The 56,036-nt window shown below is 68.5% G+C and carries 50 protein-coding genes and 1 tRNA gene (1 of these 51 running past the window's edge); 19 read left to right on the plus strand and 32 right to left on the minus strand.

Features of this window, described 5'->3' with window-relative positions; all coding sequences use genetic code 11:
• Together V8J36_RS09405 and V8J36_RS09410 are read right to left on the minus strand one after the other, a co-directional pair.
• Positions 1 to 376: the 5' portion of a VPLPA-CTERM sorting domain-containing protein gene (locus V8J36_RS09405; protein WP_336467036.1), read on the minus strand. The gene continues 5 nt to the left of window position 1, outside the view; only the first 376 of its 381 coding nucleotides appear in the window; its start codon is at positions 374 to 376; the stop codon falls past the left edge of the window.
• Between the two features lie 266 nt (positions 377 to 642).
• Positions 643 to 719, minus strand: a tRNA-Arg gene (locus V8J36_RS09410).
• 113 nt (positions 720 to 832) lie between these two features.
• On the opposite strand from V8J36_RS09410, the gene V8J36_RS09415 reads away from it, so the two are divergent.
• On the plus strand, positions 833 to 1,927 hold the full coding sequence (locus V8J36_RS09415) for an endonuclease/exonuclease/phosphatase family protein (protein ID WP_336467037.1): 1,095 nt from the start codon (positions 833 to 835) through the stop codon (positions 1,925 to 1,927).
• 147 nt (positions 1,928 to 2,074) lie between these two features.
• On the opposite strand, the gene V8J36_RS09420 is transcribed toward V8J36_RS09415, so the two are convergent.
• The 10 genes from V8J36_RS09420 to V8J36_RS09465 all read right to left on the minus strand — a co-directional run bounded on the left by V8J36_RS09420 (position 2,075) and on the right by V8J36_RS09465 (position 10,531).
• Positions 2,075 to 3,301, minus strand: coding sequence for a cysteine desulfurase (locus V8J36_RS09420; protein WP_336467038.1), 1,227 nt, complete (start codon positions 3,299 to 3,301; stop codon positions 2,075 to 2,077).
• Positions 3,302 to 3,319: 18 nt separating this feature from the next.
• A complete protein-coding gene (locus tag V8J36_RS09425) occupies positions 3,320 to 3,913 on the minus strand; it encodes a YIP1 family protein (RefSeq protein WP_336467039.1) in 594 nt (197 codons plus the stop codon).
• Entirely contained in the window at positions 3,913 to 4,401 is a 489-nt protein-coding gene (locus tag V8J36_RS09430; RefSeq protein WP_336467040.1) for a YIP1 family protein, read from the minus strand. The genes V8J36_RS09425 and V8J36_RS09430 overlap by 1 nt, the downstream gene beginning before the upstream one ends.
• Positions 4,401 to 5,696, minus strand: coding sequence for a SufB/SufD family protein (locus V8J36_RS09435; protein WP_336467041.1), 1,296 nt, complete (start codon positions 5,694 to 5,696; stop codon positions 4,401 to 4,403). Before V8J36_RS09435 ends, V8J36_RS09430 begins: the two co-directional genes overlap by 1 nt.
• Positions 5,696 to 6,451: a Fe-S cluster assembly ATPase SufC gene (sufC, locus tag V8J36_RS09440; RefSeq protein ID WP_336467549.1), complete on the minus strand. Its 756-nt coding sequence runs from the start codon at positions 6,449 to 6,451 to the stop codon at positions 5,696 to 5,698. The genes V8J36_RS09435 and sufC overlap by 1 nt, the downstream gene beginning before the upstream one ends.
• Before the next feature lie 66 nt (positions 6,452 to 6,517).
• Positions 6,518 to 7,126: a hypothetical protein gene (locus V8J36_RS09445; RefSeq protein WP_336467042.1), complete on the minus strand. Its 609-nt coding sequence runs from the start codon at positions 7,124 to 7,126 to the stop codon at positions 6,518 to 6,520.
• Positions 7,123 to 7,350: an HTH-like domain-containing protein gene (locus tag V8J36_RS09450; protein ID WP_336467043.1), complete on the minus strand. Its 228-nt coding sequence runs from the start codon at positions 7,348 to 7,350 to the stop codon at positions 7,123 to 7,125. The genes V8J36_RS09445 and V8J36_RS09450 overlap by 4 nt, the downstream gene beginning before the upstream one ends.
• 24 nt (positions 7,351 to 7,374) lie before the next feature.
• A complete protein-coding gene (gene sufB / locus V8J36_RS09455) occupies positions 7,375 to 8,910 on the minus strand; it encodes a Fe-S cluster assembly protein SufB (RefSeq protein ID WP_336467550.1) in 1,536 nt (511 codons plus the stop codon).
• Between the two features lie 54 nt (positions 8,911 to 8,964).
• Positions 8,965 to 10,011 (minus strand): cysteine desulfurase family protein, encoded by a 1,047-nt coding sequence (locus V8J36_RS09460; protein WP_336467044.1) that lies wholly within the window; start codon positions 10,009 to 10,011, stop codon positions 8,965 to 8,967.
• 64 nt (positions 10,012 to 10,075) lie between these two features.
• Complete coding sequence (locus V8J36_RS09465; RefSeq protein ID WP_336467045.1) at positions 10,076 to 10,531, minus strand: Rrf2 family transcriptional regulator; 456 nt, start codon at positions 10,529 to 10,531, stop codon at positions 10,076 to 10,078.
• 203 nt (positions 10,532 to 10,734) lie between these two features.
• Here V8J36_RS09465 and V8J36_RS09470 point away from each other — a divergent pair, with 203 nt between their 5' ends.
• The 3 genes from V8J36_RS09470 to V8J36_RS09480 are packed head-to-tail and all read left to right on the plus strand — an operon-like array spanning position 10,735 to position 12,292.
• Positions 10,735 to 11,394: an alpha/beta hydrolase gene (locus V8J36_RS09470; protein ID WP_336467046.1), complete on the plus strand. Its 660-nt coding sequence runs from the start codon at positions 10,735 to 10,737 to the stop codon at positions 11,392 to 11,394.
• Entirely contained in the window at positions 11,395 to 11,664 is a 270-nt protein-coding gene (locus V8J36_RS09475) for a hypothetical protein (protein ID WP_336467047.1), read from the plus strand. It begins immediately after the preceding gene.
• Positions 11,665 to 11,695: 31 nt separating this feature from the next.
• Positions 11,696 to 12,292 (plus strand): HD domain-containing protein, encoded by a 597-nt coding sequence (locus V8J36_RS09480; RefSeq protein WP_336467048.1) that lies wholly within the window; start codon positions 11,696 to 11,698, stop codon positions 12,290 to 12,292.
• Here V8J36_RS09480 and V8J36_RS09485 read toward each other — a convergent pair.
• Positions 12,289 to 13,452 carry a DUF2235 domain-containing protein gene (locus V8J36_RS09485; protein WP_336467049.1) on the minus strand — a complete coding sequence of 388 codons (1,164 nt, stop codon included), beginning with the start codon at positions 13,450 to 13,452 and terminating at the stop codon, positions 12,289 to 12,291. The genes V8J36_RS09480 and V8J36_RS09485 overlap by 4 nt on opposite strands.
• 155 nt (positions 13,453 to 13,607) lie before the next feature.
• On the opposite strand from V8J36_RS09485, the gene V8J36_RS09490 reads away from it, so the two are divergent.
• The gene (locus tag V8J36_RS09490) at positions 13,608 to 14,819 is read left to right on the plus strand and encodes an NADP-dependent isocitrate dehydrogenase (RefSeq protein ID WP_336467050.1); all 1,212 of its coding nucleotides are present in this window, start codon (positions 13,608 to 13,610) and stop codon (positions 14,817 to 14,819) included.
• A 253-nt stretch (positions 14,820 to 15,072) separates the two neighbouring features.
• Here V8J36_RS09490 and V8J36_RS09495 read toward each other — a convergent pair whose 3' ends face one another.
• From V8J36_RS09495 to V8J36_RS09505, 3 genes are all read right to left on the minus strand, one after another.
• Positions 15,073 to 15,510, minus strand: coding sequence for a hypothetical protein (locus V8J36_RS09495; RefSeq protein ID WP_336467051.1), 438 nt, complete (start codon positions 15,508 to 15,510; stop codon positions 15,073 to 15,075).
• 229 nt (positions 15,511 to 15,739) lie between these two features.
• The gene (locus V8J36_RS09500; RefSeq protein WP_336467052.1) at positions 15,740 to 16,810 is read right to left on the minus strand and encodes a sensor histidine kinase; all 1,071 of its coding nucleotides are present in this window, start codon (positions 16,808 to 16,810) and stop codon (positions 15,740 to 15,742) included.
• 210 nt (positions 16,811 to 17,020) lie between these two features.
• Positions 17,021 to 17,863: a hypothetical protein gene (locus V8J36_RS09505; protein ID WP_336467053.1), complete on the minus strand. Its 843-nt coding sequence runs from the start codon at positions 17,861 to 17,863 to the stop codon at positions 17,021 to 17,023.
• 327 nt (positions 17,864 to 18,190) lie between these two features.
• Between V8J36_RS09505 and V8J36_RS09510 the strand changes: the two genes are divergently transcribed.
• From V8J36_RS09510 to V8J36_RS09520, 3 genes are all read left to right on the plus strand, one after another.
• Positions 18,191 to 18,826, plus strand: coding sequence for a YitT family protein (locus V8J36_RS09510; protein ID WP_336467054.1), 636 nt, complete (start codon positions 18,191 to 18,193; stop codon positions 18,824 to 18,826).
• A 105-nt stretch (positions 18,827 to 18,931) separates the two neighbouring features.
• Positions 18,932 to 20,749, plus strand: coding sequence for a translational GTPase TypA (typA, locus tag V8J36_RS09515; RefSeq protein ID WP_336467055.1), 1,818 nt, complete (start codon positions 18,932 to 18,934; stop codon positions 20,747 to 20,749).
• A 483-nt stretch (positions 20,750 to 21,232) separates the two neighbouring features.
• Positions 21,233 to 21,376, plus strand: a complete 144-nt coding sequence (locus tag V8J36_RS09520; protein ID WP_336467056.1) for a hypothetical protein — start codon at positions 21,233 to 21,235, stop codon at positions 21,374 to 21,376.
• A gap of 18 nt (positions 21,377 to 21,394) precedes the next feature.
• Here the strand turns inward: V8J36_RS09520 and V8J36_RS09525 are convergent, their stop codons facing one another.
• Positions 21,395 to 22,186, minus strand: coding sequence for a class II glutamine amidotransferase (locus V8J36_RS09525; RefSeq protein WP_336467057.1), 792 nt, complete (start codon positions 22,184 to 22,186; stop codon positions 21,395 to 21,397).
• A gap of 194 nt (positions 22,187 to 22,380) precedes the next feature.
• Between V8J36_RS09525 and V8J36_RS09530 the strand changes: the two genes are divergently transcribed.
• On the plus strand, positions 22,381 to 23,496 hold the full coding sequence (locus V8J36_RS09530) for a helix-turn-helix transcriptional regulator (protein ID WP_336467058.1): 1,116 nt from the start codon (positions 22,381 to 22,383) through the stop codon (positions 23,494 to 23,496).
• 238 nt (positions 23,497 to 23,734) lie between these two features.
• Here the strand turns inward: V8J36_RS09530 and V8J36_RS09535 are convergent, their stop codons facing one another.
• The 4 genes from V8J36_RS09535 to V8J36_RS09550 all read right to left on the minus strand — a co-directional run bounded on the left by V8J36_RS09535 (position 23,735) and on the right by V8J36_RS09550 (position 28,774).
• The gene (locus tag V8J36_RS09535; protein ID WP_336467059.1) at positions 23,735 to 24,028 is read right to left on the minus strand and encodes a DUF1330 domain-containing protein; all 294 of its coding nucleotides are present in this window, start codon (positions 24,026 to 24,028) and stop codon (positions 23,735 to 23,737) included.
• A gap of 55 nt (positions 24,029 to 24,083) precedes the next feature.
• The gene (gene alaS / locus V8J36_RS09540) at positions 24,084 to 26,744 is read right to left on the minus strand and encodes an alanine--tRNA ligase (protein WP_336467060.1); all 2,661 of its coding nucleotides are present in this window, start codon (positions 26,742 to 26,744) and stop codon (positions 24,084 to 24,086) included.
• A gap of 183 nt (positions 26,745 to 26,927) precedes the next feature.
• Positions 26,928 to 27,884 (minus strand): lipoyl synthase, encoded by a 957-nt coding sequence (gene lipA, locus V8J36_RS09545; RefSeq protein ID WP_336467061.1) that lies wholly within the window; start codon positions 27,882 to 27,884, stop codon positions 26,928 to 26,930.
• A gap of 137 nt (positions 27,885 to 28,021) precedes the next feature.
• Complete coding sequence (locus V8J36_RS09550) at positions 28,022 to 28,774, minus strand: TerC family protein (RefSeq protein WP_336467062.1); 753 nt, start codon at positions 28,772 to 28,774, stop codon at positions 28,022 to 28,024.
• A 261-nt stretch (positions 28,775 to 29,035) separates the two neighbouring features.
• Between V8J36_RS09550 and V8J36_RS09555 the strand changes: the two genes are divergently transcribed.
• Both V8J36_RS09555 and V8J36_RS09560 read left to right on the plus strand, forming a co-directional pair.
• Positions 29,036 to 29,236 carry a hypothetical protein gene (locus V8J36_RS09555; RefSeq protein WP_336467063.1) on the plus strand — a complete coding sequence of 67 codons (201 nt, stop codon included), beginning with the start codon at positions 29,036 to 29,038 and terminating at the stop codon, positions 29,234 to 29,236.
• A gap of 148 nt (positions 29,237 to 29,384) precedes the next feature.
• Positions 29,385 to 29,933, plus strand: a complete 549-nt coding sequence (locus tag V8J36_RS09560) for a peroxiredoxin (protein WP_336467064.1) — start codon at positions 29,385 to 29,387, stop codon at positions 29,931 to 29,933.
• Between the two features lie 69 nt (positions 29,934 to 30,002).
• Here the strand turns inward: V8J36_RS09560 and V8J36_RS09565 are convergent, their stop codons facing one another.
• Complete coding sequence (locus V8J36_RS09565; RefSeq protein ID WP_336467065.1) at positions 30,003 to 30,914, minus strand: LysR substrate-binding domain-containing protein; 912 nt, start codon at positions 30,912 to 30,914, stop codon at positions 30,003 to 30,005.
• Positions 30,915 to 31,045: 131 nt separating this feature from the next.
• Between V8J36_RS09565 and V8J36_RS09570 the strand changes: the two genes are divergently transcribed.
• Positions 31,046 to 32,548: a catalase gene (locus tag V8J36_RS09570; RefSeq protein ID WP_336467551.1), complete on the plus strand. Its 1,503-nt coding sequence runs from the start codon at positions 31,046 to 31,048 to the stop codon at positions 32,546 to 32,548.
• A gap of 669 nt (positions 32,549 to 33,217) precedes the next feature.
• Here the strand turns inward: V8J36_RS09570 and V8J36_RS09575 are convergent.
• The 4 genes from V8J36_RS09575 to V8J36_RS09590 all read right to left on the minus strand — a co-directional run bounded on the left by V8J36_RS09575 (position 33,218) and on the right by V8J36_RS09590 (position 38,564).
• Complete coding sequence (locus V8J36_RS09575) at positions 33,218 to 33,958, minus strand: RNA methyltransferase (RefSeq protein WP_336467066.1); 741 nt, start codon at positions 33,956 to 33,958, stop codon at positions 33,218 to 33,220.
• Between the two features lie 196 nt (positions 33,959 to 34,154).
• Positions 34,155 to 36,071, minus strand: coding sequence for a TRAP transporter large permease (locus V8J36_RS09580; protein WP_336467067.1), 1,917 nt, complete (start codon positions 36,069 to 36,071; stop codon positions 34,155 to 34,157).
• The gene (locus V8J36_RS09585; RefSeq protein ID WP_336467068.1) at positions 36,068 to 36,685 is read right to left on the minus strand and encodes a TRAP transporter small permease subunit; all 618 of its coding nucleotides are present in this window, start codon (positions 36,683 to 36,685) and stop codon (positions 36,068 to 36,070) included. The genes V8J36_RS09580 and V8J36_RS09585 overlap by 4 nt, the downstream gene beginning before the upstream one ends.
• A gap of 208 nt (positions 36,686 to 36,893) precedes the next feature.
• Positions 36,894 to 38,564, minus strand: coding sequence for a glucan biosynthesis protein (locus tag V8J36_RS09590; protein WP_336467069.1), 1,671 nt, complete (start codon positions 38,562 to 38,564; stop codon positions 36,894 to 36,896).
• Between the two features lie 289 nt (positions 38,565 to 38,853).
• Here V8J36_RS09590 and V8J36_RS09595 point away from each other — a divergent pair, with 289 nt between their 5' ends.
• The 5 genes from V8J36_RS09595 to V8J36_RS09615 all read left to right on the plus strand — a co-directional run bounded on the left by V8J36_RS09595 (position 38,854) and on the right by V8J36_RS09615 (position 43,894).
• Positions 38,854 to 39,960 carry an ABC transporter substrate-binding protein gene (locus tag V8J36_RS09595; RefSeq protein WP_336467070.1) on the plus strand — a complete coding sequence of 369 codons (1,107 nt, stop codon included), beginning with the start codon at positions 38,854 to 38,856 and terminating at the stop codon, positions 39,958 to 39,960.
• A gap of 101 nt (positions 39,961 to 40,061) precedes the next feature.
• The gene (locus tag V8J36_RS09600; RefSeq protein WP_336467071.1) at positions 40,062 to 40,964 is read left to right on the plus strand and encodes an ABC transporter permease; all 903 of its coding nucleotides are present in this window, start codon (positions 40,062 to 40,064) and stop codon (positions 40,962 to 40,964) included.
• The gene (locus V8J36_RS09605) at positions 40,961 to 41,743 is read left to right on the plus strand and encodes an ABC transporter permease (RefSeq protein WP_336467072.1); all 783 of its coding nucleotides are present in this window, start codon (positions 40,961 to 40,963) and stop codon (positions 41,741 to 41,743) included. The genes V8J36_RS09600 and V8J36_RS09605 overlap by 4 nt, the downstream gene beginning before the upstream one ends.
• Entirely contained in the window at positions 41,743 to 42,792 is a 1,050-nt protein-coding gene (locus V8J36_RS09610; RefSeq protein WP_336467073.1) for an ABC transporter ATP-binding protein, read from the plus strand. The genes V8J36_RS09605 and V8J36_RS09610 overlap by 1 nt, the downstream gene beginning before the upstream one ends.
• Before the next feature lie 202 nt (positions 42,793 to 42,994).
• Positions 42,995 to 43,894 carry a lysylphosphatidylglycerol synthase transmembrane domain-containing protein gene (locus V8J36_RS09615; protein ID WP_336467074.1) on the plus strand — a complete coding sequence of 300 codons (900 nt, stop codon included), beginning with the start codon at positions 42,995 to 42,997 and terminating at the stop codon, positions 43,892 to 43,894.
• A gap of 4 nt (positions 43,895 to 43,898) precedes the next feature.
• Here V8J36_RS09615 and V8J36_RS09620 read toward each other — a convergent pair whose 3' ends face one another.
• A complete protein-coding gene (locus V8J36_RS09620) occupies positions 43,899 to 47,087 on the minus strand; it encodes an efflux RND transporter permease subunit (protein WP_336467075.1) in 3,189 nt (1,062 codons plus the stop codon).
• Positions 47,084 to 48,229 carry an efflux RND transporter periplasmic adaptor subunit gene (locus tag V8J36_RS09625; RefSeq protein WP_336467076.1) on the minus strand — a complete coding sequence of 382 codons (1,146 nt, stop codon included), beginning with the start codon at positions 48,227 to 48,229 and terminating at the stop codon, positions 47,084 to 47,086. Before V8J36_RS09625 ends, V8J36_RS09620 begins: the two co-directional genes overlap by 4 nt.
• A gap of 251 nt (positions 48,230 to 48,480) precedes the next feature.
• Between V8J36_RS09625 and V8J36_RS09630 the strand changes: the two genes are divergently transcribed.
• Complete coding sequence (locus V8J36_RS09630; RefSeq protein WP_336467077.1) at positions 48,481 to 50,451, plus strand: PhoX family protein; 1,971 nt, start codon at positions 48,481 to 48,483, stop codon at positions 50,449 to 50,451.
• 174 nt (positions 50,452 to 50,625) lie between these two features.
• Here V8J36_RS09630 and glgX read toward each other — a convergent pair whose 3' ends face one another.
• Positions 50,626 to 52,683, minus strand: coding sequence for a glycogen debranching protein GlgX (gene glgX, locus V8J36_RS09635; RefSeq protein WP_336467078.1), 2,058 nt, complete (start codon positions 52,681 to 52,683; stop codon positions 50,626 to 50,628).
• Positions 52,684 to 52,812: 129 nt separating this feature from the next.
• Positions 52,813 to 54,222: an aminotransferase-like domain-containing protein gene (locus V8J36_RS09640; protein ID WP_336467079.1), complete on the minus strand. Its 1,410-nt coding sequence runs from the start codon at positions 54,220 to 54,222 to the stop codon at positions 52,813 to 52,815.
• 87 nt (positions 54,223 to 54,309) lie between these two features.
• Between V8J36_RS09640 and V8J36_RS09645 the strand changes: the two genes are divergently transcribed.
• Complete coding sequence (locus V8J36_RS09645; RefSeq protein WP_336467080.1) at positions 54,310 to 54,522, plus strand: DUF1127 domain-containing protein; 213 nt, start codon at positions 54,310 to 54,312, stop codon at positions 54,520 to 54,522.
• Positions 54,523 to 54,681: 159 nt separating this feature from the next.
• On the opposite strand, the gene V8J36_RS09650 is transcribed toward V8J36_RS09645, so the two are convergent.
• On the minus strand, positions 54,682 to 55,194 hold the full coding sequence (locus tag V8J36_RS09650; RefSeq protein ID WP_336467081.1) for a hypothetical protein: 513 nt from the start codon (positions 55,192 to 55,194) through the stop codon (positions 54,682 to 54,684).
• Positions 55,195 to 55,334: 140 nt separating this feature from the next.
• Positions 55,335 to 55,952, minus strand: a complete 618-nt coding sequence (locus tag V8J36_RS09655) for a lytic transglycosylase domain-containing protein (protein WP_336467082.1) — start codon at positions 55,950 to 55,952, stop codon at positions 55,335 to 55,337.
• Positions 55,953 to 56,036 lie beyond the last annotated feature (84 nt).

Genomic DNA, 56,036 nt, shown 5'->3' on the forward strand with positions numbered 1-56,036 from the left:
CCCGCCGCTTGCGGCACAGGGCCGCAAGCCCGCCAAGACCGCCGAGCATCAGCAGGCCGGCCGCGGGAAGCGGCACCGGCGCCGGATCCTCGGGCTCGCAGTCGTCGCCCTTGCCCGGGTGATGTTCGTGCTGATCCTTGTCCTTCCAGTCCCAGCCGGTCTTGAAGTCGGGCTTGTCGTGCTTGCCGCTGAAGCCGAAGTCCTTGTCGCCGAAACCGAACAGCTTGCTACCCTTGCCGTCCTCTTTGGACGGGAACAGCGACTTGATCTCTTTGCCGGGATCGAAGCCGAAGCCCGCCCCAATCGAGCTTGCAGAGCACGCCCCGGCCGACATCACCACCACCGCCGCGACCAGCGCCGCACCACCGAACCGCATAACAGCGTCCTCCCTTGGCTCACCCCCGTGGCCCAGAGTGCCGGCGCGGCAAGGCGCGTCCAGAAAATGTCATAAACGGCGCAGGATTGCGGAAACCGCCGGAACAATTCGGAAAACATCGCCCGACAGCCAAGCGCTCCGGCAACGATTTCCCCGGAACCGGTCGAGGATCGGTGACACCGCAGCATGAGTCGCAGCCCGCGCAGGGCGCGAAAGCCAGGCGATCCCACAAGGACAGGCCGGTGAATCACGGCGATGGGGGAAGCTGGCGCACCCGACACGATTCGAACGTGTGGCCTTTGCCTTCGGAGGGCAACGCTCTATCCAGCTGAGCTACGGGTGCGTTGCGCCTCGTATAGCGGGCCCGCAGGGCCGCTGCAAGCAGCCTTTCCCGGGAACCGCAAACCGACTGAACGGTTCACTTTCCGCACGTGACTCAGCAGAAAGGAACCGGCAATGCTCGCCACGATCGCGGACTGGGCGCTCTGTCTTGCGGGGGCCGTCATGATCCTGGTCACCGCCGCCTCCTTCCTGCGCATCCCCCACGGCGCCATCCGCAGCCTCGACTTCCCGCGGCTGCAGGCCTTCGCGCTGTGCCTTGTGCTGGCGGCGCTGATCTGGTGGACCGAACCCGCGCCCTGGAACCTCGCCTGGGCCGGGGCGCTCGTCGTCGCGGCACTGGCGCAGGCGGCGCTGATCCTGCCCTTCACCCCGCTCTGGCGCCGCCAGTCGCACCGCCCCTCGGCCCCGGCCACCGAACGGCAGATGACCATCCTCGCCTGCAACGTGAAGCAGTCGAACCGCGACTATCACCGCCTGATCGCCGCCGTCCGCCGCGAAGACCCCGACATCGTCATCGGGCTCGAGACCGACGAGGGCTGGGCCGAGGCGCTGGCGGTCCTGCACGACAGCTATCCGCACCGGGTGATGCTACCGCAGGACAACGGCTACGGCATCACCCTGCAGTCGCGGCTGGAGATCTACGAGCACGAGGTGCGCGAACTGCTGCTCGAGGGCGTGCCCTCGATCCGGGCGCGCATCGCGCTGCAGAACGACGAGCATTTCCGCCTGTACATCGTCCACCCCGAACCGCCGGTGCCCTATCACGACAGCGAGGGGCGCGACGCCGAGATCGGCATGGTCGGGATCGAGGCCGAGAAGGACCCGCTGCCCGCCGTGGTCGCGGGCGACCTGAACGACGTGGCCTGGTCGCACACCACGCGGCGCTTCCAGCGGCTGTCGGGGCTGCTCGACCCGCGCGTCGGGCGCGGCTTCTTCAACACCTTCGATGCGCGCTACCCGTTCCTGCGCTGGCCTCTCGACCACATGTTCCACGATCCGCGGTTCCGGCTGGTCGACATGCGGCGGCTGGAGCATGTGGGCTCGGACCATTTCCCGATGCTGTTCAGCCTGCAGCTGGAACCGGTCGAGAAGGGCGACCTGCCGGAAGATGCGACATCCGAGGACAAGCAGGAGATCCGCGAGATGGCGCAGACCGAACGCGCCCGCGACCGCGAGCCGATCGGCAGCGATTGGGAAGACGAGGACTGACGGCGGGGTTTGAAAAGGGGGCTCCGCCCCCGGCCCTGCGGGCCTCCCCCGGGATATTTGCGCCGATGAGAAAGCGGATTTCTTACTGGTCCAAATATCCCCGCCGGAGGCGTGCGGCGCCGGCCGGAAGGCGCGGCGCCGGGATCTTCAGCTGAAGAGGTCGTGGCAGAGTTCGAGCGCCTCGACCAGCGCGTCGACCTCGGCCCGCGTGTTGTAAAGCCCGAAGCTTGCCCGGCAGGTGGCGGTCACCCCCATGTGCTGCAAGAGCGGCATCGCGCAATGGGTGCCGGCGCGCACGGCGACGCCCTTCTGGTCGAGCACGGTCGAGATGTCATGGGCATGGGCCGGGCCTTGCAGGGTGAACGAGAAGATCGCCCCCTTGCCCGGCGCGTTGCCCTGGATGTTCAGCCAGTTCAGCCCAGACAGCCGCGCCTGCGCATAGTCGCGCAGAGAGGCTTCGTGCGCGGCGACATTGGCCATGCCAAGGCCCATCAGGTAGTCGAGCGCCACGCCGAGCCCGATCTGGTTGACGATGCCGGGGGTGCCGGCCTCGAAGCGCATCGGCGGCTTGGCATAGGTGACCTCGTCGCGGAACACCTCGTGGATCATGTCCCCACCGCCGAGGAAGGGCCGCATCTCGGCCATCCGCTCCTTGGAGATCCAGATCGCGCCAGAGCCCGAGGGGCCGTAAAGCTTGTGCCCGGTGATCGCGTAGAAATCGCAGCCGATCGCCGGCACGTCGACCGGCATGTGGACCGAGGCCTGGCTGCCATCGACCAGCACCGGCACGCCCTTTTCACGCGCGCCGCGGCAGATCGCGGCCACGTCGACCAGCGTGCCCAGCACGTTCGACATATGGGTCACGGCGACCAGCTTCGTCTTCGGCCCGATCGCCTCGATCACCCGCTGCGGATCGAGGCTGCCGTCGGCCTCGCACTCGACCCATTTCAGCACCACGCCCTGCCGTTCGCGCAGGAAATGCCATGGCACGATGTTGGCATGGTGTTCCATGATCGACAGCACGATCTCGTCGCCGGCCTGCAGCCGCGGGGCCGCCCAGCCGTAGGACACGAGGTTGATGCCCTCGGTCGTGCCCGAGGTGAAGACCACCTCGTCCTCGTCGGGCACGTTCAGGAAGCGCGCGATCTTGCCGCGCACCGCCTCGTATTTCTCGGTTGAAACGGTCGAGAGGTAATGCAGCCCGCGGTGGACATTCGCGTAATCCTGCGCGTAGCCCTGCACCACGGCATCGATCACCGCCTGCGGCTTCTGCGCCGAGGCGCCGTTGTCGAGATAGACCAGCGGCTTGCCGTTCACCGTCCGCGACAGGATCGGAAAGTCGCGGCGCACGGCCTCGACGTCATAGCCAGTCATCGCCCGGCCCTCCTTCGTTCAGAAACCCATGCCGCCGGGCGCCAGCCCGACCATGCCCAGCAGCGTCAGCATCACCAGCCCGGCCACGAAGAACCCGGCCACCAATGCGAAGAACACTTTCACCGGGCTCTTGAAACCGTGCAGCTCCATCGTGAACTGGGTGAGCTGCCAGAAGAAGATCACCATGCCCGCAACCAGCAGCAGGTCGGCCAGCAGCGGGATCGCCAGCCCCAGCACCAGCTGCGCAAGCTGCAGCAGAAGCAGCGTCACCTCGGCCCAGACCACCAGCAGCAGCGCATCGGGGAACTCCCCGCGGCCGCCAAGCGCCTGCCCGACCCTGGCGATCCCGCCCGAGATCACCAGCATCACCCCCGCCTGCACGAAGCCGGTGGTCAGCGCGGCGCTCAAGGGCGCCTCGCCATCGACCGGGATCGCGCCGACCAGCATCATCGTCGCCTGCGCCAGCAGGACCGAGACCACGACCACCGTCGCCAGCGCCAGCCAGCGCGCCTGCATCGGCAGGTCCGAGGCGATCAGGAACCGCGCCGCGCGCCGCGGTTCGGCCACCGACAGCCGCGCCAGCCCCAGAAGTCCCGCAAGATCGACCGACATCACGCCCTCTCGTATTCCGCCGCGCCGAGCCCTGCCCCCCAAAGACCCAGGAACGCGGCAAGCACCGCGATCCCGGTCCCGGCGGCAAGCGCGCCCGGCCCCGCGACACCTGCCACGATCCCCTGCACCAAGACCAGAGGCGACACGGCGAGAAGCGCGGAAAAGAGCGCAAGCCGCGCCCCGTAGAAGCTGCCCCGCCCGCCGAAGGCGCGCAAGGCAAGGTGGCTGAGACCGGCCAGGGCATAGAAGGCCAGCGGCGCCAGGAACAGGATCCCCAGCAGCGCACCGCCCAGCCGCGCCTCAAGCGGCACCGAAGGGTCGAGCGCCGCCGCGCGCAGCATCGCCGGCCATTGCGCGATGAAAAGCGCAAGGCACCCCCCCGCCAGACGCGCAAGCGCGCGATCCTCGCGCACCCCCTCGGCCAGCCGGGCCCGGATCGCGGTACGCGGGCCCCGCCAGAGCGCCGCGATCTCGGTCCCCAGGCCCATCAGCGGTGCCGGATCAGCCAGCCTTCAAGCCGCTCGACCACCGCGGCCTGCAGATCGGCATCCTCGATCTCGGCGATGGCATCGCCCAGGAACGACAGCACCAGCAGCACCTGCGCATCCGCCAGCGGCACCCCGCGCGAGCGCAGGTAGAACAGCGCCGTGTCGTCGATCGCCCCCGAGGTCGAGCCGTGCGAGCATTTCACGTCGTCGGCATAGATTTCGAGCTCGGGCTTGGCCAGGAACTGGCTGTCGCCGTCCAGAAGCAGCGACTGGCTGATCTGGTAGCCGTCGGTCTTCTGGGCGCCCTCCTTCACAAGGATCTTGCCCTGGAAGACGCCGGTCGCGCCGTTCTTCAGCACCTTCTTGAACACCTGCCGGCTTTCGCAGCCGACGGCGCCATGGGTGATGAAGACGGTGTCGTCATGCAGGAAGTCCGCGCCGTCGCCGACAGCCGCCCCCGCGACATGCGCCAGGCAGTCGTCGCCTACGATGTCCAGCACCGCCTCGTTCCGGGTCAGCCGGCCGTTCATCGCCAGCGTGAAGCTCTTGAAGAGCGCGCCTTCCGCGATGCGGGCGAAGACATGCGTCACCGCCCGGCGGTCATGGGCCCGGCCCTGCGCCCGGATGTGGTGGAAGCGGCCGCCCGCGGCCACGTCGACCTCCATCACCGAAACGAAGCGCGCCGCGGCGGTGCCGGTTTCCAGCAGCGTGACCTCGGCGCCCTCTTCGACCTTCACCAGATGGTGCAGCACGACCTCGGCCGCGCCCTCGGTCTGGCGATACTCGATCGCCACCGGGCGCGCGGCCTTGGCGGTGGCGCGGATCAGCACGCCATCGGTCGCGGCATAGGTGCCGAAGGCCGCGAAGGGCCGCTCGACCGGGGACTGGCCGGCGGCTTCCAGCACGCCGTAGATCCCCTTGGCCCAATGGATGTCGGCCGCGCCATCGGCTTCGGCCAGCCGCGCGATCTCGAGACCCGAGCCCTCCAGCGCGTCCGACGCCTCGGCATCGAAGACGCCGTCGGTGAAGACCACGCGCAGCCGGTCGGTCGCGTCGAAGATCCCGGCCTCTTCCCCGAACGGGGCCGAGGCCGCGACCTCGGTCGCGACCAGCGCCGCCGGATCGGTGTAGCGCCAGTATTCGTCGCGACGGCCCGGCAGGCCCATTGCGGTCAGCCGTGCCAGTGCGGCCGCGCGCGCCTCGGCCGTGAAGCCGCCGGCGGGGGCCGGGGCTGCCGCGATCCGCGCGCCCGTCGCCTCCGCCCGGCGGTCGTCCTTCAGTTTCGGCGCCGCCATCACTTCACCTCGGCCAGGAGGTCGGCATAGCCGTTCTGCTCGACTTCCAGCGCCAGTTCGGGACCGCCGGTCTTGATGATCCGGCCATCGGCCATGATGTGGACGACGTCCGGCTTGATGTGGTCGAGAAGCCGCTGGTAGTGGGTGATGACGAGGAACGACCGGCCCGCGTCGCGCAGCGCGTTCACGCCCTCGGCCACCAGCCGCATCGCGTCGACGTCGAGCCCCGAGTCGGTCTCGTCGAGGATGCACATCTTCGGCTCGAGCATCGCCATCTGCAGGATCTCGTTGCGCTTCTTCTCGCCGCCCGAGAAGCCGACGTTGACCGGGCGCTTCAGCATCTCGGCATCGATGTTCAGCGTCTTGGCCTTCTCGCGCACCAGCTTCAGGAAGTCGGCGGCGCTGATCTCGTCCTCGCCGCGTGCCTTGCGCTGGGCGTTCACCGCGGTGCGCAGGAAGGTCATGTTGCCCACGCCCGGGATCTCGACCGGGTACTGGAACGCCAGGAACAGGCCCGCCGCGGCGCGCTCTTCCGGCTCCATCTCCAGCAGGTCCTCGCCGTTCAGCGTGGCCTCGCCGCCGGTGACCTCGTAGCCGTCGCGGCCCGACAGCACGTAGGACAGCGTCGACTTGCCAGAGCCGTTCGGGCCCATGATCGCATGCACCTTGCCGGCTTCGACGGTCAGGTCGAGCCCCTTGAGGATCTGCTTGTCCTCGTCTTCGAGCTTCACCTGAAGATTGCGGATTTCCAGCATGTTCGTCCTTTCAGTCATCTGTCGTGCGGGGTCTGCCCCCGCGATATCTTCAAACCGACGCGCGCCTCACAGCGGCCGCGTCATCATCTCCATGATCGCCGCCAGATCCCTCACCGGGAACATGCGCGGCACCAGCCTGTAGACGGCCATCCGGCCGCACATCTCGTCGGGTTCGACCCAGCGCTCGACCTCGGCGTAGCGCGGGCGGTCGCCGTAGTCGTCGAACAGCACTGTCACCTCGCGCCGGATCTGGAAGGCGGTGGCCAGCAGGCAGCCGGCGCGGAACCGTCCGTCGATCAGCACCACGTCGGGATGCTCGAACCCGTCCTGCTCCCAGACCCCCAGCGGATAGCGATGGAAGCTGCGCCAGCGCCGGTCGTCGACCGGCACGCCGCGATTGGCCGTCGCGCCGATCTCGGCATGGTGGAACTCCACCGCCGAGGCGCCGGGATGCGCCGCGAACCAGTCCTTCATCCGCGCGATCCACTCGGGGTCGCTCTCGACCGCGGTGATCCGCTTGCCCTCCATCCCCGCCGCCAGCACGGTCGAGCCGCCGGGCCCGTATTCGAGGATCACCCCCGCCGCGGCATAGGCCGCGCGCAGCCGCTCGCCCTCGGCCGCCGGGAAGGCGAACTCGGGCCGCTCGGGCAGGGTCAGGTCAAGGCTGTCGCTCACTTCCGGACCCTCAGAAGGACGTAAGGTGCAAGGCGCATGCCGCGGCGGATCTCGATCCCGTAAGACTCGAGCCCGGTCGCGGCATGGGCGATGGCATTGGGGCTGTGACGCCCAAGCTCGGCCGCATGGCGGATGCCGAAGATCTGGACAGCCAGATCCCGGTCCGCCGGCGCTGCCGTGGCGAAATCCGCCCGAAGCTCTGCCACCAACCCATCGAAGCTCATGCCCTCACCCTTGGCGCGCGCGCCTCAGCCCACCGAGCCTTCGAGGCTGATCGCCACGAGGCTCTGGGCTTCCATCGCGAATTCCATCGGCAGCGCCTGCAGAACCTCGCGGCAGAAGCCGTTGACGACCAGCGCCACCGCCTCTTCCTCGTCCATGCCGCGCTGGCGGCAGTAGAACAGCTGTTCGTCATCGACCTTCGAGGTGGTGGCCTCGTGCTCGACGCGGGACGAGTTGTTCTTGACCTCGATGTAGGGAACGGTGTGCGCCCCGCACTTGTCGCCGATCAGAAGGCTGTCGCACTGCGTGTAGTTGCGGCTGTCCTTCGCCTTCGGGTGCATGCTGACCAGACCGCGATAGGTGTTCTGCGCCTTGCCGGCGGAAATCCCTTTCGAAACAATGCGCGAGCGGGTGTTCTTGCCAAGATGGATCATCTTGGTGCCGGTGTCCGCCTGCTGCATGTTGTTCGCGATCGCGATCGAGTAGAACTCGCCCTGGCTCTCGTTGCCGCGCAGGATGCAGCTCGGGTATTTCCACGTGATCGCCGAGCCGGTCTCGACCTGCGTCCACATCACCTTGGCCCGGTCGCCGCGGCAATCGGCACGCTTGGTGACGAAGTTGTAGATGCCGCCCTTGCCCTCTTCATCGCCCGGGAACCAGTTCTGGACGGTCGAGTATTTCACCTCGGCATCCTCGAGGATCACGATCTCGACCACCGCGGCATGCAGCTGCGCGGTGTCGCGCTTCGGCGCGGTGCAGCCTTCGAGGTAGCTGACATAGGCGCCCTTGTCGGCGATGATCAGCGTGCGCTCGAACTGCCCGGTGTTCTCGGCGTTGATGCGGAAATAGGTCGACAGTTCCATCGGGCATTTGGTGCCCGGCGGGATGTAGACGAAGGACCCGTCCGAGAAGACCGCCGAATTCAGCGTGGCGAAGTAGTTGTCGGACTGCGGCACGACCGAGCCGAGGTATTTCTTCACCAGCTCGGGGTGCTTCTGGATCGCTTCCGAGATCGAGCAGAAGATGACCCCGGCCTTCTCCAGCTCTTTCTGGAAGGTGGTGCCCACCGAAACCGAATCGAACACCGCGTCGACCGCGACCTTGCGGCCTTCGGCCGGCGCGCTTTCCGCGCCCTCGACCCCGGCCAGGATCATCTGCTCCTTCAGCGGGATCCCGAGCTTCTCATAGGTGGCGAGCAGCTTCGGATCGACCTCGTCCAGCGACTTCGGCTTCACCGCCATGCTCTTCGGCTTGGCGTAGTAGTACAGGTCCTGGTAGTCGATCTCGGGATAATGGAGCATCGCCCATTTCGGCTCCTCCATCTCCTTCCAGCGCGCGAAGGCCTGCAGGCGCCACTCGGTCATCCACTCGGGCTCGTTGTTCTTGGCCGAGATCAGGCGAACGATGTCCTCGTTCACGCCCTTGGGGGCGTATTCCATCTCGATCTCGGTTTCCCAGCCGTATTTGTAGGCGCCCATGTTCTGGACGGTCTCGACCGTTTCCCGGTCGACACCCTCGCGCACTTCAAGCTCGGGATTGGCGTCGATCTTTTCATCCAGCATCATGTCGTATCCGTTCTGTTTCAGCACCTTGCGGCGCGATATTCGTCTGTTTTCTCAAGCGGCGCGCGCCAAGTGGCGCTGCGCGGCCCGTCCCCAGGCCTCGGCAAATCTCAGGACCTCGTCTTCGGTCGTCGCGGGCCCGATCGACACCCGGATCGCCGAGGCGGCGGCGGTGTCGTCGAAGCCCATCGCCGCCAGCGTGCGGCTGGCGCGGACCTTGCCCGAGGAACAGGCGGAACCGGCCGAGACCGCGAAGCCCGCGAGGTCCATCTGCATCACCTGCGTCTCGCCCTTCCAGCCGGGCAGGACCAGCGTCGAGGTGTTGGGCAGGCGCGGGCTTTGCTTCCCCGCAAATGTAACATTTGGCACGGCGGATACCACCGCCTCTTCTAGAATATTTCTAATCTGGGCGACCCGCTCCCAGACGCCGTCCGACAGCTCGCGCGCCGCGGCCTCGGCCGCCGCCGCGAAGCCCATGATCCCGATCAGGTTCTCGGTCCCGGCCCGCCGGCCCATCTCCTGCCCGCCGCCCTTCAGCTGCGCCGCGACATCCAGGCCACGCCGGATCACCAGCGCGCCCACGCCCTTCGGCCCGCCCAGCTTGTGCGCCGAAACCAGCCCCATCCGGCATCCCAGCCAGTTGAAGGCGACGGGCAGCTTGCCGAACCCCTGCGTCAGGTCCGACAGCGCCAGCCCCTCTGGCAGGTCCTGCAGCACGCCGGTCTCGGAGTTCGCCAGCTGCAGCGCCGCCGCCGCCGGATCGGGCACCGCGACCCGCCCGCCCGCATCGACGGCAAGCCCGCCCGCGCCCCAGGCCGCGACCGCATCATGCTCGACCGCCGCCGTGGCGAGGCCCTTCCCGGCCATGGCCAGCGCCGCGCCCTCGGTCGCGCCCGAGGTGAAGACCAGATCCGCGCCCTCGGCCCCCAGCGCCGCCGCAATCGCCTCGCGCGCCTTTTCCAGCGCCGCCTTGGCCGCGCGCCCCTCGGCATGGACCGAGGACGGATTGCCGACAAGATCCATCGCCGCGAGCATCGCCGCCCGCGCCTCCGGCCTCATCGGTGCCGTCGCATTCCAGTCCAGATAGACCCGAGCGGCCACGTCACGTTCCTCTTTCTTGCTGGTTCAAATATCCCGGGGTCCGGGGCAGAGCCCCGGCCTTGCGTCAGTCTTCCACGCGAAACAGCGAGGGCACCGCCGGACAGGGCTTCAGCCCGTTCTTCACCACGTCCTGCAGCGTCGTCGCGTGCAGGAAGACATAGACCTGCGCCGACAGGCTTTCCCACAGCCGGTTCACCATCGACTGTGCCCGCGTCCCCGACACGCCGCCCGTGGCCCCTGCGCCGGTGTGCATGGCGCTGACCGTCTCTTCGACCGCCTCCAGCACTTCGGACACCCGGATCGCCTCGGGCGCCCGCGCCAGCCGGTAGCCGCCGCCCGGGCCGCGGACCGAGTCCACCAGCCCCGCCCGGCGCAGCTTCACGAACAGCTGTTCCAGATAGGGCAGCGAGATGTCCTGCCGTTCCGAGATCTCGGCCAGCGTCGTCAGCTTGCCGGCCCCCGCGGTCGCAAGATCCGCCAGCGCCACCATCGCATAACGCCCCTTGGTCGAAAGCTTCATTCCCGATCCGCCTTTCCCCGCAAGCCCTTCCCGCGCGTCGCCGGCCGGCAAACGCACGCAAGAACATTGACGCCATGCACAGGCCCGCTTAACTGCAACCCGCACGAGAACCCGTCCGCGGGCTCTTTAGAACGTTTCTAGGGTAGCCGAGCGAAAGCGTCAAGATTGACGCGCTCTCCCGGCCCCGCAACAGAGCAGGCGCGATGCCCGAAGTGATTTTCCCCGGCCCCGAGGGCCGACTGGAAGGCCGATACCACCCGCAGAAGGACCGTGACGCGCCGATCGCCATCGTGCTGCATCCGCATCCGCAGTTCGGCGGCACGATGAACAACCGCGTGGTCTACAACCTGCATTACGCGTTCCATCGCCTCGGCTTCACGGTGCTGCGCTTCAACTTCCGCGGCGTCGGCCGCAGCCAGGGCGAATACGACCAGGGCATCGGCGAGCTTTCCGACGCCGCCTCGGCGCTGGATTACCTGCAGGCGATGAACCCGAACTCGAAGCACTGCTGGGTCGCGGGCTTCTCGTTCGGGGCCTGGATCGGGATGCAGCTGCTGATGCGCCGGCCCGAGATCACCGGCTTCATCTCGGTCGCCCCCCCGGCGAACATGTACGACTTCTCGTTCCTGGCACCCTGCCCCTCGTCGGGGCTGATCATCAACGGCTCGGCCGACCGCGTCGCGCCGCCGAAGGATGTCTCGGGCCTGGTGGGCAAGCTGCGCGAGCAGAAGGGCATCACCATCAGCCATGAGGTGATCGAGGGCGCCGACCACTTCTTCAAGGACGACGAGGCGCATATGGCGCCGATGATCGGCCATGTCAGCGACTATGTCGCGCGCCGGCTGACCGAAGGGTCGCGGTAAGTGGCGCTCGTCGATGATCTCGGCGATGCGCTGGCCCGCGACGTGCTGGCCGCGCAGGACGAGCTTGGCGACGACCGCTTCTATGACAAGGTCTCCCGCACCGTCGGCGCGCTGTCGCCGACGCTGCAGGAGGCGTTCATGACCTCGATCCGGCTGCGCCTTGCCGAGATGCGCGGGCGCGCCTTCCTCGAGGCCTCGCTGAAGGCCCGCCGCGGTCAGGGTACCGCCCCGACCGCGCCGCGCGCCCAGACCGATCCGGGCGGCCATTGAGCCGCCCCGCCCGGCGCGCTAGACCGGGTCCATGACCGACAGTCCCCACACCCGCCTCGCCCGCCAGTTCGCCTTCCTGACCGAGGCCGACCGGCTGAAAACGGTGCTGCGCGGCACCACGATCACCGACGGCGCCCGGCGCGAGAACTCGGGCGAGCATTCCTGGCACCTCGCGCTGTATGCGCTGGTGCTGGCCGATCAGGCGCCCGAGGGCGTCTCGGTCGAGCGGGTGATCCGGATGCTGCTGATCCACGACCTGGTCGAGATCGACGTGGGCGACGTGCCGATCCATTCGCAGGGCGGCGCCGCGCATGGCTCGGCCGCGGTGCAGGCGGCCGAGGCGGCGGCGGCCGAGCGGATCTTCGGGCTGCTGCCCCCCGACATCGGCGCGCCGCTGCTGGCGCTGTGGCAGGAGTTCGAGGCGAACGAGACCCCGGACGCGGTCTTCGCCAAGTCGCTCGACCGGGTGCAGCCGGTCCTGCAGAACATCGCGGCCGGCGGCGGCACCTGGACCGAGTACCAGGTGACCTGGCCGCAGCTGGAAGAGCGCGTCGGCACGAAGATTGCCCGCGGCCTGCCCCGCGTCTGGGACTGGGTCGCCGCCCGGGCGCGGCCGTTCTTCGGCTAGGCTTTGGAGGGCGCCTCCGGCGGACGGTCGAGCCGATCGATATGCCGGCCGAGCGCTCCGGGGCGATACCGCACGACGTCTCGGGCTGCCGGCGAGGCCGAGCTTTTCCAGCGCATGACGGCCTGATCCGAGATGTCTTCGAACCGCAGCGGCCCGCGCCGATCCCGGTAGCGAAACAGCGTCGTGGCACCTTTCGACACCCCCCTGAAGCCGGGATCGCAGTCCAGCGGGGCATCGGGCCAGCACTGCTTCAGAAACCTGCTGCGGCCGGCGCCATCGAACTCCAGCTTCTGCCGTTCGGCCCCCTCCGCGACCCAGTGCATCGCGGCGGCGGCCAGTCCCCGGATCGGACCGCCGCCACCGATGCTGCCATGGTCGCCCGGAAACCACCGCTGCTGATAGGCCGGCTCGCCGTCCGGTGCCGCGGCATCGGGCGGGCAGGCGTTGAGGGCGTCGAGGTTCGTCCAAAGGGCGGGCTCGTAGGTCTGGCGCCGTTCGTCGATGCCGACGGCATGCCGGGCCGAGGCGACCATGCTGGACAGATTGGTGTCATGGAACCGGTAGCGTCGGTTGAAGAGGCCCGAGCACAGGAAGAAGTTGGGGATGCCCAGCGCGCCGATCGTGTCCCAGATCCCGAGGTAGGCGATCTGTATCGGCGCCGAGGTCCCCTTGCGGGTGAGGCGGTCTTTCTCGCTCGTGTGGAAACCGGGCGAGAACCGCTGGCGAAAGGCGAGCGACGCATCGGTATCGGGCTCAGAACTCGGATCGCGGTCGCGGTAATGGTTGATCGCCGAACGGATCTGGGCTCTGCGCCGCGGCTCTGGCAGGCCGCAGTTGCGCAACAGCCCGACCAGAGAGCGCGCCGTATAGGCACCGCGGGAAAAGCCGAAAAGATAGAGGCTGTCGCCCGGGCGATACATCGCCGCGACTTCGCTGTAGATCTCGGTCAGGATCGCGTCGAGGCCGGAGCCCATCGCCCCGCCAAAAAACTTGTCGATCCGTCCGCCAGTCCCCACCCCGGGAAAGTAGAGCGTCACCTGCTCGACTTTGTCCCTGCCGTTCGGCGCCACGATGTCGGACAGCAGCTCCACATTGGTCGGCAGCGCGCTTTGCGTGCTGTTCCAGGTGCCGTCACAGAAGACGGCGATCCTTCGCCCCATGATACTCACCCACTGGTTACACTACGGACCCAAGGTAGGCCAAATCGCGCAAAATCTCGCGCGCAAATTTCGCATACCATCGCATACTGTCTTCCGCCCCCGCCCCTTATGGTCTAAGAGGCAAGGCGACGAGTCACATCAACCAAGAGGCTTCCATGTCGAAGATCAAGGTAGCGAACCCGGTCGTCGAGCTCGACGGCGACGAGATGACCCGGATCATCTGGGACTTCATCAAGAAGAAGCTGATCCTTCCCTACCTCGACGTCGATCTGAAGTACTACGATCTGGGCATCGAGGAACGCGACCGCACCAACGACCAGATCACGGTCGACGCGGCCAACGCGATCAAGCAGTACGGCGTCGGCGTCAAATGCGCGACCATCACGCCGGACGAGCAGCGCGTCGAGGAATTCGGCCTGAAGGAAATGTGGAAGTCGCCCAACGGCACGATCCGCAACATCCTGGGCGGCGTGATCTTCCGCGAGCCGATCATCTGCAAGAACGTGCCGCGCCTGGTGCCGGGCTGGACCCAGCCGATCGTCGTCGGCCGCCACGCCTTCGGCGACCAGTACCGCGCCACCGACTTCCGCTTCCCGGGCAAGGGCAAGCTGACGATCAAGTTCGTCGGCGAGGACGGCACCGTGATCGAGCGGGACGTCTTCAACGCGCCGGGCGCCGGCGTGACGATGGCGATGTACAACCTCGACCAGTCGATCATCGACTTCGCGCGGGCCTCGATGAACTACGGCCTGGTCAAGGGCTGGCCGGTGTATCTGTCGACCAAGAACACGATCCTCAAGGCCTATGACGGCCGCTTCAAGGACCTGTTCCAGAAGGTCTACGACGAGGAATTCGCCGACAAGTTCAAGGCCGCGGGCATCCATTACGAGCACCGCCTGATCGACGACATGGTCGCCTCGGCGATGAAATGGTCGGGTGGCTATGTCTGGGCCTGCAAGAACTACGATGGCGACGTGCAGTCGGACACCGTGGCGCAGGGCTTCGGCTCGCTGGGCCTGATGACCTCGGTGCTGATGACGCCCGACGGGCAGACGGTGGAAGCGGAAGCGGCGCATGGCACCGTGACCCGCCACTACCGCCAGCACCAGGCCGGCAAGGAGACCTCGACCAACTCGATCGCGTCGATCTTCGCCTGGACCGGTGGTCTGAAGCACCGCGCCAAGCTCGACGACAACGCGGCGCTGGCGAACTTCGCCAACGTGCTCGAGAAGGTCACCGTGCAGACCGTGGAAGACGGCTTCATGACCAAGGACCTCGCCCTGCTCGTCGGTCCCGATCAGAAGTGGCTCACCACCATGGGCTACCTCGAGAAGGTCGACGAATACCTGGGCAAGTCGCTGGCCTGATCCGGCCCGGGGGGGGGTTCGCCCGCCGCCACCGTTCCAGCCGCCACGCGCGACAGCCGGCAGACAAAGGCCGTGCGTCCGGGGCCAGCCCCGCAGGCAATGGTCGATCAGCCTCCAGCGCCGCCCCACCGGGGCGGCGTTTCGCATTGCCGGGTCGGCGATCTGTCCAAGAGGCCCGCCGTCCGGTTGCGGCGATATTCGGGTGGTCAGCGGAACGGCCACACCGGACTCAGAGCCCTCGGCGCGTGGGCGCTCAAAACCCCTCGGCCCTGCGGCGCAGACGGGCGAGCGCCAGAAAGACGACCGTCGCCAAGAGCCACAGCCGGAAAAAGGCGGGTTCCTCGAACAACCAACAGAACAGCACGACCAGCGCCGCTGCAGTCCCGAAGACCGGAACCACCATGCTTCCTGCGAGCAAGGCCGTCAGCACCGTCGCAAGAAACATCAGAGCCGCGTCACAGAACACGCCGCACGCCCCTTCGACATGACCGAAGGCTGGAAACAGGAGCCAGATGGTGAATGCGGCGGACAAAGCCGAAACCGTCGCCATATGTATGCCGGAGATCACGGGGGCTGTGACGAAGGCCGGCACCAACGCCCCGAAAACCGCTGCCAGCCCGATCGCGATCCAGTCGTGACGTCCGCGCCGTATCGCGAAAGAGACCAATCCATGCAGAGTGCAAGCGGACAAGACAATACCCCGTGGCGGCGGGCAGACAGCCGCAACCCCTTGGCTCTCAAGATGCCCGACCCTGCCAGCGCAGGCGAGGGAGTTTTACTGCGGCAACAGTGTGTTCACTCTCCCGCCGCCTCGCCGGCGTGATCGGTCGCCCGCGACGCGGGCGCCGGGGCTTCCGCGTCGACATCGACCTGAGGAGCCGCCCGCGCGGGGCGGCCTTTCCCGCTCTGAGGGGGGGCCTTCAGCTCTGAAGCGGGCCGGTCAGGCGGTAGCGGAAGCCCTCGGGCGTATAGAGGCTTTCCGCCTCGCCCCCGAAGTCCTGCGGCGCCACATGCTTGGTGAGCATGGTGCCGAAGCCCTCGCGCGCGGGCGGGCTGGCCGGGGGGCCGCCATGCTCGGCCCAGCGGAAGGTCAGGCTTTGCCCTTCGGGCCCCGAGGCCAGCGACCAGTCAATCTCGACCCGGCCCTGCTGCTGCGAGAGCGACCCGTATTTCATCGCATTGGTCGCCAGCTCGTTCACGATCAGCGCCACGGCCAGCGCCTGCTTGGCCTCCAGTGCGACCGGCGGGCCCGTGAGCCCGATCCGCGCCACCAGCGCGTCGTCATAGGCGGCGAGCGCGCCGCGGATCAGCGGCTCGATCGGCGCGCCGAGCTGCACGCCCGAGGTCAGGATCTGATGCGCCGCCCCCAGCGCCCCAAGCCGCGCCGAGAGCCGGCCCCAGGCGTCGGCGGTGTCGGTCGACGAGCGCAGCGTCTGCCGCGCGATGACCGAGACCACGGCCAGCGTGTTCTTCAGCCGGTGCGCCAGCTCGGCGTTGCGGACCTGCAGCGCATGTTCCGCGGCGACCTTGCCGGTGGTTTCGATCACCGTGTCCATCACCCCGGCGACGCGGCCGGTCTCGTCGCGGATCGGGCTGTAGCAGAAGGTGAAGTTGCAGGCCTCGGGGTGGCCGTTGCGGTCGATGACCAGCGGGAAGTCCTCGATGAAGGTCGCCTTGCCGGCAAAGGCCCGCTCGGCGATCGGGCCGATCTCGGCCCAGGCTTCGGCCCAGATGTCATAGAAGGGCCTGCCCTGCGGCGCGGGCTTCGCCCCGAGGATCGGCGCGAAGGCGTCGTTGTGCAGGGTGATCATCCGCGGACCCCAGAAGATCGCCTTGGGGAAATGCGAGGCCAGCATCATCTGCACCGCAACCTGCAGCGCCACGGGCCAGCCGGCGGGCGAGCCCAGCGGGTTCGCGCTCCAGTCAATGGCGCGCAGCGTGGCGCGCGCGGGCCCGGGCCCGTCGAGGCAGGAATAGGGTTCGGCTTGCATTCTCGCCCTGAAGATCGCTGCGATCACCAGAGGCCAGATAGGCGCGGAAGGCAAGAGATGCCGCAACGGGGCCCGGCGCCACGGACCGCGGGCCGGATGGCGGGGGAGAGGGTGGTGGCTCTGGTGCGGGGGGCGGCGTGCCGCCCCCCGAAGGCCGGTATCGGGCCGGATCTCGGGCCAAGCCCTGGGCCGGATCTTGGGCCAGACGCCTCAGTTCCAGCTCAGGCCGTTCTTGGCGCCGTTGAAGGCCGCGCGCATCTGGCCCTTGCTGACCGAGAAGCCGCCGTTGGCGATGGTGGCGCAGCTGCCGCCGCCCCGGGTCGCGACACGGACGCTGGCGATCTGCGCCGAGGGGTCGATCTCGGCCGAGTGCACATAGCCGATGAACGCGCCGCGGCGATCCATCAGCGGCATGCCGTTGAAGGCCGAGGTGTTGCCCCCCTTGGCGCAGGTCAGTGCACCGGTCCAGCGCGAGGGCATGTTGTCGGGCAGACCGACGATCACGACGCCCGAGCCGGGTTGTCCGCCCGTGCCGCCCGTCCCGCCCGTGCCTCCGGTCCCGCCCGTGCCGCCGGTACCGCCAGTGTTGCCGGTAGAGGTGCCGCCTCCGCCGCTGCCACCGGTGCCGCCGCCCAGCCCGCCGCCGCTGCCGACCGAAACATCGGCAAGGCTGTCGCGACCGCCGACCGAGGCGCTGGCGCGGGTGTCACCGACGCGCGCATCGGCGCTGGCGAGGCTGTCGCGCCCGCCGACCGTCGCATCGGCCGAGGCGGCGCTGCCGACCCGTGCATCGACATCGGCAACGCTGTCACGGCTGCCGACGCTGGCGTCGACGCCGATCCCGCCGATGTCCACGTCGGCGCTGGCCAGCGAGTCCCTGCTGCCGATGTCGACATCGGCGCTGACCCCGTCGAGCAGGCCGGCGCGGGCCGGCGGCGCGGCGGCGAGCATCGCCGAGACCGCGACCAGAACCAGCCCGCCGCGGGCCAACCGCCACGGCTGCGCTGCAGTGCGGAAACCGAAATTGGGAGACTTCCCTGAAAACATCGTCATCACATCCTCCTGCGTGATCGTCCGCCGGCCGGGACCTCCCGCCCTCCGCTGCGGACCTCGTGTCCTCACGGGAAACATCCTACACCTCCCAGAGACCCGAGAGGCCAGACTGAACCGAGGGTTGGGGGATTCCGGGGCCTTGCAGCCCCTGATTGATAAACGGAAACCGAAAAATTAGTCTTGTATTCATATTTCGGAAACACGCATAGGATGCATGCAAACGATACCATGCACGCGCGGCGACTCACTGGCACGGCACGTCGGCCTCCATGCCGCAGCGCAGAGGAATCACTGGACCGGCTGCCGGCGGCCATGCGATAATAGGTCATGGCCTCTGACCTTACCGCCTCGCTCGCCGATCCGCCGCCGCTTCCGCGCTATACCGCGCTGGAGGATGTGCAGGGTCTGCTGATCTCGACCGTGCAATGCGCGCTGGGGATCCACCTGCTGCGCGCGGCGGGGCTGGTGACCGGCGGCACCGCAGGGCTCGCGCTGATCCTCGCCTACGCCACGGGTTGGTCCTTCGGGCCGACCTTCTTCGCGGTCAACCTGCCCTTCTACGTATTCGCCTGGGCACGCAAGGGCCCGGTCTTCGCGGTGAAGAGCTTCGCCAGCGTCACGCTGGTCTCTGTCATCGCCGACTCGCTGCCACGGGTGCTTCAGATCGCGCATGTCCACCCCGGCGTCGCCTCGGCCGGGTTCGGGGTGATGGCTGGGGTCGGGCTTCTGGGCCTGTTCCGGCATTCTTCCTCGCTCGGCGGCGTGTCGATCGTCGCGCTGATCGTGCAGGACCGCTTCGGCATCCGCGCGGGCTGGGTCCAGTCGGGCTGGGACCTGTGCCTGTTCCTTGCCTCGTTCGCCATCCTGCCTACCGAACGGGTGCTGTGGTCGCTGCTGGGCGCGGTGATCCTCAACCTCGTGATCGCCCTCAACCATCGCCGCGACTGGTACGTCGTGACCTGAGCGGCAGGCGCATCCCCGCCTTGCGAAACCCGCCCGGCACGCTTTGGCGCTGGATTTTTCTGCGGATGCGAGGTATGGGGCGCCCGACATTTCCGGGAAAGCTTCATGGACCTTCGCAATATCGCGATCATCGCGCACGTCGACCACGGCAAGACCACGCTGGTTGACGAGCTTCTGAAACAGTCGGGCACCTACCGCGAGAACCAGGCCACGACCGAGCGGGCGATGGACTCGAACGACATCGAGCGCGAGCGCGGGATCACCATCCTCGCCAAGGCGACCTCGGTCGAATGGCACGGCACGCGCGTCAACATCGTCGACACCCCCGGCCACGCCGACTTCGGCGGCGAGGTCGAGCGCATCCTGTCGATGGTCGACGGCGTCTGCCTGCTGGTCGACGCGGCCGAAGGCCCGATGCCACAGACGAAGTTCGTGCTGGCCAAGGCGCTGGGTCTGGGCCTGAAGCCGATCGTCGTGCTGAACAAGGTCGACAAGCCCGATGCGGAACCCGACCGCGCGCTGAACGAGGTGTTCGACCTCTTCGCCAACCTCGGCGCGTCGGACGAACAGCTCGACTTCCCCACGGTTTACGCCTCGGGCCGTTCGGGCTGGGCCGACCTGGAACTCGACGGTCCGCGCAAGGACCTGTCGGCGCTGTTCGACCTGATCGTGCGCCATGTCGAGCCGCCGAAGCAGATCGCGCATCGCGACGAGCCCTTCTCGATGCTGGCCACCACGCTGGGGTCGGACCCGTTCATCGGCCGCCTGCTGACCGGCCGCGTCCAGACCGGGACGCTGAAGGCCGGCGACACGCTGAAGGCGCTGTCGCGCGACGGCGACCGGATCGAGCAGTTCCGCGTCTCGAAGATCCTTGCCTTCCGCGGCCTGTCGCAGCAGCCGATCGACGTGGCCGAAGCCGGCGACATCGTCTCGGTCGCGGGCATGACCAAGGCCACCGTGGCCGACACGCTCTGCGCGCTCGAGATCGAAAACGCGATCCCCGCCCAGCCGATCGACCCGCCGACCATCTCGGTCACCTTCGGGATCAACGATTCGCCGCTGGCCGGCAAGGACGGCACCAAGGTTCAGTCGCGCGTCATCCGCGAGCGTCTGATGAAGGAAGCCGAATCGAACGTCGCGATCAAGATCGAGGACACGCCGGGCGGTGAAAGCTTCATCGTCTCGGGTCGGGGCGAACTGCAGATGGGCGTCCTGATCGAGAACATGCGCCGCGAGGGCTTCGAGCTGTCGATCAGCCGCCCGCGCGTCATCTTCCGCGAGGAAGACGGCCAGCGCATGGAGCCGATCGAGGAAGTCACCATCGACGTGGACGAGGAATTCTCGGGCGCGGTGATCGAGAAGCTGACGGGCCCGCGCAAGGGCGATCTGGTCGAGATGCGCGCCGCCGGCGCCGGCAAGACCCGGATCATCGCGCATGTGCCGTCGCGCGGCCTGATCGGCTATCAGGGCGAGTTCATGACCGACACCCGCGGCACGGGCGTCCTGAACCGCATCTTCCACGACTGGGTCCCCTACAAGGGCCCGATCCAGGGCCGTCGTCAGGGCGTGCTGATCTCGATGGAGAACGGCACTACGGTGGCCTTCGCGCTCTGGAACCTGGAAGACCGCGGCAAGCTCTTCCTGGGCGCCCAGGAGCAGGTCTATGAAGGCATGATCATCGGCGAGCATTCGCGCGACAACGATCTGGAAGTGAACCCGCTGAAGGGCAAGAAGCTGACCAACATGCGCGCCTCGGGCTCGGATGAAGCGGTCCGGCTGACGACGCCGACGCGGATGAGCCTGGAAGAGTCGATCGCCTATATCGACGATGACGAGCTGGTCGAAGTGACGCCGAAGATCGTGCGCCTGCGCAAGCTGCACCTCGACCCGCACGAGCGCAAGCGCCAGTCGCGCGCCAGCTGATCGCCGGCGCCGCCGCGACACCATCCTGAAAGGCCCCCGGAGACCGCTCCGGGGGCCTTTTGCGTCGTGGCGGAACCGCAGCGGACGCGGGCGGGTTTCCGCGCCGACACGACGCGACGCAGGGGGCATCGGCGATGGCGACGGACGAGACGAGGCACGACACCAGCGGGACGGCAGCGGCGCGCCCCTTTGACCGCACCGCATCGGACTGGCCCGCAGGCTGGTGGATCCTGCCGGCGGCGGCGTTGGGGTTGGCCGGTCTGGCCCGGCTCGCGCGCGCGCCCCGTCGCCGCGCGACGCGTGCAGTGGCAAAAACGTCGCCGCCGAAAACATGAGGGGCGAACTATTGTTTCGCGCAACAAAGCGTTGCCGCAATGACGCGCCCCTCAGACGTTCGTCGGAAGCGTTAAGAATCCGTCACCGAATCCCCGATCAGCTGATAAAACCGGCGATCAGTTGAGGCTCCGTGGGGGGAACCGGTTCATGATCGCCTATCAGGAATGTGACGACATCCGTGGTCTGCGGGCCGGCGCGGTGCTGGAAAGCGGCTGGTGGGTGGCGCCTGCGGCCCTGTTCGGGATCTGGGCCTGGGCCGACCTTCTGCTTCTGCTGCATCACGGTTTCTGAGCGCCGCCCGCCCCTCGATCAGGCCGCGGCGGCAATCGCGGTCGGACGGAAGGGGCGGATGTCGACGCTGTCGCCGCTGAAGGTGCAGAAACTGCCCTCGGGGATTACCGTCCAGTCCTCGCCGGTTTCCAGCGGCTCGGACACCACCGCGCGACCGCGGCGACTGACCGACCAGCGGTGATAGAGGCTCGGCGCGCGGTCGTCCGTCGCGTAGCGCACCGCGTAAAGCCGTTCGCCATCCGACAGCGCCGCGGTCAACCGTACATGCGGCCCCTCGCCCTTCTGCCGTGACAGCGCCTCGAGCGCGCCGACCGCGCGCTCGAGCGCCCCGCAGGGATCGGTGTCGAGCCCTTCGGACAGCGCCACCAGGAACAGCGCCTCGCTGTCGGTCGCGCCGCGACGGTGCGGGTAGAGATCATCGGGGATCAGCATCTCGGCGCAGCGGCGGAAGCGGTCGTAGCCGCCGATCTGGCCGTTGTGCATGAAGCTCCAGCGGCCGACGACGAAGGGGTGGCAGTTGTTGCGGCTGGTCGCGGTGCCGGTCGAGGCGCGGACATGCGCGAGAAACAGCGGCGAGCGGACCTGTGCCACCAGCGATTTCAGGTTCGGGTCCGACCAGGCGGGCATCACGTCGCGGTACAGGCCCGGCTCGGGCCGGTCGCCGTACCAGGCCAGGCCGAAGCCGTCGGCATTGATCGCCGTCGGGCATTCGGTGGCGCAATGGCTCTGCTGGATCAGCGAGTGTCGCGGCAAGGCGACGATGTCCTCGATGAAGATTGCCTCGCCCGTGTAGGCGGCCCAGCGACACATCGCCCGCAGCTCCCTGCCATGCCCATGTTGCATCGCAGCATAGACTGCCGTCGTGGCGCCGCAAAGGCCGGATCGGGGCGCCGGCGCGTCTTGTGACGCAGGTGTGACAGTGCGGCACCGGCGCTTGACCGGCGCCACAACCGAAGCGAGACTCAGGGTCAGGCGGTCACGGCAGAGGACCGGGGGTGACGGCGATGGACGGACTTTCGCGGCAGGATTACGCGCGACTGAGCACGCTGGCCTATGCGGCGGCGCTGGACGGCGCGCTGTGGCCCGCGCTGCTGCAGGCGATGACCGGCGTGATCGAGGGGCTGCGCGCCCATCTGATCCTGCGAGTGCCCGGACAGGCAGAGCCGGTGTCGACGCTGGTCGCGGGCTATGACCCCGCCTTCATCCGCAGCTATGGCAGCGCCTACGGGCGGCAGAACCCCTGGACGCCGGCGGCGATGGCCGCCCCCGTCGGGCGGGTGCTGGCGGATGACGAGCTTTGCCCCGCCGACCGGCTGCGTCGCACCGCGTTTCACGCCGACTGGCTGGCCCCGCAGGGCCTCTCGGGCGTGGCGGGGCTGACGATCGCCTCGGGCCAGCACAGCTGGTGCTTCCTTGGCGGCAATCTCGAGACGCGGCGCCATGCGGCCGACCTGCCGCGGCTGCGCCGGATGCTGGACACGCTGGCCCCGCATCTGAGCCAGGCGGTCGAAGTGGGCCGTCGGCTCGAGACGGCGGCGATCCCGGGGGCCGCGACGCCGGGCACCGCCGCGGCGCTGCTGACGCCAGACCGGCGCGCGGTCTGGGTGAACCCACAGGCGGCCGCCTGGCTGGAGGGCGGACAATGGCTGCGGCAGGGCCCCGACGGGCGGCTGCAGACCGCCGATGCGCTGGGCGCGGCGCTGCTGCGCCGCTTCTGCGCCGAGACCGGCGGCCGGTCGGGCACCGCGGCGCGCGCGCAGGGTCTGGCGCTGGCCGATGGCTGCGTCCTGCGGCTGGCGCGGCTGGTGCCGGCCGACCTGCCCGAGCGGCCGGGACCGATCCTGCCGCGGCTGACGACGCCGATGGTCCTGCTGACCCTGACGGCGGACAGCGCCGCGCCCGGCCCCGACGGGATCGCGCGGCTGGCCGCCGATTACGGGCTGACGGCGGCAGAGGCGGCGGTTGCGCTGGCGCTGGTCGGCGGGGCGAGCCTGCGCGAGATCTCGGACCGGCGCGAAACCTCGCTGCACACGGTGCGCAACCAGCTGAAATCGGTTCTGGCCAAGACCGACTGCCGGCGTCAGGCCGACCTGCTGCGGCTGCTCAGCCGGCAAGGCTGACCGGAAACGAAAACCCCCGCCGAACATCGGCGGGGGTGAAGGGGCTGGGGACCCCTCCTGCACTCGTGACACCAGATCGGCTCCCCCGATCCAAAACGATCTCACCAGCACTCCGGCGATGATGACGTCACATACTCGCCGCCGGCAGGATCACCCTGTCACGCGTTGCGGCCGCGGGCATGACCCATCTGGGCTAAGCGCAGCCGCCGGTCGCGCGTCGGGGCTGCTGGCGGGCGTGTCAGGTGGCGGGGCTTTCCTCGACCACGACCAGATCGCGCTCGGCCGCGCCCTTCGCATGGCTCATCGCCGCCTGATATTCGGCCGAGTTGTAGCAGGCCACCGCCGCCTCGACCGAGGGGAAGCGGGCGACGACATTGCGGGCGCGGTCGTTGCCCTCCAGCTGCACGTAGCGGGTGGCACGGGCCAGAAAAACGCCGCCATGCGCGGCGATGGCGGGACCGGCAAGCGCGGCATAGCGGTCATAGGCTTCGGCATCAGTCACGGTGACATGGGCGATCCACAGAGCGGACATCGGTTCCTCCTTCGGAAATGGAAAGGGCCCCCTCGCGGGAGCCCCATGGTCTGGATCAGAGCGCGGCCAGAACGGCTTCCGCCGCCGCGATGGCCTCGGGGGCCTTGGCCGGGTCGGCACCACCGGCCTGCGCCATGTCAGGGCGGCCACCGCCGCCCTTGCCGCCAAGCGCCTCGGCCGCCGCGCGCACCAGATCCACGGCCGAGACCTTCGCGGTCAGGTCCGCGGTCACGCCCGCCGCCACCGCGGCCTTGCCGCCGGTATCGGCCACGACCAGCACCGCGCCCGACCCGACGGTGCCCTTCAGCGCGTCGACCAGCGCCGGCAGGTCCTTGCCGGACACGCCCGAGACCGCCTGCGCGATGAACTTCACGCCGCCGATCTCTTTCGCCTCGGGGCCGCCCTTGGCGCCGCCGCCCATCGCGAGCTCGCGGCGCAGTTGCGCCACTTCGTTCGCCAGCGCCTTGCGCTCGTCTGCCAGCGCCTTCACGCGCTCGACCACCTCGTTCGCCGGCGCCTTCAGCACGCCCGCGATCTCGGCCAGCCGCGCGCCCTGCGCGTTCAGGTGATCGAGCGCCGCCTGCCCCGTCAGCGCCTCGACCCGGCGCACCCCGGCCGACGAGGCCGAGTCGCTCAGCAGCACGAAGAGCCCGATCTCGCCCAGACGCGCGACATGGGTGCCGCCGCACAGCTCGATCGAATAGGTCTGCCCGTCGGTGCCCTTCTTCGAGCCCGGCAGCGCCCCCATCGACACGACGCGGACCTCTTCGCCGTATTTCTCGCCGAAGAGCGCCTGCGCGCCCAGACCGCGGGCGTCGTCGGGCGACATCAGCCGGGTGGTCACCGCGCCGTTCTGGCGGATGTAATGGTTCACCTCGGCCTCGACCTTGGCGATCTCGTCGGCGCTCAGCGCCTTCTGGTGGCTGAAGTCGAAGCGCATCCGGTCGGGCGCGTTCAGCGAGCCGCGCTGGGCGACGTGATCGCCCAGAACCCCGCGCAAAGCCTCGTTCAGCAGGTGCGTGGCCGAGTGGTTGCCCTGGATCGCGGCGCGGCGGGCGTGATCCACCACCAGCTCGGCACCCTGCCCCTTGGCGATCTCGCCCATGGTCACGGTGGCGACATGGATGAAGACATTGGCCGACTTCTTCACGTCGGTCACACGCGCCTCGCCCGTCGCGGTGCGGATGATCCCGGCATCGCCGACCTGACCGCCCGATTCCGCGTAGAACGGCGACTGGTTGACGACGATCTGCACCTCGTCGCCCTGTTTCGCGACCGGCACGGCGGCACCCTTCTGGACCAGCGCCAGCACCTGCCCCTCGGCGGTTTCGGTGTCATAGCCCAGGAACTCGGTCGCGCCGTGCTCTTCGGCAAGATCGAACCAGATCGCGGCGTCCTTGGTCTCGCCGGTGCCCGACCAGGCGGCGCGGGCCTTGGCCTTCTGCTCGGCCATGGCGGCGTCGAAGCCGGCGGTGTCGACGGTCAGGCCGCGCTCGCGCAGCGCATCCTGCGTCAGGTCCAGCGGGAAGCCGAAGGTGTCGTAGAGCTTGAAGGCCGCCTCGCCCGGAAGCGCTGCACCTTCCGGGATCTTCGCCAGCTCGTCGTCCAGAAGCCGCAGGCCGCGATCAAGCGTGGTGCGGAACTTGGTCTCCTCGGCCTTCAGCGTCTCTTCGATCATCGCCTGCGCGCGACCGAGCTCGGGGTAGGCCGCGCCCATCTGGCGGACCAGCGCCGGGACAAGGCGGTGCATCACCGGATCCTGTGCGCCCAGCATGTGCGCATGGCGCATCGCACGGCGCATGATCCGGCGCAGCACATAGCCGCGGCCCTCGTTCGAGGGCATGACCCCGTCGGCGATCAGGAAGGACGTGGACCGCAGGTGGTCCGCGATCACCCGGTGATGGACCTTGCCCGGCCCGTCGGGATCGTTCGAGGTGGCGTGCGCCGAAGCCTCGATCAGCGAGCGCATCAGGTCGGTGTCGTAGTTGTCATGCTTGCCCTGCAGCAGCGCGCCGATCCGCTCGAGCCCCATGCCGGTGTCGATCGACTGCATGTCGAGCTTGCGCAGCGTGCCGTCGGGCATCTGCTCGTTCTGCATGAAGACGTTGTTCCAGATCTCGATGTAGCGGTCGCCATCCTCGTCGGCCGAGCCCGGAGGGCCGCCCCAGATGCTGTCGCCGTGGTCATAGAAGATCTCGGTGCAGGGACCGCAGGGACCGGTCGGGCCCATGCGCCAGAAGTTGTCGTCGGTGGCGATGCGGATGATCCGGTCGTCGCCAAGGCCCGCGACCTTCTTCCACAGATCGGCGGCTTCGTCGTCGGTGTGATAGACGGTGACCAGCAGACGCTTCGGGTCGATGTCGAAATCCTTGGTCAGCAGTTCCCAGGCGAAGGGGATCGCGCTTTCCTTGAAATAGTCGCCGAACGAGAAGTTGCCGAGCATCTCGAAGAAGGTGTGGTGGCGCGCGGTGTAGCCGACGTTGTCGAGGTCGTTGTGCTTGCCGCCCGCACGCACGCATTTCTGCGCGGTGGTGGCGCGGGTGTAGTCGCGGGTTTCGACCCCGGTGAACAGGTTCTTGAACTGGACCATGCCCGAGTTCGCGAACATCAGCGTGGGGTCGTTGCGCGGAACCAGCGGCGAGCTTTCGACGACGCGGTGGCCGTTGCGCTGGAAGAAGTCGAGATAGGTCGACCGGATATCGTTCAAGCTGGGCATGTCGCGCCTTCGTCCACTGGGGCTGTCTGTGCGCGCCTCCCGCGCGCGGATTGCCCCCGTTTATCGCCGCGCTGGCGGGGCGCGCAACGCAAAACCGCGCGGGGGGGCCCCGCGCGGTATCGTGTTTCGGTGAATATTCCCGTGTTTGACCCTGTCTGCCGCAGATCCTGCGCCGCTCGGGCGTCAGGCGCCGCGGCCGAGCTTCTCGAGCCGCGCCGCGCGCATCCGCGCGAAATCGTCGCCGGCATGGTAGGACGAACGGGTCAGCGGCGTGGCCGAGACCATCAGGAAGCCCTTGCCCCAGGCGGCCTTTTCATAAGCCGCGAATTCCTCGGGCGTCACGAAGCGGTCGACATGGTGATGCTTCGGCGTCGGCTGCAGGTACTGGCCGATGGTCAGGAAGTCGATGTCGGCCGAGCGCATGTCGTCCATCACCTGGCGGACCTGCACCGCGGTCTCGCCCAGGCCCACCATCAGGCCGGACTTGGTGAACATCGCCGGGTCGAGCTCTTTCACCCGCTGCAGCAGACGCAGCGAATGGAAATAGCGCGCGCCGGGGCGGACCTCGGAATAGAGGCCCGGCACGGTTTCCAGGTTGTGGTTGAAGACGTCGGGGCGCGCCTCGACGACCTTCTCCAGCGCCGAGGGCGCGCATTTCAGGAAGTCGGGCGTCAGGATCTCGATCGTGGTGTCGGGCGAGCGGTGGCGCACGGCACGGATCGTCTGGGCGAAATGCTCGGCGCCGCCGTCTTCCACGTCGTCGCGGTCGACCGAGGTGATGACGACATGCTTCAGCCCCAGCGTCTGCACGGCATGGGCGACACGGCCCGGCTCGAACACATCGAGCGCCTCGGGCTTGCCGGTGGCGACGTTGCAGAAGGTGCAGCCGCGGGTGCAGATCTCGCCCATGATCATCATGGTGGCATGGCCCTGCGACCAGCATTCGCCGACATTCGGGCAGCCGGCCTCTTCACAGACGGTGACGAGGCGGTTTTCCTTCATGATCCGGCGCGTCTCGTGATAGCCGGCCGAGGTGGGCGCCTTCACCCGGATCCAGGAGGGCTTCTTGGGCTGCTCCTTCTGATCGGGCCGGTGGGCCTTCTCGGGATGGCGTTCGGACGGGATCTTGAGGTCGCGCACGGGGGACCCTCCTTGCGGCTGCAGGTCCGAATTAAGCCTTTTGCGACGGTTTGGCAACGGCAGCGCCGCAAGGAAAACGGGCCGCGGCGCTTCCGCCACGGCCCCGATGGTTCAAGGGTGAACTATTTTCGGCCGCATCAGTGGCCAGCACCCTGCCCCTTCCGCAGCCGGGCGTTGCGCGCCCACATGTTCAGCATCTCGACCACCGCCGAGAAGGCCATGGCGGCATAGACGTAGCCCTTGGGCACATGGACCCCGAAACCTTCCGCGATCAGCGTCGTGCCGATCAGCATCAGGAAGCTCAGGGCCAGCATGACGATGGTCGGGTTCTTTTCGATGAAGTTCGCCAGAGGAGTCGCGGCCAGCAGCATGACGGTGACAGCGGCGACGACCGCGACCACCATGATCGGCACATGCGGGGTCATGCCGACGGCGGTGATGATCGAGTCGATCGAGAACACGAGGTCCAGCACCAGGATCTGCACGATCGCCGCGCCGAAGGTCAGGCCGGCGCCGCGGCCCACCATGTTCGCCTCGGGATCGGCGGGGTCGACGTGGTGGTGGATCTCCTTCGTGGCCTTCCAGACCAGGAACAGGCCGCCGGCGATCAGGATCAGGTCCTTCCAGCTGAATTCGTTGCCCATCACCGTGAACACCGGCTCGGTCAGGCGCACGATCCAGGCAACGGTGGCCAGCAGGCCAAGGCGCATTACCAGGGCAAGCCCGATGCCGATGCGCCGTGCGCGGTCCCGCTGCGCCTCTGGCAGCTTGTTGGTCAGGATCGAGATGAAGATCAGGTTGTCGATGCCCAGCACCACCTCCATCACGACCAGCGTGACGAGGGCGACCCAGGCGGCGGGGTCCTGGATCAGGGACAGAATGTCGGTCATTTGGCTCCTCGGCCGGCAAAGATGTCTCCGCTGATATCGGGGCTTCACGGAAAATTTCCATAGGTCTCCGAAAGGTTCATCCCTCATGCGCCCGCTTCGGCCGTGCTGCGGGCATTGCGACGCGCAAAAACCGCATTCGCATGGCATTTTGCCTCAATTTTTCCACGCCAGTCGCAGAGACTGCCCGCAACCGGTCGCAGAGCCGGACGAATTTCACGGGGCTGGCCCCGATCCGATCTAAGCTGACAAAGGAAATTGCCCGTGTTCCGACTGATCCCCGCCCGCGCACGGACCCTGGCCCAGGAAGACGGAGCCGTGACGGTCGACTGGGTCGTGCTGACCGCCGCCGCGGGCTTCCTGTCGGTTGCAGCCCTTGCCGGCATGTCCGACAGCGTCACCGGGATCGGGGCGCTCGTGGCCAACTACCTTCGCGAGGTCGGCGAAAGCCAGCTGGGCCAATAAGCGGCCGCGCGCGCGCCGCCGCGGGATGCCGCGGATGCGCTGCACCATTGCGGCGATGCAGCATCCAGTTTAGAACGACTCCAACGGGAGGAGCGGGCGCAGAACATGCGCCCGACCGCATTTCTTAAACCCGGCATGGAGACACCAGATGCAAACCGGCGCCAAGCTTCCCAACGTCACCTTCCGCACCCGCGTGCGCGACGAATCCATCGGCGGGCCGAACCCGTTCCGCTGGGAAGACCTGACCACCGCCGACTACTTCGCCGGCAAGCGCGTCGTGATGTTCGCCCTGCCCGGCGCCTTCACCCCCACCTGCTCGACCTACCAGCTGCCGGGCTTCGAGAAGGGCTTCGCCGACTTCCAGGCCCATGGCGTGGATGAGATCTATTGCCTGTCGGTCAACGACGCCTTCGTGATGAACCAGTGGGCCAAGGCCCAGGGCCTGGAAAACGTCAAGGTGATCCCGGACGGCTCGGGCGAGTTCACCCGCCGCGTCGGCATGCTGGTGCGCAAGGACAACCTCGGTTTCGGCCTGCGCTCGTGGCGCTATGCCTGCGTCGTCAAGGACGGCGTCGTGGAAGCCTGGTTCGAAGAGCCCGGCCTGTCGGACAACCACGGCGAAGACCCCTATGGCATCTCGAGCCCCGAGAACGTCCTGGCCTGGCTGGCCGAGGATGCGAAGGCCAAAGCCGCCTGAGGCTTCCGCTTCCGACCTTTCGCAACGCCCGGGGCATCCGTCCCGGGCGTTCGCTTTTCGGGCCGCGTTTCAGGCCCGCGCGGTCAGGGCCCGGCCCTTCTCGGCCAGAAGCCCGGCCAGCGCGGCGACCCAGGGTTCACCCGCCACGCCCGGGCGCAGCACCAACCGCACCAGCCGCTCGGGCTCGGGCGCGGTGAAGCGTTCCAGCCGCATCCCGGGCTGGGTGCGCCGCTCGGCTTCGGCGGCGCTCTCGGGCACCAGCGTGAAACCCATCCCCCCCGCCACCAGCGCGCAGAGCGTGCCCAGCGACGAGGCGCCAAGGTCGATCTTCGCCCGGCGCCGACCCAGCCCGCAGACCTCGAGCGCCTGATCGGCCAGGCAGTGCCCCTCGTCCAGCAAGAGAAGCTGTTCGGGGTCGACCTCGACCGGGCGCAGCCGCTCGACATGGCGCCCGAGCGCCGCCAGCCGGTCCGCGCGGCCCGCCAGCAGGAAACGGTCGGGAAACAGCGCCTGCTCGGCCATCTCGGGCGGCGGCGGCGTCGCGATCACCACCGCATCCAGCCGGCCGGCCGCCAGATCCGCCAGCAGCTCGGCCGTCTGCGCCTCGCGCAGGCGCAGGTCGCGCGGCAGGCCGGGCAGCGGCAGCGCCGCCAGCACCGAGGGCATCAGGTAGGGCGCCAGCGTCGGGATCACCCCAAGCGTCACCGCGCCCCCCAGCGCGCCGCGCCGCGCCTCTGCCTGCAGCTCTGCCACCTCTGCCAGGATCCGCTCTGCCCGTTCCAGCACCGCCCGGCCCGCCCGGGTCAGGCGCAGCGCGCGCGGCTGGCGGTCGACCAGTTCCAGCCCCAGCGCCGCCTCGAGCTCGCGGATCTGGACGGACAGCGCCGGCTGGCTGACATGGACGCGGGCGGCGGCACGACCGAAATGGCCGGTCTCGGCAAGGGCTTGCAGATAGGACAGCTGGCGCAGGGTGATGTTCATAATCCCTGATTATCGCAACGAGAAATAAATGCAATTTCCCTTTATCGGACCTTGAGATCATCCTGCCGCGCAACAGAACACCCGATGACGAAGCAAGGGAGAGGAGAAATCCCATGGCCGAGCCAACCAAGATGACCGAACCGCACAAGGAACCGGCGCCGAAGCTGACCACGACCGCCGGCGCGCCCTGGCCCAACAACCAGGACAGCGAGACGGCAGGCGCGCGCGGCCCGGTGCTGCTGCAGGATTACGCGCTGCTCGAGAAGCTCGCCCATCAGAACCGCGAGCGGATCCCGGAGCGCGTCGTCCATGCCAAGGGCTGGGGCGCCTTCGGCACCTTCAAGGTCACGGGCGACATCTCGAAATACACCAAGGCCAAGGTCCTGCAGCCGGGCGCGGAATGCGAGATGCTGGCGCGCTTCTCGACCGTGGCCGGCGAGGCGGGTGCGGCCGACCACGAACGCGACGTGCGCGGCTTCGCGCTGAAGTTCTACACCGAGGAAGGCAACTGGGATCTGGTGGGCAACAACACGCCGGTCTTCTTCGTGCGCGACCCGCTGAAGTTCCCCGACTTCATCCACACCCAGAAGCGCCATCCCCGCACCAACATGCGCGAGCCCTATGCGCAGTGGGACTTCTGGGGCCAGAACTTCGAGGCACTGCACCAGGTGACGATTCTGATGTCGGATCGCGGCCTGCCGCAGGACCCGACGCGGATGAACGGCTACGGCAGCCACACCTATTCGTTCTGGAACGATGCGGGCGAGCGCTACTGGGTGAAGTTCCACTGGAAGACCCAGCAGGGCCACGCGCATTACACCAATGACGAGGCCGCGAAGATCATCGGCGAGACCCGCGAGGGCTATCAGGAGGCGCTGTTCGGCAAGATCGAGCGCGGCGAGTTCCCGCGCTGGACCCTCCAGGTGCAGATCATGCCCGAGATGGACGCCGACAAGACGCCCTACGACCCGTTCGACCTCACCAAGGTCTGGCCGCACAGCGACTACCCGCCGATCGAGGTCGGCTACATGGAGCTGAACCGCAACGCCGACAACTACTTCGCCCAGATCGAGACCGCGGCCTTCTCGCCCTCGAACAAGGTTCCGGGCATCGGCTACAGCCCCGACAAGATGCTGCAGGCGCGGGTCTTCTCCTATGCCGATGCGCATCGCTATCGGCTCGGCACGCATTACGAGCAGCTGCCGGTGAACCGTCCGAAATGCCCGGTGCACCACTATCACCGCGACGGCGCGATGAACTTCGAGGGCTTCAAGGGCGGCAACCCGGATGCCTATTACGAGCCGAACAGCTTCGGCGGCCCGATCGAGGATCCGGGCGCGCAGGAGCCGCCGCTGCGGATCGAGGGCGTCGCCGCCCGCCAGAAGCACGTCCAGCAGATCGACGACTACACACAGGTGCGGGCGCTGCATGACACGGTGCTGAACGACGAGCAGCGCCAGCGGCTCTACAAGAACATGGCCGGGACCATGGTCGGCGTGCCCGAGTTCATTCTGGCACGGGTCTTCGGGCATCTGCACAACATCTCGCCGGCCTATGCCGAGGGCGTGCGCAAGGCGCTGTCGGCCGCGACCGGCGCCCCCGCGCCCGCGCCGGAGTTCGAACCGGCGAAGTGACGCGCGCGCAGGCACGGCCCGGGCGCTTCGAGCCGGACCTTGCGACCCGAACCTTACGACTTCAGGGGGCCCTTCGGGGCCCCCGTTCCGTTCCGGCGGACCGCGGCCGGGGTCTGGCGCATTTCGCCATGCTCCGATCAAGCGCCATCGTCCGTGCGCCTTATGGGCGGATCATGCCGATACGCCGCAGAGGCCCTGAGGTGCGTTTCGGGATCCGCGAACATGGCGCGCGAAGGTCCCGGGCCCGGTCCTGTGACGAGAGGGTGCGCGGAGCGGGTTGGCCCGCCGGCGGGCGCGCGGTCCTTGCAAGCTTCGGCCCCGGGCCCGCCGACCATGGGCTGGTCCGCATTGGTCGCCAGACCTGACAGGGTGCTCGTCTCCCGACGCCGGGCGCCGGTGTCGCGGACAGATTGCCTTCTCGCCGGGCAGAGCGGATGCGAGGTCAGCGTCCGATGTGGTCGACCGGCGTGGATATAAGCTGTCGACCCGGACCGATCCCGCACCGCCGATCCTCGCGAGGTCCCGGCGATGACAGGCAGGCCGCGGCCTGTCGGTCCCGCCCCGAAGCTTCAGGCACGAGGCGTCACGGCAAAGGCCGCAACAGCCCCGCCGTCCGTCTTGCAGAGATCCGGCGACATCGGGCCGTCGCAGCCCGAAAGTCGCGAGGTGTCAGCCGCGGCCGCGCAGAAGCTGGCGCAGCATTCCGTGCAGGGTCTGCACCTCGGCCCGCGTCAGGCCAAGGCGGAACCAAAGGTTGCGCAGCGACAGGCGCATGCTGTCGGCCTTGGTCTCGGGGAAGAAGAAGCCGGCGGTGTCCAGCTCGGCCTCGTAATGCTCAGCCAGCTTTTCGATCTCGATCCGGGACGCGGGTTCGGTGCCGGCATATTCCATGCGCTCGGCCACCGCCGGGACCGTCTGGCGGCGCCATTCATAGGCGGTCAGCAGCACCGCCTGCCCGAGGTTGAGCGAGGGGAAATCCGGGTTCACCGGGACCGAGATCAGGGCGTCGGCGGCGATCAGGTCCTCGTTCTCGAGGCCCGCGCGCTCGGGGCCGAACAGGACCGCGACCTTGCGGCCCTCGGCGATCAGGGTGCGGGCCCGCTCCATCGCCGCCTCGGGGGTGAAGACGGGCTTGGTCAGATCGCGGTTGCGGGCGGTGGTGGCGAAGACATGGTCGCAGTCGCCCACCGCTTCGATCACCGAGGGAAAGACCCCGGCATTGTCCAGCACCGTGCCTGCGGCGCCCGAGGCCATGGCAACGGCGCGCGGGTTCGGCCAGCCGTCGCGCGGATCGACCAGCCGCATCCGGGTCAGCCCGAAGTTCAGCATCGCCCGCGCCGCGGCACCGATGTTCTCGCCCATCTGCGGACGGACGAGGACGAAGGCGGGCTGGGTCGGCGGCTGGATCATCGGGGGTCCCTCGGGCACTGCGGCGGCTGGGCGCGGCTTAGGGCTCCTTGGCGGGCGAGGCAAGGGAAACGGGCCGGCGTCGCGTGAAAACCGGTGCCCCGGGGACTGGCGTCAGAACAGGACCGGCGGCGCGTGGGCCGACCCCAAAATGAAACCGGCGGCCCATGGGCCGCCGGCGGGGATCGTCTGGCAACTGTCAGTTCGACGGTGCCGGGGGCTGCAGTCCCGGCGGCAGGCCCTGCCCCGGCGCCACCGGCTGCGGGGCCGGTTGTGCGGCGGGCGCGGGCTGGCCCGCAGCCGGCGCCGGTGCCTGCAGGCCCGGCGGAAGCCCGAGGCCACCGCCCGGCGCAGGCACGCCGCCCGGAGCCGGAGCCGGAGCCGAACCGGGTGCAGCCGCCGGAGCCGGTGCGCCGCCCAGACCCGGAGGCTGGCCAAGACCGCCACCGAGGCCACCACCGAGGCCGCCACCGAGGCCGCCAAGGCCACCGCCCAGACCGCCACCCAGCGTCGGCAGCTTGATCTCGACCTTGCTGACGTCGACGACCGGTCCCTTGTAGTGCATGACCATCTGCGGGAAGGCGATCACGATGGCGATCATCACGATCTGGATGCAGACGAAGGGCACGGCACCCCAGTAGATCTGGCCCGTGGTCACCGGGGCCATGGTCTTGCCGGTCAGACGGTCGATGTAGGGGATCTTCGGCGCGACCGAACGCAGGAAGAACAGCGCGAAGCCGAAGGGCGGGTGCATGAACGAGGTCTGCATGTTCACGCCCAGGATCACCCCGAACCAGATCAGGTCGATCCCCAGCTTGTCCGCCGCTGGTGCCAGCAGCGGGACGATGATGAAGGCCAGCTCGAAGAAGTCGAGGAAGAACGCGAGGAAGAACACCAGGATCGAGACGACGATCAGGAAGCCCAGCTCGCCGCCCGGCAGCGAGGTCAGCAGGTGCTCGACCCAAACATGGCCGTTCACGCCGTAGAAGGTCAGCGAGAAGACCCGCGCCCCGATCAGGATGAACATGACGAAGGCCGACAGGCGGGTGGTCGCGGCCAGTGCGCCGTCGATCACGGCGTAGTTCAGCCGGCCCTTCAGCCCCGCGAGGATCAGCGCGCCGACCGCGCCCATCGCGCCGCCCTCGGTGGGCGTGGCGATGCCGAGGAAGATCGTGCCGAGCACGAGGAAGATCAGCGCCAGCGGCGGGATCAGCACGATGATCACCTGCTGCGCGAGCCGGCTCATCATGTTGATCTTCAGGCCCTTGTCGGCCAGCGCCAGCACGTAGATCACCGCGATGCCCACGACCGCGCCCAGGATGTCGGCGTTGTTGCCATGGGTCGGCGTCAGCCAGACATGGGCGCCGTAGGTGATCCCGACACAGAGCACCAGCGCCACCAGAAGCGAGGTGACGCCCGAGCCCAGCGTCCGCGCCTCGAGCGGCAGCGCCGGCACCATCGCGGGGCGGAAGATCGACAGCAGGAAGATGTAGCCCATGTAGAGCCCGGTCAGCACCATGCCCGGGATCAGCGCGCCCTTGTACATGTCGCCCACCGACCGGCCCAGCTGGTCGGCCAGGACGATCAGCACGAGGCTCGGCGGGATGATCTGCGCAAGGGTGCCCGAGGCCGCGATCACGCCCGAGGCCACGCGCCGGTCATAGCCGTAGCGCAGCATGATCGGCAGCGAGATCAGGCCCATGGCGATGACCGAGGCCGCGACGACGCCGGTGGTGGCCGCCAGCAGGGCGCCCACGATGATCACCGCATAGGCGAGACCGCCGCGCACCGGGCCGAAGAGCTGGCCGATGGTGTCGAGAAGGTCCTCGGCCATGCCGGATTTCTCCAGCACGATGCCCATGAAGGTGAAGAACGGGATCGCGAGCAATGTCTCGTTGGCGAGAACCCCTCCCCAGAACCGTTCGGGCAAGGCGTTCAGCAAGGGCCAGCTGAGGTTGATCGCGCCGTTCGACAGCGGCGCCAGCTCGACCCCGATGATGAAGAACAGCAGGCCGTTGGCGGCCAGCGAGAAGGCGACGGGATAGCCGAGCAGCAGGAAGCCGATCAGCGAGATGAACATGATCGGCGCCATGTTCGAGGCGATGAACTCCATCATTTGCGGGGCTCCTTCGCGACATCGGCGCCTTCGGCCATGATCGAGGCGGCGGTGGCCTCGCCCTCAAGCTCGGCCGCGGCATGGGAAGAGACGAAGGGGTTCGGATCCTCGATCACGCCGCGCATCACCGCGACCTTCTTGATGATCTCAGAGACCCCCTGCAGGAACAGCAGGAAGAAACCGGCCAGAAGCAGCGCCTTCGAGGGCCAGATGATCAGGCCGCCGGCGTTCGTCGACATCTCGCCCGTGCGGTACGAGAAGGCGACCCAGGGCGTGAAGAAATACAGCATCAGGATCACGAAGGGCATCAGGAAGACGACATGCCCGAAAAGGTCGATCCAGTGCTGGGTCCGCCGGGACCAGATCCCATAGACGATGTCGATGCGGATATGCTCGTTCTGTTTTAGCGTATAGGCCGCCGCCAGCAGGAATGCCGCGCCGTACAGGTACCACTGCAGTTCGAGCCAGGCGTTCGACGAGGTGTTGAACACCTTGCGGACCACCGCGTTGCCGGCGCTGATGACGACGGCCACGAGGATCAGCCACGCCACAGAACGCCCGATGATGTCATTCACGCGGTCGATGCCGCGTGACAGGGCCAGTAAGCCGCCCATCGTCCCCTCCCTTTCGGTTCCTCCGAAACGCCCTCTGACCCCGGGCGAGGCCGGGGTTGGGGCATGGGGTCCATATGACGGAAGCGGGCGAATGCGTCAATCTTCGCGCCTGCTAGCGGTAAGTTTTTCTTACCGAATTCGCTGCAGATACAGCTTTACGCCGCGGCAGGATCGCGCGGCGGTCCGGGCTGGTGCCACTTCCTTGGGCTTATGGCGCGATACCGCGCGCCCGGTCGAATTGCCTTGGGTGGATCTGGCCCAGCCAGGTTTCGGTCAGGGGCGCGCCGTCGCGCGAGAGATAGGCCCGGATATCAGCAGTCTCGACGCCCTCTGCCGAAATGTCGAAGATCAGCCGCCAGCGGTCGGTGCCCACCACGGGCAGCGCATAGGCCTGTTCCAGCGTTACCCCCGCGGGCAGGCTGACCTCGGGCGTCACCCGGTCGTTCTGGCCAAGTCCCTTGACCGCGGGGCCCTCGAAGTCGATCGCCACCTTCAGGTGCCCCGGCGGGCGCGGCTGGCCCGGCACCCCGCCCGCGCCGATCCGCGTGGCCACGGTGCGCGCCAGCGCATTGGTCTGCGGCACCCGGTCGAGCCAGTGCAGGTTGTAGCGGAATTCATGCTCGGCACCGGCAGCCGGCGGGCTTGCCGGATTCCAGAAGGCGACGATGTTGTCATAGATCTCGTCGTCGGTCGGGATCTCGACCAGCTGCACCTGCCCCGGCCCCCAGTCGCCCAGCGGCTCGATCCAGACCGAGGGGCGGCGATCGTAGAACACCCCGTCGTCCTGGTAGTTCTCGAAGGCGCGGTCGCGCTGCACAAGACCGAAGCCGCGCGGGTTTTCCGTGACGTAGCTGGACGTCACCACGCGCGGCGGGTTGTTCAGCGGCCGCCAGACCTGCTCGCCCGAACCCATGACCATCATCAGCCCGTCGGTGTCGTGGATCTCTGGCCGCCAGTCGAAGCCGACGAGACGGTTGGTCTCGGAATACCAATACATCGAGGTCAGCGGGCCGATCCCCACCCGCTCGACCGGCTGGCGGAAGAAGAGCCGCGCGGTGATCTCCATCACCTGCCCTGCGCCCTCGGTGTTTGCCGTCACCATCCGGTAGGCGCCGGCGACCGAGGGGCCATCCATCAGCGCGTGGATGATCACGTCGGCCGGCCGCCCGGCGACGGTGGTGCCCGCGGGCGGCACCTCGAGGTGGAATTCGCTGAAGCGCGGGAATTCCTCGGGGATCGACATGCCCGAGTTCAGCGCGATGCCGCGGGCGGACTGGCCGTACTGGCGCAGGGCCCCGTCGGTGCGGAAATAGGCACCGCCCAGGAAGCTGATCCAGTCGGTCTTCAGATCGGGCCGCATCAGGCGGAAGCCCGCGAAGCCCAGCCCCTCGGTCAGGGCATGGGCGGGGCTGTCCTCGGGCATCTCGAAGAAGCGCTCGTCATAAAGCACCTCGCGCGCCTGCCCATCCTGCACCACCGTTATCGCCACCGGCGCGCGGAAGAAGGTGCCGAGGTGGAAGAACTGCACCGGCACCTCTCCGGCCCCGACCGTGGTTTCGGGGCGGAAGCGGATGCGCCAATGCGCGTCATAGTCGATCTTCGCCAGCACCTCGGGCTGCGCCACAACCGGCGGCGCATAGGGCTGCGCCGCAAGCTCGCGGGCCCGGGCGGCGAGCGCGTCGAAGCTGAAGGGCTGCGGCGCGCCGAAGGCCGGGACGAAGCCCGCGTCGGCGTCGGCCGATTCCGCCTGCGCCCCGCCGGTCCCGAAGCCCGTCAGCCCGGCCGCGGCCAGCAGCGCTAGGGCCTGGCGGCGGTCGAACCCCTCCGCAGGCGACGGCGATGCGATGAAAGGGGCGGTGCGGGGAGGGAGAGGGCGCAATTGTCACTCCAAGGTCGCCGGGCGGGGTGCCCGAGGGTCGGCCGGGATGGCAGCCCCCGAGAATGTCGCCCGGTTTCGCGGGATTGCAAGGCAGCGCCCCTGACAACCGCGCGACAGGGGCGCGAGCGAGCCGCGTGAGAGCGCGCACGGGCACGTGTCACGAAACTGTTGCAATTGCCCCGATCTCTGCGATTTGATCGCTGTCACAATACCGACGTGAACACACGTTAGGCAGCGCCGTCGGGACATTTCAGCCCGCCGCTTCTGCCGCATCGACAGGGAGTTATCGATGAAATCCGCCCGCAGCCTCACGGCCCTTGTGACCCTTGGCGCCCTCCTCGGCTCGACCGCGATCGCCAACGCGCAGTCGCTGGCCGAAATCGAAGCCGCCGCCAAGAAGGAAGGCATGCTCACCACGATCGCCCTGCCCCATGACTGGTGCGGCTATGGCGCGGTCATCGACGGCTTCAAGAAGAAGTACCCCGAGATCACCGTCAACGAGCTGAACCCCGACGCGGGCTCGGCCGACGAGCTTGAGGCGATCCGCGCCAACAAGGGCAACACCGGCCCGCAGGCCCCGGACGTGATCGACGTCGGCTTCTCGTTCGGCCCGCAGGCCAAGACCGAGGGCCTGACCCAGCCCTACAAGGTCTCGACCTGGGACGAGATCCCGGACGAGGTGAAGGACGCCGACGGCCACTGGTATGGCGACTATTACGGCGTTCTGTCGTTCATGGTGAACAAGGACCTCGTGTCCGAGATCCCGACCGACTGGGCCGACCTGCTGAAGTCGGACTATGCCGGCGCCGTGGCGCTGGCGGGTGACCCGCGCGCCTCGAACCAGGCGATCCTGGGCGTTCTGGCCGCGGGCATGGGCAAGGGCGCGGCCGCGGGCGAGGCCTCGGGCACCGCGGGCCTCGACTACTTCGCCGAGCTGAACAAGGCCGGCAACTTCGTCCCGGTCATCGGCAAGGCCGGCACGCTGGCGCAGGGTGCGACCCCGATCGTCATCACCTGGGACTACAACGCGCTTGCGGGCCGCGACACGCTGAACGGCAACCCGCCGGTGGAAGTGGTCGTGCCGAAGACCGGCGTCGTCGCCGGTGTCTACGTCCAGGCGATCTCGGCCCACGCGCCGCATCCGAACGCCGCGAAGCTGTGGATGGAATACCTCTACAGCGACGAGGGTCAGCTCGGCTGGCTGAAGGGCTACTGCCACCCGGCGCGCTTCAACGCGATGGCCGCCGCCAAGAAGATCCCGGCCGAGCTGCTCGAGGCGCTGCCGCCGGCCGCCGCCTACGAGGCCGCCGTGTTCCCGACCCTGGCCGAGCAGGAGGCCAACAAGGCCGCCGTCACCGCCGGCTGGGACAAGGTCGTGGGCGCCAACGTCCAGTGATGCCTGCCCCGCGCGCGCCTGACCGGGCGCGCGCGGACCCTTCCGCGACCGGGCGACAGAACCCGGCACCGCCGCCCTCCTGATCGCCGGGGACCGATCCGATGACCGACCGACCCGCTGCCGCCGCGGCAGCCCCGCCCCCGCTTTCGAAGCCGCGACGCGCGCTGCCGCTCGCCTGGATCGGCATCCTGCCATTCCTGGCTTTCGTGATCCTGTTCCTGGCGCTGCCGACGCTGAACATCGTGCTGGGCGCCTTCCGCACCCCCGACGGCAGCTTCACCTTCCGCAACATCGCCGGTCTCTTCACACCCTCGATCCTCAGCTCCTACTGGATTTCGATCAAGATCTCGGCCACCTCGGCCTTCCTCGGCTGTCTCGTCGGCTTTCTGATGGCGGCGGCGATGGTGCTGTGGGGGCTGCCCAAGGTGATCCGCGGCCCACTGCTGACCTTCTCGGGCGTCGCCTCGAACTTCGCGGGCGTGCCGCTGGCCTTTGCCTTCCTCGCGACGCTGGGACCGCTGGGCCTGGTGACCGTCTGGCTGCGGCAGGAATTCGGCATCAACCTGCGCGCGCTGGGGTTCAACATCCTGTCGTTCTGGGGCCTGACGATCACCTACCTGTTCTTCCAGATCCCGCTGATGATCCTGATCATCACCCCCGCGCTCGACGGGCTGAAGCGCGAATGGCGCGAGGCGGCCGAGGTGCTGGGCGCAAGCTCGGGGCAGTACTGGCGCATGGTCGCGCTGCCGATCCTGTTCCCGGCGCTGCTGGGCACCTTCGCCCTTCTCTTCGCCAACAGCTTCGGCGCCATCGCCACCGCCTATGCGCTGACCGGATCGTCGCTGAACATCGTGCCGATCATGCTGTTCGCGCAGATCCGCGGCGACGTGCTGGGCGATCCGCACCTTGGCTACGCGATGGCCTTCGGGATGATCGTCGTCACCTCGATCGCCAACACCATCTACATCGTGCTGCGCATGCGGTCGGAGAAATGGCTGAAATGACCAAGCTCTGGGCCTGGCTGATCTTCCTGCTGGGGATCGCGTATTTCGTGATCCCGCTGATCGGGATGACCGAATTCTCGCTGTCGATGCGCCGTGGCGTCTACAGCTTCGACGCCTATGCCAAGGTGCTGGCCGATCCCGCCTTCCGCGAGACGTTCAGCTTCTCGGTGATGATGGCGCTGCTGACCATCCTGTTCTCGGCGCTTCTGGTGGTGCCGACGGCGTTCTGGGTGCAGCTGAAACTGCCGCACCTGCGCCCGCTGATCGAGTTCATCACGCTTCTGCCGCTGGTGATCCCGGCCATCGTCATCGTCTTCGGCTACATCCGGCTTTACAACACCTCCAGCTGGCTGCCGCTGACCGGGACCACCTTCGGCACCAACGTGCTGTTGCTGGTGGGATACATGACCCTGTCGCTGCCCTACATGTACCGCGCCGTCGACACCGGGCTGCGCACCATCGACGTGCGCACCCTGACCGAGGCCGCGCAGTCGCTGGGCGCCGGCTGGACCACGATCCTCGCGAAGGTGATCCTGCCCAACGTTCTGGTCTCGGTCCTGTCGGGCGCCTTCGTCACCTTCGCCATCGTTCTGGGCGAATTCACCTTGGCGGCACTCCTGAACCGCCCGGCCTTCGGTCCCTACCTGCAGCTGATGGGCGCCAACCGCGCCTACGAGCCCTTCGCGCTGGCGGTGATCGCCTTCGCCATCACCTGGATCTGCATGGGCCTGATCCAGCTTGTCACCCGCTTCCAGAAACACACGCGAGCCGCCCGCTGATGTCCTTTCTCGAAATCTCCCACCTCGAAAAGTCCTTCGGCACCACCCGCGTGGTGAAGGACTTCAACCTCTCGATCGAGAAGGGCGAGTTCATCTCGCTTCTGGGTCCTTCGGGCTGCGGCAAGACCACGGTGCTGCGCATGGTCGCGGGGTTCGAGACGCCGTCGTCGGGCGCGATCACCGTGGGCGGCAAGGATGTCACCCGCCTGCGCCCCAACCAGCGCTCGATCGGCATGGTCTTCCAGGCCTATGCGCTGTTCCCGAACCTGACCGTGGCCGAAAACGTGGGCTTCGGGCTGAAGGTCAAGGGCGTCCCCGCCTCGGAACGCGGCCCCCGCGTCGCGCAGATGCTCGAGATGATCGGCCTGCCGCAGCTGGGCGACCGCTATCCGTTCCAGCTGTCGGGCGGCCAGCAGCAGCGCGTGGCGCTGGCCCGCGCACTGGCGCCGCGCCCCTCGATCCTGCTTCTGGACGAGCCGCTGTCGGCGCTCGACGCGAAGGTCCGCGTCTCCTTGCGCAACGAGATCCGCGAGATCCAGAAAGAGCTTGGCATCACCACGCTCTTCGTCACCCATGACCAGGAAGAGGCGCTATCGATCTCCGACCGGATCGTGGTGATGCACGGCGGCATCGCCGAGCAGATCGGCGCCCCCTTCGAGATCTACAACCGCCCCGCCACCCGCTTCGTCGCGGAATTCGTGGGCCAGCTGAGCCGGATCGAGGGCACGGTCACCGATCCCGTCAGCGGCACGGTGCAGATGGGCGGCACGCAGGTGACGCTGGGCCGGCCGCTGCCGCCGGGCCGCGCGACGCTGGCCCTGCGCCCCGAGGCGGTGGCGCTGGGCGCCGCCGGCCCCGGCCGCGTCACCCTGCCCGCCACCGTGACCGACGTGCAGTTCCTGGGCGCGGTCATCCGCATCGGTGCGGAAACCGGCGGCGCGCGGCTGCATCTGGACAGCTTCAACCGCCCTGACCAGCCGCCGCCGCAGGTGGGCGAGGCGGTGACGCTGTCGGTCGCACCGTCAGACATCCTCGTCCTCGCGGACTGACGCGCACCAGAGGTAGCCGGGCCACAGGCTCGGCAGGAAGCAGCCGCCCCGGCATCGCCGGGGCTGGCGCAGGCTTGGGAAGTGGCTATATCGGTGCCCAAGGGCGCCGTGATTGCTGCGTTTGCAACAGATCCTCTCATGCGCCCGGCCAAGCAGGAGTGCCGCCGGCGTGCTCACCGGAACGATCCGCAGACACAACCCCATGCGCGTCCTGCGCCTGGCGCTGCCCTTCGCGATGCTCGCGGTGCTCTGGCAGGTGCTGGACGGACCGCAGATCCTGGCGAAGCTCCTGAACGCCGACCCGCTGTGGCTGAGCCTTGCAATGGTCGCGGCGCTGCTGCAGTTCCCGTTCCTCGCCTTCCGCTGGCGGCTGACCGCCGGGGCGCTGGGCCATCCGCTGGGCCGGATGCTGGCGATCCGCGAGTATTTCGTGGCGCAGCTCGTCAACCAGACCCTGCCCGGCGGCATGCTGGGCGATGCCGCGCGGATCGTGCGCACGAAGGGCGAGACGCGGCTGGCGGTGGCCGGTCAGGCGGTGCTGATCGAGCGGCTGGCCGGACAGGTGACGCTGCTGCTGGTGACGCTGGCGGGCCTCGTGCTGGCCCATGCGCTTCCGGGCGGCGTGCGCTGGCCGGCGGGCACCGGGCACGCCGCGCTCTGGGGCCTTGCCGCCACGGGCGCGGTGTTGCTGGTCGTGGCGCTGGTCGCCCGCACCCGGCCCGACACCAGCCGCCGCATCGTCGCGCCGGTGAAACGCTCGGTCTTCGCGCGCCGGGTCTGGCCGCGCCAGCTGGTGTTCAGCCTCGGCGTCGTGACCTGCAACCTGATGACCTTCTTCTGCGCCGCCCGTGCGATCGGCGTCGCCCTGCCGGCCGAGGCGGTGGTCACCCTTGTGCCGCTGGTCCTGACCGCGATGCTGGTGCCGCTGACCGTCGCCGGATGGGGCTTCCGCGAAGGCGCCGCCGCGGCCCTGCTGCCGCTGGCGGGCATCGCCTCGGAACCCGCGGTCGCAAGCTCGATCCTCTTCGGCGCGGTGATCCTGGCCGCCAGCCTACCGGGGGTCTTCTGGCTCGCGCCAGCCTCGGAAGAGGACGAGGACTGAGCCGCTATCCGGCCGGTGTGCCCTTCGGCTTCAGTCCCGCCGCCTCGCCCAGCTCGCTCAGCAGACGCGCCTCTTCCTCGACCTTGGGCCGCGTCAGCCGCGCCAGCAGCAGGTAGGCCACCGGCGTGATGTAGAGCGTGACCACCGTCGCAAGGCCCAGCCCGCCGACAATGATCCAGCCCAGCACCTCGCGCGCCTCGGCGCCCGCGCCCTTGGCCAGCACCAGCGGCACGCCGCCGATCACCGTCGCGACCATCGTCATCATCACCGGCCGCAGCCGGGTCACCGCCGCGCCCTCGATCGCCGCGCGCACGCCGGCGCCGTGGTCGCGCAGCTGGTTCGCGAATTCGACGATCAGGATGCCGTTCTTGGCCATGATGCCGACCAGCAGCACCAGCCCGATCTGGCTGTAGACGTTCAGGCTGCCGCCTGTCGCCACCATCGCCACCACCGCGCAGGCGAGCCCGAAGGGCACCGTCGCCATCACGATGAAGGCCGCGACGAAGCTTTCGAACTGCGCGGCCAGCACCAGCAGCACGATCAGGATCGCGGTGCCGAAGGTCAGCCACAGGCCCTGGTTGTTCTCTGTCAGCGTCGCCGCCTCGCCCCGCGGCAGCACCCGGATCCCGGGCGGCAGCGCCTCGCGCGCCAGCCGCTCGACCTCGGCCAGCCCGGCGCCCAGCGCGTAGCCACCCTCGAGCCCGGCGCTCATCGGCACCGACCGCAGCTGGCTTTCCCGCTCGAGCTCGGGCGCGATCGCCTCTTCCTTCAGCGAGACCACCGCCGAGGCCGGGATCATCTGCCCGTCGCGGGTGCGCATGAAGATCCGCTCGAGATCGCCGGGATCGTCGACCGGATCCATCGTCGCCATCATCTTCACGTCATGGCTGCGGTCGCCCAGAAAGACCGTGCCGACCGAGGTGCCGTCCAGCACCGCCCGGATCGCCTGTCCCAGCCCCGCGATGTCGATCCCGAGATCCGAGGCGCGCTCGCGGTCGACGGTGATCGACAGCTGCGGCTGGGTGGTGTCGTAATCGACGCGCACCTGCCCGAAGCCCGGGTCCTGCGACATCCGCGCCTGCAGCGTCTGCGCGGCCTGCGACAGCGCGGCGTAATCGTCGCCCACCAGCGAGAAGGACAGGCCCTGCCCGGCGCCGCGGATGCCCAGCGAGTTCGGCTGCACCACGAAGGCCCGCACGCCCACCAACCGCGACAGCTTGCCCCGGAACTCTGCCGCGATCTCCTGCTGCGAACGCGCCCGCTCGCCCCAAGGGGCCAGCGTCATCACGAGGAACGCGCGGTTGTCGCGCCCCCCGGTGCCGATATAGGCGAAGGTGCTGACGACCTCGCCCGAGGCCCTCAGCGGCTCGGCCAGCGTCTCGATCTCGGCGACCTTCGCAGAGGTATAGTCGAGCGAGACCCCCTGCGGCGCGGTCACCGACAGCAGCAGCGTGCCGCGGTCCTCGGGCGGGGTCAGCTCCTGCTCGATGCCGCCGGCCATCAGCCAGGCCATCGCGGCAAAGAGCGCGGCGACGACCAGCACCACCATCGGCGCGTCCAGCGCCCAGTGCAGGCTGCGGGCGTAGCCGCGGGCGAAAAGCGCGCCGAAGCGGCCGGTCAGGCCGCGGCTGCCGGCATCGGCAGCGCCCCGGCGCAGCACCCGGCTGGCCAGCACCGGGCACAGCGTCAGCGCCGTGACCGAAGATAGCAGCACCGAAATCGCCAGCGTGAAGCCGAATTCGCGAAACAGCCCCCCGGTCTGCCCCGGCAGGAAGGACAGCGGGATGAAGACCGCGGCCAGCGTGGTGGTGGTGGCGATCACCGCGAAGAACACCTGCTGCGTGCCCAGCACCGCGGCGGCGCGCGCCCCCATGCCCTCGGCCCGGCGGCGCACGATGTTTTCCAGAACGACGATCGCGTCGTCGACGACCATCCCCGTCGCCAGCACCAGCGCCAGCAGCGTCAGGATGTTGATCGAGAAGCCCACCATCCAGACCGCGGCGATGGTGCCGATCAGCGCCACCGGCATCGCGATCGTCGGGATCAGCGTCGCGCGCCAGTCGCGCAGGAACAGCCAGATCACCGCGGTGACGATCACCACCGACAGCACCAGCGCGATCTCGACCTCGTGGATCGCGCCGCGGATGAAATCGGCGCTGTCCGAGCTGACGAAGATCTTCACATCCGCCGGCAGCACCGTCGCGAGGTCGTCCACGATGCCGCGCACCGCGTCCGAGATCTGCAGCGTGTTGCTCTGCGCCTGCCGGATGATGCCGATGCCGATGCCGGTCTGCCCGTTCGAGCGCAGCACCGTGCCCTGACTGTCGGGGCCCAGCGTCACCTGCGCCACGTCGCCCAGCCGGACGTTCTGGTTGATGCGCAGCGCCTCGAACTGCTCGGGCGTGGTCACCGTCGCCATCGCCCGCACCTGCAGGCTTTGCCGCGCCGCCCCCAGCGACCCCGCCGGCGCGTCGAAATTCATCGTGGCCAGCGTGTTGCGCACATCGGCCAGCGTCAGCCCGCGCGCCGCCAGCGCCTTCATGTCGATGTCGACCCGGAACACCGGCTCGCGCTCGCCATAGATCTGCACGTCCGCGACGCCCGGCGCAGAGATGAGCCGGTCCTCGACAAGGTCCTGCACGATCTGCGTCAGGTCCTGCGGCGAGCGCCCGGCGGAGGTGACCGAGACCCGCATCACCGGATCGCTGTCGGCATCGGCCTTGACGATGCGCGGGTCGTCGGCGTCGTCGGGCAGGTTGTTGGCGATCCGCGCGACCGCGTCGCGCAGGTCGGAGGCCGCGACATCCAGATCCACGTCGTCGCTGAACTCGACCGTCACCCGGCTCGACCCGGAACGCGAGGTGGACGAGATCGACTTGACCCCGCTCACCCGGCCCGCGGCGCCCTCGATCTCGCCGGTGACCTCGCGGTCGACCGTCTCGGGCGAGGCGCCGTCGAAATCGGTGCTGATCGTCACCACCGGACGGTCGACATCGGGCAGCTCTCGGATCTCGGCACCCGAAAAGGCGGCAAGCCCCGCGATCACGATCAGCGCGTTGACCACAAACGACAGCACCGGGCGGCGCACCAGCAGCGCCGTCGAGTTGCGGCTGGCCGCCCCGGGCTCGGCGGCGGGCTCGGCGGCGGGCGCAGGGTCGGATGCTTTGTCGGGCGGCACGTCCGGGCCGCTCATGTCGACGAGCCCTGCGTGACGCTGACCTCGGCGCCCTGCCGCAGCGCCTGCACGCCCTCGGTGATGACCAGATCGCCGGGCTGGAACTCGGCCGCGACCAGCACCGCGTCGCTGCTGCGCTGCAGGATGCGCACCGCCAGCCACTGCGCCTTGCCGCCGCGCACCACCCAGACATAGGCGCCGCCGTTGCCCCACTGGATCGCCAGCGGATCGACCGCGGGGCGGCTCTCGCCGCGCAGGCGGGTGGTGATCTGCAGCGCCATCCCCGCGCGCAGCCGGTCGTCGCCGTTCTCGACCGCCGCCTGCACGCGCAGCGTGCGGCTTGCGGCCTCGACCCGGTTGTCGAGCGCGGTGATCTTTCCGGCGATCTGCTGGTCGGGCGCGGCCAGCGGTGCCGCGCTCAGCGTGTCGCCGATCGCGATCTGGCTCACCAGCCGCTCGGGCACGCGGAAATCGACCAGCAGGCTCGAGCGGTCCTCGATCGTGGTGACCTCGGTGTTCGCGCCCAGCAGGTCGCCCGGTTCAAGGGTGATGATCCCGACCCAGCCGGCGATCGGGGCGACGATGCTGTGCAGCGACAGGGTGTATTCGCTCTGGCGCAGCTGCAGTTCGGCATTGCGCAGCGCAAGCTCGGCGTCCTGACGCTGCAGGATCGTGCCGGAGCCCGAGCTTTCCAGCCGCTGCATCCGCGCCAGCTCGTTCTTCGCGTGGTCGAGTGCCACCCTCGCGCGCTCGACGGCGATGAACGCGGCGTTGTCGTCGATCCGGATCAGGACCTGCCCGGCCTCGACCCGCTCGCCCGAGGTGACGTTCAGCGCGGTGATCCGCCCGGTGACCTCGGCCGCTACGGTGACCGAACGGATGCCGCGCGTTGTGCCGATCGCCTCGACCAGACTGTCCATCGACACCGGCACCGGCGGCAGCGCCACAACCGGCACGCCCTGCGGCGCGCGCCCCGCCGGCCCGCGCCAGTCGCCCGCCGCGGGCGCGGCCCCGGCTCGGATCAGCCCGATCCTCTCCATCGGCCCGGCCAGCCCCGCGCTCTCCAGCCAGGGCCGGGCGGCGGGCAGCCACAGCGCGGCACCCACCGTCGCCAGCGCGATCAGGCAGAGGGACAGAAACAGCTGCTTCCAGATGGCCATGAAGGCTCCGTTCGGGGTCCTGCCGGCGGCCCCAAGACGTGGGCACGGCGGGTGGTTCGGCGGATTAGGCGGCAAACGGCCGCAGGTGGCAAGCATCCGCCTGCACAGGGGCGGGTCGCAGGGTCAAGATGCCGTGACCGTGGCCCCCGCGCGGGCCCGCGGCTTTCATCGGGCCGTTGCCGGGCTGTCATCCCCCGGTTGCACAGCCCGCCTAGTCCGGACCGGTATCCGCCAGATCAGAGGACCAGCCGATGACCGACCAGAGCCCGTTCCGCACCAGCCAGCTCGAAGAAGCCGACGGCCCCGGCCTGAACCCGACCGCGACCCCGACGATGGGCGAGATCATCGCCGCCCGCTTCTCGCGCCGCGGCTTCCTGCGCGGCGCGATGGCCTCGGCCGCGATCACCGCGACCGTCTCGCCGCTGGCGCTGATCGCCGCGGACGAGGCCCGCGCCGAAGGCACCTCGGCCTTCTCCTTCCCCGAGGTCGAGGCCGGCGTCGATGCCGATCACCATGTCGCGCAGGGCTATGACGCCGACGTGCTGCTGCGCTGGGGCGACCGGCTCTTTGCCGACGCGCCCGAGTTCGACCCTCTGAACCAGTCGGAAGCCGCGCAGGAACGCCAGTTCGGCTACAACAACGACTTCGTGGGCTTCCTCCCGCTCGACGGGTCGGCCGACCGCGGCCTCCTGGTGGTGAACCACGAGTACACCAACGATCACCTGATGTTCCCCGGCATCGTCACCGTGGCCGAGGGCAAGGTCTCGGTCTCGGACGCGACCGAGGACCGCGCCAACATCGAGATGGCGGCCCATGGCGGCACCGTCGTCGAGATCGTGCGCGAGGGCGGCAAGTGGCGCCCGGTGCTGGACGGCAAGCTGAACCGCCGCATCACCGCCAAGACCGAGATGCAGCTGACCGGCCCCGCCGCCGGCCACGCCCGCCTGCAGACCGCCGCCGACAGCACCGGCCGCAAGGTCTTCGGCACGATCAACAACTGCGCCGGCGGCGTCACGCCCTGGGGCACCTACATCATGGCCGAGGAGAACATCCACGGCTACTTCCAGGGCACCCTGCCGGAAGGCCATGCCGAGGCCGCGAACTACAAGCGCCTGGGCGTGCCCGGCGGCACCTACCAGTGGGGCAACTTCCACGAGCGCTTCGACGTCTCGAAGGAACCGAACGAGCCCAACCGCTTCGGCTGGATCGTCGAGGTCGACGTGATGGACCCGACCTCGGTGCCGAAGAAGCGCACCGCGATGGGCCGCTTCAAGCACGAGGGCGCGGAAAGCGTCGTGGCGCCGGACGGCCGCGTGGTCTTCTACCTCGGCGACGACGAGCGCTTCGACTACGTCTACAAGTTCGTCACCGCCGGCAAATATGACCCCGACAACCGCGCGGCCAACATGGACCTGCTCGACGACGGCACGCTTTACGTCGCCCGCTTCGATGCCGAGGGCGGGCTGACCTGGATGCCCCTGACCCACGGCGAGGGCCCGCTGACCGAGGCGAACGGCTTCGCGAGCCAGGCCGATGTGATGATCGAGACCCGCCGCGCCGCCGACCTTCTGGAAGCGACGCCGATGGACCGCCCCGAGGACATCCAGCCGAACCCGGCGACGGGCCGCGCCTATGTGATGCTGACCAACAACACCAAGCGCAAAGAAGCCAACGAGGCCAACCCGCGCGTCAACAACGCCTTCGGCCACATCATCGAGATCATCGAGGAGCACGGCGACTTCGCGGCGACGAAGGGCGCCTGGGAAATCCTCGTGCAATGCGGCGATCCGTCGGTGGCCGAGGTCGGCGCGACCTTCTCGACCGAGACCACGAAGAACGGCTGGTTCGGCATGCCCGACAATGCCGCCGTCGATGCCGAGGGCCGGCTCTGGGTCTCGACCGACGGCAACTCGATGGCCGACACCGGCCGCACCGACGGGCTCTGGGCCGTCGACACCGAGGGCGAGGCCCGCGGCACCTCGCGGCTGTTCTACCGCGTGCCGGTCGGCGCCGAGATGTGCGGCCCCTGTCCGACGGCCGACCTGACCACCTTCTTCGTCGCGGTCCAGCACCCCGGCGACGGCGGTGACGACTGGGAAGGCCACGGTCGCGCCTCGTATTACGAGGATCTCTCGACCCGCTGGCCCGATTTCGACGACGCGATGCCGGTGCGCCCGGCGGTGGTCGCGATCACCCGTCAGGGCGGCGGCAAGATCGGCTGATCCACTTCGGACGGCGGAGGGGGCTCTGCCCCCGTCCCGTTCTACGACCCCCCGGAGTTTGTTCACCAAGCTGAAATCGCATTCGTCTTGGGCGAAATACTCCGGGGGTGAATTTGCGCGGCAGCGAAAAGAGGGGGCAGCGCCCCCTCTCTCCGTCTCGGTCCTGTCGCCGGCTCAGGCGGTCCAGACCACCACCGACTGCCAGCCGATCCCGGCCTCGCCCTGTTCGGGAACATGGGTCGCGACCGGATGGGCCGTGGTGTCGATCCGGCGGATCCACTCGCCCTCGGGCAAGGTCAGCGTCGCATCGTCGCCGGCGTTGAAGGCCATGACCATGCTGCCGCCCTCGACGGGATCGAAGCGCACCACCAGGCACTCCTGCCCCGAATGCCAGTCCCCCTCGGCCATCGGCGCGCCCGCAAGGTTCAGCCAGGTCAGCTGCATCGCGCCGGCTTCCGTTGCCTCGTCTTCGCCCGCGAAGCGCGAGCGCGAGATCCCGTCACCCGCCATCCGGAAGGCGGCGAGGTCGGCCACCGCGGCCACCAGCTCGTCGTCGATCGCCTCCCAGTCGGTCCAGCTGATCTCGTTGTCCTGGGCATAGGCGTTGTTGTTGCCGCCCTGGCTGCGGCCATGCTCATCGCCCGACAGGATCATCGGCACGCCCTGCGCCAGCAGCACCGTCGCCAGCATCGCCTTCACCCGGCGGCGCCGCGCCTCGAGGATGCCCGGGTCCTCGGTCGGCCCCTCGGCGCCCAGATTGTGGCTGACATTGTGATCATGGCCGTCGCGATTGTCTTCGCCATTCGCGTCATTGTGCTTGTTGTCGTAGCTGACCGTATCCCACAGCGTGAAGCCGTCATGGGCGGCGACGAAGTTGATCGACGAGGTCGCCGGCCGGTCGCTATGGGCGAATTGTACCGGTGAGCCAAGGATACGCTGCGGCATCGCCTGCAACAATCCGTCGCGCCGCCAGAAGCCACGGGTGTCGTCGCGGAACTTGTCGTTCCACTCGCGGAACGGCCAGGGGAAGCCGCCGACCTGATAGCCGCCCTCGCCCACGTCCCAGGGCTCGGCGATCAGCTTGACCTGGCTCAGCACCGGGTCTTGGCGGATCGCGGCGAAGAAGGCCCCCTCGCGCTCAAAGCCGGTGGCCTCGCGCCCCAGCGTCGAGGCAAGGTCGAAGCGGAAGCCGTCGACATGCATGACCTCGACCCAATAGCGCAGCGAATCCAGCAGCATGCGCAGCACCATCGGATGCGCGACGTTCACCGTGTTGCCGGTGCCGGTCACGTCGAAACAGTGCCGCGGGTTCTCGGGCGAGAGCACGTAGTAGGAGGCGTTGTCGATGCCGCGGAACGACAGCGTCGGGCCCATCTCGTTGCCCTCGGCAGTGTGGTTGTAGACCACGTCGAGGATCACCTCGATGCCCGCCGCGTGGAAGCGCTTCACCGCCTCCTTCACCTCGCGCATCTCGCCGGTGGCGAGATACTTGCGATAGGGCGCGAAGAAGCTGAGCGTATTGTACCCCCAGTAATTCGACAGGCCCTTCTCCTGCAGGTGGCGGTCCTGCAGGAAGCTCTGCACCGGCAGAAGCTCGATCGTGGTGACGCCGATGCGCTTCAGATGCTCGATCACCGGCGGCGAGGCGAGGCCGCGGAAGGTGCCGCGATCGGCCTCGACCACGCCCGGATGGCGCATGGTCAGACCCTTCACATGCGCTTCGTAGATGAAGGTCTTTTCCCAAGCGTGGTTCAGCGCGCGGTCGGCCTCCCAGTCGAAATCGGGGTCGGTGACCACGGCCTTGGGCATGAAGGGCGCGGAATCCCGCGAGTCGAAATCGAGGTCCGACTTGCCGATCGTGTAGCCGAAGAGCGCGTCATCCCATTTCAGCCAGCCCGACAGCTCGCGCGCGTAGGGGTCGAGCAGCAGCTTGGCCGGGTTGAAGCGGTGGCCCTCGTCGGGCGATTGCGGCCCGTGCACGCGATAGCCGTAGCGCTGTCCCGGCTTGATCCGCGGCAGCCAGCCGAACCAGATCCCGCCCTCCATCGCCGGCAGGTCCAGCCGGTGGGTCTCGGTCTGGTCGTCGGGGCCGAAAAGGCACAGCTCGACGCGGGTGGCATTTTCGGAAAACAGCGCGAAATTGGTGCCTTCGCCGTCATATTCCGCGCCAAGGCGCTGCGGGCGGGCGTTGGCAGGGTCGAACTCGAGGGAAGACGAGATCTCGTCACGCATGGAGGGGCCTCTGGGTTCAAGGCCGGGGATGCCGGCGACACGGATGTCGCTGCAACTGCGAAGGGGGCGGAAGGGTTCCGCCCGCCCCCTTGCGCGAGGCGTCAGAGGCCAGAGATCAGACGCCGGACATCAGACCGGCAGGTCGCCCGGCGGGTTGCCCAGCAGGCGACGCAGCGCCGCCAGCGCCCGCGCGAACTGCTCTTCGGGGATGCCGCCGGCCAGCGCGATGCGGATCGCGTTCGGGGCGTGGCCGTCCTGCAGCGCGTATTCGTCGGCCGAGCGCACCAGCACGCCGGCGCTTTCCGCCTCGCGCGCGAAGGTCGAGGCACGCCAGCCGATCGGCATCTTCACCCACAGGAAGCTCAGCCCCGGCTGCCAGCTGACGTCGTAGCCCGCCAGCGCCGAGACCGCCATTTCCAGCCGCCGCGCATAGACCGCGTTGATCCGGTCGCGCAACTCCGCGGCCCGGCCGGTGGTCAGCAGGTCGGTGACGATGTCGGTCATCGGCCGCGCGAGGCCGAAGAAGCTGTGCTGCGCGGCCAGCCGCCCGGCCTCGCCCATCCCCTCGGGCGCGACGATCCAGCCGATCCGCAGCCCCGCCGAGATCGACTTCGACAGCGACGAGACATGCCAGACCCGTTCCGGCGCCAGCGACCGCAGGCTGGGCTCGTTGACGCCGGGCACCGAATAGCAGTCATCCTCGATGATCTGGATGTCATGGCTGCGGGCCAGCGCCACGATCTCTTCGCGGCGCGCCATCGGCATCCGCACGGTGGTGGGGTTCTGCGCCTCGGGCGTCAGGAACAGGATTCGCCCGCCGGTGCGCCGGCAGACCTGATCCAGCGCGTCGGGCCGGATGCCGTGGCGGTCGAGCGCGACCGGCACCATCTCGGCCCGGTTCAACCGCGCGGCATGGCGGAAGCCCGGATAGGCCAGTTCCTCGCCCAGCAGCACCGGGCGGTCGCCGCGCAGGCAGCATTGCAGCACGATGTTGATCGCCGATTGCCCGCCATGGGCGCAGACGATGTCATCGGCGTCGATCCGGCCAAGATCGCGCCCCGTCATCCAGCGCACGATCGCCTCGCGCAGCGGCAGGTCGCGGCGGAGAGAGGGGTATTCCAGCCAGTCCGGCCCGAGATTGCCCGCGACATGGGCCATCGCCTCGGCCAGCGCGTCACCCTGCCCCACGTCGGGCAGTTGCGGAGAGCGCAGGTCGACCGGCAGGTCGCGGCCCGGCGTCGGTTGCGGACGTTCGATATGCAGCGACTGGCTGGGGCCGAGGCGCGGTGCCCGGGCGGCGACGAAGGTGCCGCGGCCGACCGCGGCCTCGAGCAGCCCCTCGTCGGTGCCGATCGTGTAGGCGCGTGCCACGGTGCCCGGGGTGACGCCGATCTTCCAGGCCAGCTCGCGCACCGGCGGCAGCTTGGCGCCCTGCGCCAGGTCGCCGTCGCGCACCGCCTCGCGCAGGGCGCGGGCCAGGGCCAGATACTTCGGACCGTCGAATTGTGTCAGGTCCGGAATCCAAGTTGTATCAGTCACAATGTTTCTCTGGATTGATACGCAGGGCAGTTGTATCCCTACACTTACGGCAAACACGGGATTGTATCAACACAAAAAGGTGACGAGATGACGACGCTTCCGATCAGCACTGGTAACGCCAAGCCCCGGGCGACGACCAAGGGGCGGAACAGCGGCCTCGTGACCGTGTGGCAGGCCTGGACCGCGCGCCGCCGCCAGCGCGCAGCCCTTGCCCGGCTCGACATGCATCTGCTGAAGGATATCGGGGTCGATGCGCGGACGGTCAGCGACGAGGTCGCGAAGCCCTTCTGGATCGACTGACGGCTTGGGGCTCCGCCTCCCCTGACGGAACCCTCTTCCTGGCCGGGCCCTAAGGGTCCGGCCCTTTTCGTGCCGTGTCCGGCGGCTGCGCCGACCTTGTCCGGCGCAGCCCGTCGCATCGGTGCCGGGCGGCCCGGGGGCCGCCCGCATTTGCGCGGATCAGGCCTTGCGGCGCAGACCCCGGCGCAGCGCGCCCATCAGCCCCAGCCCCCCGGCCAGCAGCAGGCCGGCCGCCGGCAGCGGCACGGGTGCAGGTCCGCAGTCGACCTGGCATTCGCTGGGGTCGGAATAGTGGGGAACGTCGTAGGGATCGATGTACTCGGCATAGAAGCCGTTGTCGGTCACGTAAAGCCCGACCCCCTGTGCAGAGGTCCCTACCAGACCGGGATAGTAGACTTCAAAATGGAAGCTGCCCGACGTGCCGACGGCCAGCGAATAGGTGGTCTCGAACTTGACGACGAAGTCGTCCCACAGTTGGAACAGAATGTCGTCCATGCCGCCGCCGTCGTCCGTGTCCGCAGTGAAGTTGACGTCACCAAGGACATAGACGCCGGCCGAGTCGTATTCCGCGCCGGACAGGCCAGAGAACGAGATCGCCGTCGCCGCCTGAGTCGCCAAAGGCGCGGCACAGAGCAACAGGGCCGCACCAGTCACATTCAGTAACTTTCCCATCTCCCTTGAACTCCCTAAGAAAATGACTTTCGACCTCGTGATATGCGCACATCACGAAACAAAATCATCTCACAGGGCATGATTTTTCGGAAGACGCCACAAATCCGGAGGGATTCTCCGCAATTTGCGCCGACGACGGGTCAGCCGCCGAGGATCACCTTCACGTAATTGGCGGTCTCTTCGTAGGGCGGAATGCCGTCGTGCTTCGACACCGCCTCGGGCCCGGCATTGTAGGCCGCCAGCGCATGGCGCCAGTTGCCGAAGCGGTCGTACATCATCCGCAGATAGCGCGCGCCGCCCTCGAGGTTCTCTTTCGGGTCGAAGAGATCGACCCCCAGCCGCGCCGCGGTTTCCGGCATCAGCTGCGCGAGCCCGGTCGCGCCCTTGACCGACACCGCACCGGGGTTCCAGCCGCTTTCCTGCTGCACCAGGCGCAGGAACAGGTCTTCGGGGACATTGTGCTTGCGGGCCGCGGCCCGGGCCATCTCGAGGTACTCGCCCTTGTAGCGGCCGGTGTAGCGCGGGATCGCCGTGGCGACGGCCACGTCGTAATGCGGGGTGTAACGGGTCGAATTCTCGTATTGCTGGGCCGCGCGGCCATCCAGAAGAGCCGCCTGGCTGGCGAAGATCGCCATCCGCCCCTTGGTCGACTTGCGCGCCGACAGCCCCTCGGCCGCGGCCGGCAACGCCAGCACGACACTCAGACCCAGGGCCAAAACGGCCGCAGGCGCAAGGCCGGGAACCCGCGCCCCGGTCATACCGCGTGATCTCTCCACTGGTCGTCCTGTCGATGACCTGTCCCGGCCGGGCAGTATGCACATCCCGCGCGGTCTGACCAGCCT

Source organism: Frigidibacter sp. MR17.14, assembly GCF_037095735.1.
Taxonomy (GTDB): Bacteria; Pseudomonadota; Alphaproteobacteria; order Rhodobacterales; family Rhodobacteraceae; genus Frigidibacter.

What these genes read in the sequence shown, in the direction of transcription:
- V8J36_RS09415 (WP_336467037.1), top strand. Translation starts at nt 833, where the DNA reads ATGCTCGCCACGATCGCGGACTGGGCGCTCTGTCTTGCGGGGGCCGTC.
- V8J36_RS09420 (WP_336467038.1), bottom strand. Translation starts at nt 3,301, where the DNA reads ATGACTGGCTATGACGTCGAGGCCGTGCGCCGCGACTTTCCGATCCTG.
- V8J36_RS09425 (WP_336467039.1), bottom strand. Translation starts at nt 3,913, where the DNA reads ATGTCGGTCGATCTTGCGGGACTTCTGGGGCTGGCGCGGCTGTCGGTG.
- V8J36_RS09430 (WP_336467040.1), bottom strand. Translation starts at nt 4,401, where the DNA reads ATGGGCCTGGGGACCGAGATCGCGGCGCTCTGGCGGGGCCCGCGTACC.
- V8J36_RS09435 (WP_336467041.1), bottom strand. Translation starts at nt 5,696, where the DNA reads ATGGCGGCGCCGAAACTGAAGGACGACCGCCGGGCGGAGGCGACGGGC.
- sufC (WP_336467549.1), bottom strand. Translation starts at nt 6,451, where the DNA reads ATGCTGGAAATCCGCAATCTTCAGGTGAAGCTCGAAGACGAGGACAAG.
- V8J36_RS09450 (WP_336467043.1), bottom strand. Translation starts at nt 7,350, where the DNA reads ATGAGCTTCGATGGGTTGGTGGCAGAGCTTCGGGCGGATTTCGCCACG.
- sufB (WP_336467550.1), bottom strand. Translation starts at nt 8,910, where the DNA reads ATGCTGGATGAAAAGATCGACGCCAATCCCGAGCTTGAAGTGCGCGAG.
- V8J36_RS09465 (WP_336467045.1), bottom strand. Translation starts at nt 10,531, where the DNA reads ATGAAGCTTTCGACCAAGGGGCGTTATGCGATGGTGGCGCTGGCGGAT.
- V8J36_RS09470 (WP_336467046.1), top strand. Translation starts at nt 10,735, where the DNA reads ATGCCCGAAGTGATTTTCCCCGGCCCCGAGGGCCGACTGGAAGGCCGA.
- V8J36_RS09480 (WP_336467048.1), top strand. Translation starts at nt 11,696, where the DNA reads ATGACCGACAGTCCCCACACCCGCCTCGCCCGCCAGTTCGCCTTCCTG.
- V8J36_RS09485 (WP_336467049.1), bottom strand. Translation starts at nt 13,452, where the DNA reads ATGGGGCGAAGGATCGCCGTCTTCTGTGACGGCACCTGGAACAGCACG.
- V8J36_RS09490 (WP_336467050.1), top strand. Translation starts at nt 13,608, where the DNA reads ATGTCGAAGATCAAGGTAGCGAACCCGGTCGTCGAGCTCGACGGCGAC.
- V8J36_RS09500 (WP_336467052.1), bottom strand. Translation starts at nt 16,810, where the DNA reads ATGCAAGCCGAACCCTATTCCTGCCTCGACGGGCCCGGGCCCGCGCGC.
- V8J36_RS09505 (WP_336467053.1), bottom strand. Translation starts at nt 17,863, where the DNA reads ATGACGATGTTTTCAGGGAAGTCTCCCAATTTCGGTTTCCGCACTGCA.
- V8J36_RS09510 (WP_336467054.1), top strand. Translation starts at nt 18,191, where the DNA reads ATGGCCTCTGACCTTACCGCCTCGCTCGCCGATCCGCCGCCGCTTCCG.
- typA (WP_336467055.1), top strand. Translation starts at nt 18,932, where the DNA reads ATGGACCTTCGCAATATCGCGATCATCGCGCACGTCGACCACGGCAAG.
- V8J36_RS09520 (WP_336467056.1), top strand. Translation starts at nt 21,233, where the DNA reads ATGATCGCCTATCAGGAATGTGACGACATCCGTGGTCTGCGGGCCGGC.
- V8J36_RS09525 (WP_336467057.1), bottom strand. Translation starts at nt 22,186, where the DNA reads ATGTGTCGCTGGGCCGCCTACACGGGCGAGGCAATCTTCATCGAGGAC.
- V8J36_RS09530 (WP_336467058.1), top strand. Translation starts at nt 22,381, where the DNA reads ATGGACGGACTTTCGCGGCAGGATTACGCGCGACTGAGCACGCTGGCC.
- V8J36_RS09535 (WP_336467059.1), bottom strand. Translation starts at nt 24,028, where the DNA reads ATGTCCGCTCTGTGGATCGCCCATGTCACCGTGACTGATGCCGAAGCC.
- alaS (WP_336467060.1), bottom strand. Translation starts at nt 26,744, where the DNA reads ATGCCCAGCTTGAACGATATCCGGTCGACCTATCTCGACTTCTTCCAG.
- V8J36_RS09550 (WP_336467062.1), bottom strand. Translation starts at nt 28,774, where the DNA reads ATGACCGACATTCTGTCCCTGATCCAGGACCCCGCCGCCTGGGTCGCC.
- V8J36_RS09560 (WP_336467064.1), top strand. Translation starts at nt 29,385, where the DNA reads ATGCAAACCGGCGCCAAGCTTCCCAACGTCACCTTCCGCACCCGCGTG.
- V8J36_RS09565 (WP_336467065.1), bottom strand. Translation starts at nt 30,914, where the DNA reads ATGAACATCACCCTGCGCCAGCTGTCCTATCTGCAAGCCCTTGCCGAG.
- V8J36_RS09570 (WP_336467551.1), top strand. Translation starts at nt 31,046, where the DNA reads ATGACCGAACCGCACAAGGAACCGGCGCCGAAGCTGACCACGACCGCC.
- V8J36_RS09575 (WP_336467066.1), bottom strand. Translation starts at nt 33,958, where the DNA reads ATGATCCAGCCGCCGACCCAGCCCGCCTTCGTCCTCGTCCGTCCGCAG.
- V8J36_RS09580 (WP_336467067.1), bottom strand. Translation starts at nt 36,071, where the DNA reads ATGATGGAGTTCATCGCCTCGAACATGGCGCCGATCATGTTCATCTCG.
- V8J36_RS09585 (WP_336467068.1), bottom strand. Translation starts at nt 36,685, where the DNA reads ATGGGCGGCTTACTGGCCCTGTCACGCGGCATCGACCGCGTGAATGAC.
- V8J36_RS09595 (WP_336467070.1), top strand. Translation starts at nt 38,854, where the DNA reads ATGAAATCCGCCCGCAGCCTCACGGCCCTTGTGACCCTTGGCGCCCTC.
- V8J36_RS09600 (WP_336467071.1), top strand. Translation starts at nt 40,062, where the DNA reads ATGACCGACCGACCCGCTGCCGCCGCGGCAGCCCCGCCCCCGCTTTCG.
- V8J36_RS09605 (WP_336467072.1), top strand. Translation starts at nt 40,961, where the DNA reads ATGACCAAGCTCTGGGCCTGGCTGATCTTCCTGCTGGGGATCGCGTAT.
- V8J36_RS09610 (WP_336467073.1), top strand. Translation starts at nt 41,743, where the DNA reads ATGTCCTTTCTCGAAATCTCCCACCTCGAAAAGTCCTTCGGCACCACC.
- V8J36_RS09615 (WP_336467074.1), top strand. Translation starts at nt 42,995, where the DNA reads ATGCGCGTCCTGCGCCTGGCGCTGCCCTTCGCGATGCTCGCGGTGCTC.
- V8J36_RS09620 (WP_336467075.1), bottom strand. Translation starts at nt 47,087, where the DNA reads ATGAGCGGCCCGGACGTGCCGCCCGACAAAGCATCCGACCCTGCGCCC.
- V8J36_RS09625 (WP_336467076.1), bottom strand. Translation starts at nt 48,229, where the DNA reads ATGGCCATCTGGAAGCAGCTGTTTCTGTCCCTCTGCCTGATCGCGCTG.
- V8J36_RS09630 (WP_336467077.1), top strand. Translation starts at nt 48,481, where the DNA reads ATGACCGACCAGAGCCCGTTCCGCACCAGCCAGCTCGAAGAAGCCGAC.
- glgX (WP_336467078.1), bottom strand. Translation starts at nt 52,683, where the DNA reads ATGCGTGACGAGATCTCGTCTTCCCTCGAGTTCGACCCTGCCAACGCC.
- V8J36_RS09645 (WP_336467080.1), top strand. Translation starts at nt 54,310, where the DNA reads ATGACGACGCTTCCGATCAGCACTGGTAACGCCAAGCCCCGGGCGACG.
- V8J36_RS09650 (WP_336467081.1), bottom strand. Translation starts at nt 55,194, where the DNA reads ATGGGAAAGTTACTGAATGTGACTGGTGCGGCCCTGTTGCTCTGTGCC.
- V8J36_RS09655 (WP_336467082.1), bottom strand. Translation starts at nt 55,952, where the DNA reads ATGACCGGGGCGCGGGTTCCCGGCCTTGCGCCTGCGGCCGTTTTGGCC.